48 protein-coding genes and 3 pseudogenes (2 of these 51 running past the window's edge) are annotated in these 57,671 nt (G+C 70.5%); 29 read left to right on the forward strand and 22 right to left on the reverse strand.

Features of this window, described 5'->3' with window-relative positions; translation table 11 throughout:
• The 7 genes and pseudogenes from ACIBU0_RS01025 to ACIBU0_RS01055 form a co-directional block, all read left to right on the forward strand.
• Positions 1-564: the 3' portion of an ABC transporter permease gene (locus tag ACIBU0_RS01025; protein ID WP_398809692.1), read on the forward strand. 450 nt of this gene lie to the left of the window's left edge; only the last 564 of its 1,014 coding nucleotides appear in the window; its start codon lies beyond the left edge, outside the window; the stop codon is at positions 562-564.
• The gene (locus ACIBU0_RS01030; protein WP_398809695.1) at positions 561-1,397 is read left to right on the forward strand and encodes an ATP-binding cassette domain-containing protein; all 837 of its coding nucleotides are present in this window, start codon (positions 561-563) and stop codon (positions 1,395-1,397) included. Before ACIBU0_RS01025 ends, ACIBU0_RS01030 begins: the two co-directional genes overlap by 4 nt.
• A gap of 76 nt (positions 1,398-1,473) precedes the next feature.
• Positions 1,474-2,496 carry a LacI family DNA-binding transcriptional regulator gene (locus ACIBU0_RS01035; RefSeq protein ID WP_398809697.1) on the forward strand — a complete coding sequence of 341 codons (1,023 nt, stop codon included), beginning with the start codon at positions 1,474-1,476 and terminating at the stop codon, positions 2,494-2,496.
• Between the two features lie 594 nt (positions 2,497-3,090).
• Positions 3,091-3,654, forward strand: a complete 564-nt coding sequence (locus tag ACIBU0_RS01040; RefSeq protein ID WP_398809700.1) for a dihydrofolate reductase family protein — start codon at positions 3,091-3,093, stop codon at positions 3,652-3,654.
• Positions 3,655-4,043: 389 nt separating this feature from the next.
• Positions 4,044-4,574, forward strand: coding sequence for a chloramphenicol phosphotransferase CPT (cpt, locus tag ACIBU0_RS01045; protein ID WP_398809703.1), 531 nt, complete (start codon positions 4,044-4,046; stop codon positions 4,572-4,574).
• A gap of 184 nt (positions 4,575-4,758) precedes the next feature.
• Positions 4,759-5,640, forward strand: coding sequence for a metallophosphoesterase (locus tag ACIBU0_RS01050; protein ID WP_398809706.1), 882 nt, complete (start codon positions 4,759-4,761; stop codon positions 5,638-5,640).
• Between the two features lie 85 nt (positions 5,641-5,725).
• Positions 5,726-5,860, forward strand: a pseudogene (locus tag ACIBU0_RS01055) (IS5/IS1182 family transposase); the annotation flags it as partial.
• Positions 5,861-5,935: 75 nt separating this feature from the next.
• Here ACIBU0_RS01055 and ACIBU0_RS01060 read toward each other — a convergent pair.
• On the reverse strand, positions 5,936-6,847 hold the full coding sequence (locus tag ACIBU0_RS01060; RefSeq protein ID WP_398809709.1) for a LysR family transcriptional regulator: 912 nt from the start codon (positions 6,845-6,847) through the stop codon (positions 5,936-5,938).
• A 136-nt stretch (positions 6,848-6,983) separates the two neighbouring features.
• Between ACIBU0_RS01060 and ACIBU0_RS01065 the strand changes: the two genes are divergently transcribed.
• Together ACIBU0_RS01065 and ACIBU0_RS01070 are read left to right on the forward strand one after the other, a co-directional pair.
• Positions 6,984-7,817, forward strand: a complete 834-nt coding sequence (locus ACIBU0_RS01065; protein ID WP_398809711.1) for an inositol monophosphatase family protein — start codon at positions 6,984-6,986, stop codon at positions 7,815-7,817.
• A gap of 40 nt (positions 7,818-7,857) precedes the next feature.
• Positions 7,858-8,454: an NADPH-dependent F420 reductase gene (locus ACIBU0_RS01070; RefSeq protein ID WP_398809714.1), complete on the forward strand. Its 597-nt coding sequence runs from the start codon at positions 7,858-7,860 to the stop codon at positions 8,452-8,454.
• 24 nt (positions 8,455-8,478) lie between these two features.
• Here the strand turns inward: ACIBU0_RS01070 and ACIBU0_RS01075 are convergent.
• Positions 8,479-8,726 (reverse strand): annotated as a pseudogene (locus ACIBU0_RS01075) (transposase); the annotation flags it as partial.
• Positions 8,727-8,759: 33 nt separating this feature from the next.
• Between ACIBU0_RS01075 and ACIBU0_RS01080 the strand changes: the two are divergent.
• Positions 8,760-9,143 (forward strand): hypothetical protein, encoded by a 384-nt coding sequence (locus ACIBU0_RS01080; RefSeq protein WP_398809717.1) that lies wholly within the window; start codon positions 8,760-8,762, stop codon positions 9,141-9,143.
• A gap of 63 nt (positions 9,144-9,206) precedes the next feature.
• Here the strand turns inward: ACIBU0_RS01080 and ACIBU0_RS01085 are convergent, their stop codons facing one another.
• Genes ACIBU0_RS01085 through ACIBU0_RS01095 form a run of 3 tightly spaced genes read right to left on the reverse strand, consistent with a single transcriptional unit; the run spans position 9,207 to position 11,224 of the window.
• The gene (locus ACIBU0_RS01085) at positions 9,207-9,392 is read right to left on the reverse strand and encodes a hypothetical protein (RefSeq protein WP_398809719.1); all 186 of its coding nucleotides are present in this window, start codon (positions 9,390-9,392) and stop codon (positions 9,207-9,209) included.
• A gap of 22 nt (positions 9,393-9,414) precedes the next feature.
• On the reverse strand, positions 9,415-10,077 hold the full coding sequence (locus ACIBU0_RS01090) for a response regulator (RefSeq protein WP_398809722.1): 663 nt from the start codon (positions 10,075-10,077) through the stop codon (positions 9,415-9,417).
• A complete protein-coding gene (locus ACIBU0_RS01095) occupies positions 10,052-11,224 on the reverse strand; it encodes a sensor histidine kinase (RefSeq protein WP_398809725.1) in 1,173 nt (390 codons plus the stop codon). The genes ACIBU0_RS01090 and ACIBU0_RS01095 overlap by 26 nt, the downstream gene beginning before the upstream one ends.
• Positions 11,225-11,399: 175 nt before the next feature.
• Between ACIBU0_RS01095 and ACIBU0_RS01100 the strand changes: the two genes are divergently transcribed.
• Complete coding sequence (locus ACIBU0_RS01100) at positions 11,400-13,670, forward strand: MMPL family transporter (RefSeq protein WP_398809728.1); 2,271 nt, start codon at positions 11,400-11,402, stop codon at positions 13,668-13,670.
• A 220-nt stretch (positions 13,671-13,890) separates the two neighbouring features.
• Here the strand turns inward: ACIBU0_RS01100 and ACIBU0_RS01105 are convergent.
• A pseudogene (locus tag ACIBU0_RS01105) lies at positions 13,891-14,266 on the reverse strand (DUF317 domain-containing protein).
• Between the two features lie 363 nt (positions 14,267-14,629).
• Between ACIBU0_RS01105 and ACIBU0_RS01110 the strand changes: the two are divergent.
• The 3 genes from ACIBU0_RS01110 (at position 14,630) to ACIBU0_RS01120 (ending at position 17,028) form a co-directional block, all read left to right on the forward strand.
• On the forward strand, positions 14,630-14,992 hold the full coding sequence (locus tag ACIBU0_RS01110; protein ID WP_398809731.1) for a hypothetical protein: 363 nt from the start codon (positions 14,630-14,632) through the stop codon (positions 14,990-14,992).
• A gap of 339 nt (positions 14,993-15,331) precedes the next feature.
• Complete coding sequence (locus ACIBU0_RS01115; protein ID WP_398809733.1) at positions 15,332-16,624, forward strand: FAD-dependent monooxygenase; 1,293 nt, start codon at positions 15,332-15,334, stop codon at positions 16,622-16,624.
• Positions 16,625-16,680: 56 nt separating this feature from the next.
• Positions 16,681-17,028 carry an ASCH domain-containing protein gene (locus tag ACIBU0_RS01120; RefSeq protein WP_398809736.1) on the forward strand — a complete coding sequence of 116 codons (348 nt, stop codon included), beginning with the start codon at positions 16,681-16,683 and terminating at the stop codon, positions 17,026-17,028.
• A gap of 170 nt (positions 17,029-17,198) precedes the next feature.
• On the opposite strand, the gene ACIBU0_RS01125 is transcribed toward ACIBU0_RS01120, so the two are convergent.
• From ACIBU0_RS01125 to ACIBU0_RS01160, 8 genes are all read right to left on the reverse strand, one after another.
• Complete coding sequence (locus tag ACIBU0_RS01125) at positions 17,199-17,813, reverse strand: TetR/AcrR family transcriptional regulator (RefSeq protein WP_398809739.1); 615 nt, start codon at positions 17,811-17,813, stop codon at positions 17,199-17,201.
• Positions 17,814-17,860: 47 nt separating this feature from the next.
• Complete coding sequence (locus ACIBU0_RS01130) at positions 17,861-18,763, reverse strand: 3-hydroxybutyryl-CoA dehydrogenase (RefSeq protein ID WP_398809742.1); 903 nt, start codon at positions 18,761-18,763, stop codon at positions 17,861-17,863.
• Between the two features lie 41 nt (positions 18,764-18,804).
• Positions 18,805-19,977 carry an acyl-CoA dehydrogenase family protein gene (locus tag ACIBU0_RS01135; protein ID WP_398809745.1) on the reverse strand — a complete coding sequence of 391 codons (1,173 nt, stop codon included), beginning with the start codon at positions 19,975-19,977 and terminating at the stop codon, positions 18,805-18,807.
• 77 nt (positions 19,978-20,054) lie between these two features.
• Positions 20,055-21,227, reverse strand: a complete 1,173-nt coding sequence (locus tag ACIBU0_RS01140) for an acyl-CoA dehydrogenase family protein (RefSeq protein ID WP_398809747.1) — start codon at positions 21,225-21,227, stop codon at positions 20,055-20,057.
• 68 nt (positions 21,228-21,295) lie between these two features.
• Positions 21,296-23,350, reverse strand: a complete 2,055-nt coding sequence (locus ACIBU0_RS01145) for an acetate--CoA ligase family protein (RefSeq protein WP_398809749.1) — start codon at positions 23,348-23,350, stop codon at positions 21,296-21,298.
• A 1-nt stretch (position 23,351) separates the two neighbouring features.
• Entirely contained in the window at positions 23,352-23,543 is a 192-nt protein-coding gene (locus ACIBU0_RS01150; protein WP_398809752.1) for a ferredoxin, read from the reverse strand.
• A gap of 55 nt (positions 23,544-23,598) precedes the next feature.
• A complete protein-coding gene (locus ACIBU0_RS01155; RefSeq protein ID WP_398809755.1) occupies positions 23,599-24,903 on the reverse strand; it encodes an NADH-ubiquinone oxidoreductase-F iron-sulfur binding region domain-containing protein in 1,305 nt (434 codons plus the stop codon).
• On the reverse strand, positions 24,900-25,325 hold the full coding sequence (locus ACIBU0_RS01160) for a hypothetical protein (protein WP_398809758.1): 426 nt from the start codon (positions 25,323-25,325) through the stop codon (positions 24,900-24,902). Before ACIBU0_RS01160 ends, ACIBU0_RS01155 begins: the two co-directional genes overlap by 4 nt.
• Positions 25,326-25,721: 396 nt before the next feature.
• Here ACIBU0_RS01160 and ACIBU0_RS01165 point away from each other — a divergent pair, with 396 nt between their 5' ends.
• From ACIBU0_RS01165 to ACIBU0_RS01195, 7 genes are all read left to right on the forward strand, one after another.
• Positions 25,722-26,900: an aromatic ring-hydroxylating dioxygenase subunit alpha gene (locus ACIBU0_RS01165; RefSeq protein WP_398809761.1), complete on the forward strand. Its 1,179-nt coding sequence runs from the start codon at positions 25,722-25,724 to the stop codon at positions 26,898-26,900.
• Positions 26,901-27,093: 193 nt separating this feature from the next.
• Complete coding sequence (locus ACIBU0_RS01170) at positions 27,094-28,218, forward strand: spermidine/putrescine ABC transporter substrate-binding protein (protein ID WP_398809764.1); 1,125 nt, start codon at positions 27,094-27,096, stop codon at positions 28,216-28,218.
• A gap of 5 nt (positions 28,219-28,223) precedes the next feature.
• Entirely contained in the window at positions 28,224-29,117 is an 894-nt protein-coding gene (locus tag ACIBU0_RS01175; RefSeq protein WP_398809767.1) for an ABC transporter permease, read from the forward strand.
• A complete protein-coding gene (locus ACIBU0_RS01180) occupies positions 29,114-29,995 on the forward strand; it encodes an ABC transporter permease (RefSeq protein WP_398809770.1) in 882 nt (293 codons plus the stop codon). Before ACIBU0_RS01175 ends, ACIBU0_RS01180 begins: the two co-directional genes overlap by 4 nt.
• A 5-nt stretch (positions 29,996-30,000) precedes the next feature.
• Positions 30,001-31,071 (forward strand): ABC transporter ATP-binding protein, encoded by a 1,071-nt coding sequence (locus ACIBU0_RS01185; RefSeq protein ID WP_398809773.1) that lies wholly within the window; start codon positions 30,001-30,003, stop codon positions 31,069-31,071.
• Positions 31,072-31,108: 37 nt separating this feature from the next.
• Positions 31,109-32,428, forward strand: a complete 1,320-nt coding sequence (locus ACIBU0_RS01190) for a flavin monoamine oxidase family protein (protein ID WP_398809776.1) — start codon at positions 31,109-31,111, stop codon at positions 32,426-32,428.
• Positions 32,421-33,842 carry an aminobutyraldehyde dehydrogenase gene (locus tag ACIBU0_RS01195; protein ID WP_398809779.1) on the forward strand — a complete coding sequence of 474 codons (1,422 nt, stop codon included), beginning with the start codon at positions 32,421-32,423 and terminating at the stop codon, positions 33,840-33,842. Before ACIBU0_RS01190 ends, ACIBU0_RS01195 begins: the two co-directional genes overlap by 8 nt.
• A 125-nt stretch (positions 33,843-33,967) precedes the next feature.
• On the opposite strand, the gene ACIBU0_RS01200 is transcribed toward ACIBU0_RS01195, so the two are convergent.
• Positions 33,968-35,086 (reverse strand): oxygenase MpaB family protein, encoded by a 1,119-nt coding sequence (locus ACIBU0_RS01200; RefSeq protein ID WP_398809782.1) that lies wholly within the window; start codon positions 35,084-35,086, stop codon positions 33,968-33,970.
• Between the two features lie 559 nt (positions 35,087-35,645).
• The gene (locus ACIBU0_RS01205) at positions 35,646-36,860 is read right to left on the reverse strand and encodes an MFS transporter (RefSeq protein WP_398809784.1); all 1,215 of its coding nucleotides are present in this window, start codon (positions 36,858-36,860) and stop codon (positions 35,646-35,648) included.
• Positions 36,861-38,085: 1,225 nt separating this feature from the next.
• On the opposite strand from ACIBU0_RS01205, the gene ACIBU0_RS01210 reads away from it, so the two are divergent.
• A complete protein-coding gene (locus tag ACIBU0_RS01210; RefSeq protein ID WP_398809787.1) occupies positions 38,086-38,406 on the forward strand; it encodes a hypothetical protein in 321 nt (106 codons plus the stop codon).
• A gap of 707 nt (positions 38,407-39,113) precedes the next feature.
• Positions 39,114-39,641 (forward strand): MFS transporter, encoded by a 528-nt coding sequence (locus ACIBU0_RS01215; RefSeq protein ID WP_398809789.1) that lies wholly within the window; start codon positions 39,114-39,116, stop codon positions 39,639-39,641.
• Positions 39,642-39,972: 331 nt separating this feature from the next.
• Here ACIBU0_RS01215 and ACIBU0_RS01220 read toward each other — a convergent pair whose 3' ends face one another.
• The 6 genes from ACIBU0_RS01220 to ACIBU0_RS01245 all read right to left on the reverse strand — a co-directional run bounded on the left by ACIBU0_RS01220 (position 39,973) and on the right by ACIBU0_RS01245 (position 46,365).
• Positions 39,973-40,134, reverse strand: a complete 162-nt coding sequence (locus ACIBU0_RS01220; protein ID WP_398809792.1) for a hypothetical protein — start codon at positions 40,132-40,134, stop codon at positions 39,973-39,975.
• Positions 40,135-40,278: 144 nt separating this feature from the next.
• On the reverse strand, positions 40,279-42,714 hold the full coding sequence (locus tag ACIBU0_RS01225; protein WP_398809795.1) for a WD40/YVTN/BNR-like repeat-containing protein: 2,436 nt from the start codon (positions 42,712-42,714) through the stop codon (positions 40,279-40,281).
• 49 nt (positions 42,715-42,763) lie between these two features.
• Positions 42,764-43,522: a PQQ-binding-like beta-propeller repeat protein gene (locus ACIBU0_RS01230; protein WP_398809797.1), complete on the reverse strand. Its 759-nt coding sequence runs from the start codon at positions 43,520-43,522 to the stop codon at positions 42,764-42,766.
• Between the two features lie 493 nt (positions 43,523-44,015).
• Positions 44,016-44,411, reverse strand: a complete 396-nt coding sequence (locus tag ACIBU0_RS01235) for a YncE family protein (protein ID WP_398809800.1) — start codon at positions 44,409-44,411, stop codon at positions 44,016-44,018.
• Positions 44,412-44,449: 38 nt separating this feature from the next.
• Positions 44,450-44,962 (reverse strand): YncE family protein, encoded by a 513-nt coding sequence (locus ACIBU0_RS01240; protein WP_398809803.1) that lies wholly within the window; start codon positions 44,960-44,962, stop codon positions 44,450-44,452.
• 107 nt (positions 44,963-45,069) lie between these two features.
• Entirely contained in the window at positions 45,070-46,365 is a 1,296-nt protein-coding gene (locus ACIBU0_RS01245) for a neprosin family prolyl endopeptidase (protein ID WP_398809806.1), read from the reverse strand.
• 923 nt (positions 46,366-47,288) lie between these two features.
• Here ACIBU0_RS01245 and ACIBU0_RS01250 point away from each other — a divergent pair.
• The 6 genes from ACIBU0_RS01250 to ACIBU0_RS01275 all read left to right on the forward strand — a co-directional run.
• Positions 47,289-47,621 carry a hypothetical protein gene (locus tag ACIBU0_RS01250; protein WP_398809808.1) on the forward strand — a complete coding sequence of 111 codons (333 nt, stop codon included), beginning with the start codon at positions 47,289-47,291 and terminating at the stop codon, positions 47,619-47,621.
• The gene (locus ACIBU0_RS01255) at positions 47,594-48,073 is read left to right on the forward strand and encodes a glycoside hydrolase domain-containing protein (RefSeq protein ID WP_398809811.1); all 480 of its coding nucleotides are present in this window, start codon (positions 47,594-47,596) and stop codon (positions 48,071-48,073) included. The genes ACIBU0_RS01250 and ACIBU0_RS01255 overlap by 28 nt, the downstream gene beginning before the upstream one ends.
• A gap of 113 nt (positions 48,074-48,186) precedes the next feature.
• Positions 48,187-49,254: a ferritin-like protein gene (locus ACIBU0_RS01260; RefSeq protein WP_398809814.1), complete on the forward strand. Its 1,068-nt coding sequence runs from the start codon at positions 48,187-48,189 to the stop codon at positions 49,252-49,254.
• Between the two features lie 219 nt (positions 49,255-49,473).
• Positions 49,474-52,143: a DUF6603 domain-containing protein gene (locus ACIBU0_RS01265; RefSeq protein ID WP_398809815.1), complete on the forward strand. Its 2,670-nt coding sequence runs from the start codon at positions 49,474-49,476 to the stop codon at positions 52,141-52,143.
• Positions 52,140-55,694: a hypothetical protein gene (locus ACIBU0_RS01270; RefSeq protein ID WP_398809818.1), complete on the forward strand. Its 3,555-nt coding sequence runs from the start codon at positions 52,140-52,142 to the stop codon at positions 55,692-55,694. The genes ACIBU0_RS01265 and ACIBU0_RS01270 overlap by 4 nt, the downstream gene beginning before the upstream one ends.
• 14 nt (positions 55,695-55,708) lie before the next feature.
• Positions 55,709-57,671 carry the beginning of a hypothetical protein gene (locus ACIBU0_RS01275; protein WP_398809820.1) on the forward strand. Its footprint extends 2,699 nt past the window's final position, so the window shows 1,963 of its 4,662 coding nt (coding positions 1-1,963); the start codon lies at positions 55,709-55,711; its stop codon lies beyond the right edge, outside the window.

Raw genomic sequence — 57,671 nt, forward strand, 5'->3', positions numbered from 1 at the left:
TTCGCGCTGACCCACATCTACTCCGAGGAGCAGACGGTCACGAACCTGCCCGGGCCGCTCACCGCCCTCGGGCAGACCTTCCCGCTCGGCAGGACCGACATCACCTACGGCTCGCTGGTCACGATCGCCCTGTTCCTCCTCCTCGCCTACGCCCTGAGCAGCACCAGCTGGGGCCGGCACGTCTACGCCCTGGGCAACAGCCCGGAGGCGGCGCGCCTGAACGGCATCCGCACCTCACGGCTGACCATCGGCGTCTACACCGTGGCCGGCCTCCTCTACGGCATCGCCGCCCTGCTGCTCATCTCCCGCACCGGAGTCGGCGACCCGCAGGCCGGGCAGACCGACAACCTCGACAGCATCACCGCCGTCGTGCTCGGCGGCACCAGCCTCTTCGGCGGACGCGGCTCGGTCCTGGGCACGTTCATCGGCGTCCTCATCGTCGGCGTCTTCCGCAACGGCCTGCAGCTGATGGGCGTCGCCTCCATCTACCAGACCCTGATCACCGGAGTCCTGGTGATCCTCGCGGTGACCGTCGACCAGATCTCCCGGAAGAAGGCCCGATGACCGCCACCAGCTCCCCCACCCCTGTCCTGCAGGCCCGCGGTCTGGTCAAGCGCTACGGCCACGTCACCGCCATCGACGGCGCCGACTTCGACCTGCTGCCGGGCGAGGTCCTCGCCGTCATCGGCGACAACGGCGCCGGCAAGACCAGCCTCATCAAGGCTCTCACCGGCGCGTTGGTCCCCGACGCGGGCGAAATCCGCCTCAACGGGAAGCCCATCACCTTCTCCGGTCCGCAGAGCGCACGCGCCCACGGCATCGAGACGGTCTATCAGGACCTCGCCGTGGCCGCCTCCATGGACATCGCGTCGAACATGTTCCTCGGACGCGAGCTGCGCCGCCCCGGCATCCTCGGCAGCGCCTTCCGCATGCTCGACAAGAAGCGCATGCGCCAGGAGGCCGCCGAGCACATGGCCGACCTGAAGATCGGTCTGCGCTCGCTGACCCAGGCCGTCGAGACCCTCTCCGGCGGACAGCGGCAGGCCGTGGCCGTCGCCCGTGCCGTCGCGTGGGCCCGCAGCGTCGTCGTCATGGACGAACCCACCGCCGCCCTCGGCGTCAAGGAGTCCGGGCAGGTCCTCGACCTGATCCGCCGCGTCCGCGACAAGGGCATGCCGGTCGTCCTGATCAGCCACAACATGCCGCACGTCTTCGAGATCGCCGACCGGATCCACGTCCACCGCCTGGGCCGCCGCGCCGCCGTGATCAAGCCCTCGGACTACTCCATGGCCGAGGTCGTCGCGATCATGACCGGCGCGCTCGGCGTCGACGAGGCCGGAGGTACTGTCGTAGCGGATTCCGAGGCCGCGAAGGCCGCCGGAGTACAGGCCACCTGACAGCGCAACCCGCTCTCGTATGTTCCGGTCGAGGCCGCGACCGGAACCCGGGAGCACTCAGGAGACGGTTTCCTCCATGGCAGCGAGCCGCCGCCCCACCCTGGCCGACGTCGCCCGAGAGGTAGGTGTCAGCGCCAAGACGGTCTCCCGTGTCCTCAACGAGGACGGACCCGTCTCGGCGCAGACGCGGGAACAGGTGCTCGCCGCGGTGGCCAAGCTGGGCTTCCAACCGAACCTCATGGCACGCAACATGCGCGTCGGCGGCCCGGACACCACCATCGGCCTGGTCATCCCCGACCTCGCCAACCCCTTCTTCGGAGCCGTGGCCCGCGGCATCGAGGACACGGTCCGCGACCGCGGACTCACACTGCTCATGGGCTCGTCCGCGGACGACCCCGACCGCGAACGCGCCCTGACGGCCAAGTTCCTCGCCCGCCGCGTCAGCATCCTGATCGTCGTGCCGTCCGTCGGCGCCGACCACTCCGACCTCAAGTCCCACCGTACGGCGGGGCTTCCGATCGTCTTCCTCGACCGGCCCGGAGTCGGCCTGTCCACGGACAGCATCGTCAGCTCGAACCGTGCGGGCGCTCAGGAAGGCGTCGCCCACCTGATCGCCCACGGCCACCGCCGCATCGGCTTCGTCGGCGACCTGCCCGTCAAGCTGTACACCCGTCGCGAGCGCCTCGCCGGATACCGCGCGGCCCTGCAGGAGGCCGACATCCCCTACGACCGCTCGCTGGTCGCCAGCGCACACGACCAGCCGGGGGCGGAGGCAGCCACCTCCCAACTCCTCGAACTGGCCGATCCCCCCACAGCCCTGTTCGCCGGCAACAACATCATGGCGCTCGGCATCGTCGCCGAACTCGCCCGCAGCAAGCGCAAGGAAGTCGCTGTCGTCGCCTTCGACGACGTGGCTCTCGCCGAGGCACTGGAACCCGCCCTGACCGTGGTGGCCCAGGACCCCGAAGAAATCGGCCGCAGCGCCGCGGCCACCGCCCTGTCCCGCCTCGACGGCGACCGTTCCCGCGCCCGCACCATCACCGTGCCCACCCGGCTGATCGTCCGGGGCTCGGGGGAGCAGGCTGCGCCGAAGCGTTAGGCGGCTCGTCCCCGGGGCAGGCCCCCGCGACGCCTCCCGGCGGGGAGGCAGAAGGTTGACCGCTGCCTCTGGCGCCCGGTGATCAGCAGGTCGTGCCGCGAAGTTCGAGCGGCACGACGAGCGCGCATGCGCACGCCCCGTTCGGCCGTCGGCGCGGTTCGGCAGGTGCCGGCCGGCAAGAGCGCCGATCATGACTGAACCGGCGGGAGCCGGTCGCGTTCGAGGTCCGCCTCGACGAGGTGCTGCGCCGGTACGCCGCCCAGGTGGCTGCGCACCGCGTTCCTGCGGGACGGCCTGCTCGGCCCGTTCGGCGACGGAGACCTGGTGCCTGGCCGGAGAACTACGACCACGCGCGGCGACGCGCCCTGTTCCGCCGACCCCACCTGGAGACGGACACCCTGGGCAAGATCCGCGAGGTGATGCACTGCTCATGTTCCAGGTTGCAGCGCGGGGTGCCGCCAATTTGTCGGGCAGCGCCCCCGCATCAACGAAATGATCTCGTGAGGTGACTCGGCCCAGGGGATCTCGCGAGCCGTGGAGTCCTGCGGCGTCCGGCGGTCGTACTGTCGAACCCGTCACCGAGGAGGACCACTGATGCGCAGCGTGACCTATTCGATGGGCGTTTCACTCGACGGATACATCGTCGGGCCGGACGGCGGCTTCAACTGGACGGCGCCCGACGAGGAGGTCTTTCGCTTCGCCACCGACGAGGTGCGAGAGGTCGGCGTCCACCTGTTGGGGCGACGGCTGTACGAGGCGATGCTGTACTGGGAGACCGTCGACCAGATTCCATCGCTCGACTTCTCGACGCACGAGTTCGCCGCGATCTGGAGGCCGCTCCCCAAGGTGGTGTTCTCCACCACGCTCTCGGCGGTACAGGGCAATGCCCGCCTGGCCTCCGGCGGCCTGGCGGAGGAGATCGAGCGATGGCGAGCCGAGCCGGGCGACGGCAACATCGCCATCGGCGGCGCGACTCTCGCCGCCGAGGTGGCCGCGTTGGGGCTGATCGACGAGTACCGGGCCAGGGTCTACCCGGTGCTGCTCGGTGGCGGCATTCCGTTCTTCCCCCAGGACGAGCGCCGGGTGGATCTCGAACTCGTCGACACCCGCACCTTCAGCTCGAGAGTCGTCTACCTCCGCTACCGCGTGGCGCGTTAGCCGTTTGGTCCGCCGAGCTACGCGAAGCGGTGTGAACCACCCTCTGGCGAACGGCGACGGCGGGCGGCGACGGCGGGGGCGGGGGCTAATACCGCAAGGTGACGCACTGGCGCGACCTGAACCCCATCGCCTGCCATGACGTCCTGCTCGACGGAGTCGTCGGGGACGTTCTTGAGAGCCATGGGGTTGCTCGGGGACATCAGACGGCGGCTACGGCCGGTTCGCCTGCGGTGGCGGCGTCGGCGAGGCGACCTTGAGCCAGCCCTCGCCGTCCAACGCCGGCCAGTGCACCGACCGGGATGGTTCACCGGTTTGCGGCAGGCGGTCGGTGCAGGGTCCGCGGAAATCGGTTTCGAGCGTTGTGCCGGTGCCTCTACTGTGACGCGGTGATGACTCAGGTGATCGTTGTCAACGGTGGTTCGAGCTCGGGAAAGTCCGGGATCGTCCGGTGTCTGCAGGCGGTTCTGCCGGGTCCGTGGCTGGCCCTCGGGACAGACACGCTGGTTGATGCGATGCCGGCGTCCATGCAGGCGTCGGATGGCGGCATCGAGTTCGCGCCGGACGGAGAGGTGATCGTCGGTCCGGAGTTCCGGACGCTGGAAGCGGCATGGATCGAGGGGGTCGCCGCAATGGGCCGTGCGGGTGCCCGGGTCATCGTCGACGAGGTCTTCCTCGGCGGGACGTACTCACAGCAGCGATGGCAAAAGGCCCTTGGCGAACTGCGGGTGTTGTGGGTCGGCGTCAGGTGTGACGCTGCGGTGGCCGCGGCCCGAGAGGTGGCACGCGGCGATCGGACCATCGGGATGGCCGCGTCCCAGGCGGAGGTGGTCCACCAGGGCGTGACCTATGACCTGGTGGTGGACACCACGCATACGGAGGCGATGGAGTGCGCGAGGGTCATCGCAGCACAGGTCCAGTGATCGACGGACCGGTTGTTGGTTCCGTCCACGAGATCGAGCGGGGACAGCAGTTGTTCACCATCGCGGACAGCACCCGGCCCTGTCACCGTTCGGCGCCGGCGGCGAGGGCAGCCACGAACAGCCCACGGAGGTACCGCGTGGCGAGAAAACCATGGTGCGGCGCGCGTGCCGAGACTAACTTCAGATGATGCGGATCTTGCATCTCTCCGACACCCATGTCGACCGGTCCGGCGGCCCCGACGCCGACGGGGCCGACGGCACTGGGGCGCTCCATCGCCTGCTGGCCGAACTGGGTCATCTGCCTGCACTCGACGCGGTGGTGGTCACCGGCGACATCGCGGACGACGGTTCCCGAGAAGCGTACGCACGGGCGCGTGAACTCCTGACCGGCTATGCCGGCCGACGAGGGGCGAACGTCTTCTACACCACCGGAAACCACGACGACCGCGCCGCATTCGCCGACGTGCTCGGCAGCGGCCATGTCCAGCCCGAGGCGGTGTACGAGGGAGCGGCGGGTGAGCGGGCGGGGGCAAGCACCGTCGACGGATGGCGACTGATCACACTGGACACGCTCGTGCCGGGCAAGGGCTACGGTCGACTGGACGGCAGCCAACTCGACTGGCTCCGCGAACTACTGGTCACCCCGGCACCGTTGGGCACCGTCCTGGCCTTCCACCACCCGCCGGTGGCCCTGGACGTCAACGTTCAGCGGGCGCTGGGCCTGCACAACAGTACGGAGTTGGCCGAGACAATCCGAGGGACCGACGTCCAGCTCATCCTGTGCGGGCACTTCCACCTGCAGATACTGGCGCGCCTGGAACAGGCGGTCGTCTGGGTCACGCCCGGCGTCGTCAGCCGCATCGACCTGACCGCGCGCCCCGGCACCGAGCGCGCCGTCCACGGCCCGTCGGCCTCCCTCGTCCACCTCGGAACACCCCATGGGCCACTCATCCACACGCTCCACGCACGAGACCCGCGTATGGGCGAGACGGTCTACGAAGCCGACGAGGAGGAGATGCACGAGGTCATCGAAAGACTCGGCCCCTCGGGACTGCAGTTCGGCTGATGGCTGACGCCCGGTCGACAACAGTCCGGCGAGCGCGGGAATCGGACGCTCCCGGGCGGCCTGACCTGCAAGTAGGCGTACCCCTCGCCGCAATCACCGCTGCCTGCGACGACGCCAGATCAAGCACACGATCCCCGAGCCGAAGAACCAGCGGGCCAACCGCCACCGCCGCGGCAGCAAGGGCGGCCGCCCCGTCGGCTTGGACCAGACGATCTACAAGTTCGGCAGGTGCGTCGGCGATGCCAGCGAGGGCGAGCAACACTGAAAGTCGGCTTTCCAACTTCTCGAGGGATCTTTAAAGGTGTGGGTTACGTCGGGGCGTCAACGCGGTCCGCGCCAAATCGCGTAGCCAGACGTGCGCGGGGTCGGTGTCATAGCGCTGATGCCATGACAGATACACCACGGCCGAGGGCAGTTCGAACGGCAGTGGGAGCAGGGTCAGGCCGAGAACCGTGGCCGCGGAACGCGCCGTCGATTCGGGGGCTGTGACGAGGAGGTCGGAGCCGCGCACGAACTCGAACGCGGCCCCTTCGGTGGGCGCGCTCGCCACGACCCGTCTGGTGAGGCCGAGCCGCGCGAGAGCGTCGTCGAGGGCGTTGCCGAGCCTTCCGCGCCGCGAGACGGTGATGTGCTCGGCCGCGGCGTACCGCGCGGCGGTGACAGTCTTGACTCGGGTGAGCGGGTGCCCTCGCCGTACGACGATGACGTGCTGGGTCTCAGCCACCTGTTCGGCGCGAATGTCGGGTGCGGTCGGGCGGTTCGCGTTCGCCTCCAGGTCGACCTCGCCGCGACGCAGCTCGGGGGTGTCGTTGCTCGATTCCGCGATGAAGCGCACACGCACGCCCGGCGCCTGCTCGCGTACGGCCGCGAGAAGCGTGGGGCCGCTGAGGGCGACGAGTGCATCGTGCCAGCGGAGTGTGAAGGTGCGCTCGAGCGTCGTGAGGTCGAGTTCGCGGCTCGGTGCCAGCACGCCCTGAACCTGCTGCAGCAGCTCGTGCACCTGTTCCCGGACGGCGATCGCGTACGGCGTCGGGGTCATCGTGCGCCCGGTACGCACCAGGATCTGATCCCCCGTCGTGCGCCGGATCCGGCCGAGGCTTCGACTCATCGCGGGGGCGGTGACGTGCAGGCGCTCAGCAGCTCCGGCCACGCTGCCTTCCTCCAGGAGCGCATCGAGCGCGGCGAGCAGGTTCAAATCCAATTGCATGAGACTCATCCTAGCCGTGCTTTACATGCACTTGCAGTTAATGATGGGCCCTCCTACCTTCGAAGTGCGGGCGCGAAAGAAGCACAGATTTCGCCTGGTCCGCCTCATCACCCCCTGCTCAGATGGGAGCTCCGCCATGCCCGAGTCGATTCAGACCACCGCAATTGTTGCCACCGCCGGCTCCGCGTCCGACGCCGACCTGCTCGCGCAGACCGTGATGGCCGTGCGCGCGGCTGGTTCGGTGTTGCGGGAGCGGTTCGGCGACGTGGTCCGCTACCAGACCCGCGAAGAGCTGATGCGCGCGCTCGCCGCCAACGACGACGCGGCCCTCGACGTCCTGCGCCCCCGCCTCACCCTCCTGCGCCCGGACGCCCGCTTGGTGGAGGACGAGCTCGCGGGCGGGGCCCTGCCCCCCGGCGAATGGTGGGTCCTGGATCCGGCCGAAGGCAACGTCAACCACCTGCACGCCCTGCCGGAGTGGGCGGTGACCGCCACTCTCGTGCGCGACAACCAGCCGGTGCTCACCGCAGTTCACATGCCGTTGACCGCTGAGACCTACACCGCACTCGCCGGCGCCGGCGCCCACCTCGACGGCCGCCCGCTGCACGTGTCCCGGACCACGGACCTCGGCCTGAGCATCGTGGCCACGAGCCAGGCCAGGCCGGACGAGGACGAGAAGGTCGTGCGGCGCATCGGCTCCTCGATCACCGCGATGCTCTTCGATGCGCTCGTGGTGCGGACATCCGTGCCCGCCACCCTGCACCTGCTGAACGTGGCCGCCGGCCGGATCGACGCCTTCTGGCAGTTCGCCGGGGCCCGCGCGGACCTGCTTCCCGGGGCGCTGCTCGTCACCGAGGCCGGCGGGCGGATATCCGACGCCGAGGGCCGCCCCTGGACCCCGGAGAGCGAGAGCTTCCTGGCCGCCGCGCCCGGCGTGCACACCCAAGCCGTCACCACGCTCTCCCGCTGACCCCCACGAGAACCACGAGCACCGGAAGGACCACATCAGCATGACCATGATCGCCGTTCTCGGAAACGGCCGCGTCGGCGGCAGCCTCGCACTGGCCCTCACCCGGGCCGGGCACGAGGTGACCGTGGCGGACCGCTCACCAGGCTCTGCCGCCGACGCCGCCCGGACAGCGCAGATCGTCATCAACGCCACCCCGGGCGCCGGCTCGCTGGAGCGGCTCATCGCGCTGCGCGAGGAACTGCAGGGCAAGATTCTCGTAGACGTCTCCAACGCCACCGTCGACGGACCGGACGGACTGCCGGCCGACCTGCTCTACCCCGGCTCAAGCCTCGCGGAGCAACTTCAGGAAGCTCTCCCCGACACGCGCGTCGTCAAGACGCTCAACACGATGCTCTACACGGTGATGACCGCGCCCGCCGCGCTCACCCAGACACCGACCGCTTTCCTCTCCGGCAAGGACCCGGAGGCCAAGCAGGTCGTACGCGGGCTTCTCGCCGACCTCAGCTGGCAGCAGGAGTGGATCACGGACCTCGGCGGGATCGAGACCGCGCGGGCCGCCGAGGCCGCGATCCTGTTCGTACCCCACGTGATCCGAGCCGGCGGATTCGCGCCCTTCGCGATCTCGATCACCCGCTGAAAGCCAGACGCAGCTCTTCCAGTTCAACAGCACCAAGTGCAGCTCGTGCCACACGCCGGCCTCATTCCACGCCGCCAGGCGCCGCCAGCAGGTCATGCCCGAGCCGAAGCAGAACTCCTGCGGCAGGTACTCCCACTGGATGCCGGCAGGACGGACAGGATCCCGCACAAGGCCTGCCGGTCCGGTACCCGAGGCCGCCCAGCAACCGGCTTCGGACCCGGTTCGGGCAACAACGGCTCGATCAAGGACCTGTCGTGAGTATCCGTACTCAAGACAGCAAGCTGCGAAGGGGGCACGGTCGACGGATGGTTGAAGAAGAGGAACGCCGCCGCGTACGTGTCGCTGTGGGGGTGTGCGTGGGTCTGGGCGCTGTCGAACTGGCCTTCTTCGGGCTGATCTGGCTGGGCTGGTTTCTGTCCTACCTGTCGTGGGATCCGCAGAGCTACGGAGATCCGCCGGCCGCCTACCAGCAGATGTCCCTGTATGTGGCCGCCGCCGCTGGTGCGGCTGTCCTCGTCGCCGCCGCCTTACGCTCCTGGAGAGTGGTCATCGGGCAGCTGATAGCGGGTGGAATGCTGCTCACACTGGCGCTTGCCGCCGGGAGCGCGGCTCAGGGCTACTACGAGTCCTCCTACGAGAGCGCCTGCCATGCGGGAGGATTCTGCGACGCTCCTGCGCCCGCCCGGTGATCGCATCAATCGAGGCACGACACAGCCCACTCGCCCGACCGAGTTACGAGTTTCTCTACCGGCTCAACGCGGCTCGCCGCCCTGGCCGCGACCGTCGCGGACGCCGAAGTTCGCGCCGCTCCACCGCGTCGGACATCGGGTGGTCCTGGTGAGGTCTTTGATCCAGATCATCGAGACGTGCAGGTGGAGACGGGCGAGGTAGCTGTCGGCCGAGCCGACCGGTGCACTGATGTCCGGGCGGGGACTCATGGGACATGGCCCGGCACCCGGCTCAGGTTCCGGGGAGGATACGGCGCGTTTCGTAGGCCCACATCGCGATCTCGACCCGGTTGCGGGCGCCGAGTTTGGCCATCAGGCTGGCCAGATGCGTCTTGACCGTGCTGAGGCTGATGTGCAGTGCATCGGCGATCTCGGTGTTGGTCAGCCCGCGAGCGACGGCGAGGAGCACCTGCTCCTCGCGGGCGGTGACGGGTGAGACCGGCTGGGCCACGGGCCGGCCGGCGGGCAGGTCCGCGAATGCCTGGAGCAGACGGACGGTGACGCTGGGCGCGATGAGCGCCTCACCGTCGGACGCCGACCGTACGGCCTGGGCCAGAAGGTCCGGTCCCGTGTCCTTGAGGAGGAATCCGCGGGCGCCGGCACGCAGCGCGCCGTAGACGTACTCGTCGAGGTCGAACGTGGTGATGACGACCACGGCCAGCGGGTCGGCGATGCCCGGGCCGGCGATCAGCCGGGTGGCCTCGAGCCCGTCGAGTACGGGCATGCGGATGTCGAACAGGCAGACGTCGGGGCGTAGTTCGCGGGCCAGGCGTACCGCTTCCCGCCCGTCGGCGGCCTCGCCGACCACCTCGATGCCGGGCTGGGCGTTCAGCATGATCCGCAACCCGGTGCGGATGATCGTCTGGTCGTCAGCGACGAGGACGCGAATGGACACCGCTCGCGCTCCTCGCTCTCGGCAGTTCGGCTTCGACATGCCAGCCCCGGTCGGTGCCCGGGCCGGCTCGTAGTCTGCCGCCGAGCAGCGTCGCGCGCTCGCGCAGTCCGGTAAGTCCGTATCCGTCGCGACCGCGGCCGGTGCGCCGACCGTTGTCGCGCACGCTCACCCGTACCGTGTGCCGTTCCGCGGCGACCCGGACGACGAGCTCGGTCGCGTCGACCGCATGGCGCAGCGCGTTGGTCACCGACTCCTGCACGATCCGGTAGACGGCCGCGTCCACGGCCGGGGGCAACGCGTCCAGTTCGCCGTCGAGCCCCAGGTCGACCCTGAGGCGACCACCCGGGGTGCGCACCAGGCGCTCCAGATCCGCGACACCGGCAGGCGGCGCCAGCTCGGCGCCGATCCCGCGGTCGCGCAGCGCGGCGACCATGGCGCGCATTTCCTCCAGCGTGCGCGCCCCTTCCTCCTCGACCCCCTCCAGCGCCTCGACGGCGGCGGACGGGTCGGTGCCCGCGAGCACCCGGCCCGCCTGGGCGATGATCACCATGGCCGACACGTGGTGGGCCACCGTGTCGTGCAGTTCCCGGGCGAGTTGCTCACGCTCGCGGGAGCGCAACTGCTCCAACTGCCGCTCTTGAGCGGTCACCCGGAACCGCACGGCGGCCCCGAGCACGCCGGGCAGCAGCAGGAAGACGAAGCCCACGACCTTTTCGACGACCGAGGTCTCGTCCGTGACGACACACAGCGCGCCGGCCGCGACGATCACCGCGCCGCCCAGCACGATCTCGCGTCCCGATCCCCACCGGGGCAGCGCGTACACCAGCACGAGCACGACCGCGCCGGTGTACAGGCCGACGGGCTCGCGCGGTGCGGCGACGAGCGAGGCCACCGGCTGCAGGACCACCGAGCCGAACGCCAGCGTCACCACCGCCAGCGGGCGGGTCCGGCGCCACAGGGGCAGCAGGCACAGCCATACGGTGAACACCACCGCCACCGGCCGCCACACGACGTTCTCGCGCAGGGTGGCCTCCAGCGCCACACCGGCAAGGCCCGCGGCGAGCAGCGCCCAGTCCCGCCGCACCCGGGCGGGCGCGCCGGGCGGCCGGGGTTCGGTCCACAGGGTTCGCAGGTCGTCTCGGAGCACGGTTCTCAGCCTAGGGACCGCGGCGTGCCGCGCATCGGCCGAAAGGATGGGTCGTCACTCCGCCCCGGGGCCGACGGATCCGCGGCCCGCGGGCCGATGCCGCGGAGCGCCGTGGCGACGAGCCTCGGCATCGGCGGCCGTACAAGGACGGCCGACGCGGTGGTTGGAGGAACCGATGCTCTCGAAAGCCCTGTTGCGCCTGGGCGCAAGCGCCGCCCGCCATCCTTGGCGGGTGATCGCGGCCTGGCTGATCGCCACCACGCTCGCGGTCCTCGCCGCCGTCGCTTTCGGCGGTCGTACCTCGGACTCGATGACCGCTCCGGGACTGGACTCCCGACGGGCCGCGGAACTGATCGAGCGGGCAGGCACCGGCCAGGAGGGGATGACCGCCCAAGTGGTCGTCACCCCCCTCGACGACGGTGCGACGTTCTTCGACGACGACGGCGCGCGCACCGCTCTCACGCGGCTGCGGGCCGAGGTGAAGCGGCTGCCTCACGTGCTCGGCACGAGCGACCCGGCGGGGGCGCTCGACGCGGGCGGGGACACCGCCGTGCGCGGCGGCCTCGTTTCGGCCGACGGGCGGATCGCGGTCGTCCGGGTGCAGTACCCCGACCAGAGCCGGCTGTCGGCCGAAGACCTCGACGCCCTCGTCGATCTCGGCGACCGGCTGCGCGACGAACTGCCGCTGCGCATCGAGATGGGCGGGAACCTCTTCTACGCCTTCTCCGACCCCGACGGCGGCGCGAGCGAGCTGATCGGCCTCCTCGCCGCCGCCGCGATCCTGTTCCTGGCGTTCGGTTCGCTCGTCGCCGCCGCACTCCCGATCGGCATGGCGGTCTTCGGGTTGACCGTCGGGGTCGCCACGATGACAGTACTGGCGGGGGTGACAGAGGTCCCCACCTTCGCACCGGTCCTGGGCAGCATGATCGGGCTCGGAGTGGGCATCGACTACGCGCTGTTCGTGCTCGCCAGGCACCGGGAGTACCTCGCGTGCGGGCTCGATCCGCAGGCGGCGGCCGGACGAGCGGTGGCAACGGCGGGGCGGCCGGTGGTCTTCGCCGGCGGCACCGTCGTCGTGTCGATCCTCGGCCTGGCGGTCGCGAACGTGCCGTTCATGACGGTGGGCGGGGTTGCCGTCTCGATCGTCGTCCTGACTACGGTGATCGCGTCGGTGACGCTGCTGCCGGCCTTCCTCGGCGCGGCGGGCCCGCGTCTGGCCCGGGCCGGCCGGATCGGCCGGGCTCTGCAGACCAGGAAGCCGGGCCGACTCGCACGGCGGCGGGACCCGGCGGCAGGCGCCGCCCACGCCGCCGGGTGGCGTCGCTGGATCGGGCACGTCAGCCGGCACCCGGTGCCGTACGCGGTCGGCGCGGCGGGGCTGCTGCTGACCGCGACGCTGCCCGTGCTCGGCCTGCGCGTCGGCCTGCCCGACGACGGCTCACTGCCGCAGAGCCGTACCGAGCGCCGGGCCTACGAACTCGTCGCCGACGGATTCGGCCCGGGCACCAACGGTCCCCTCGTCATCGCCGCGGACCCCGCCGGTGATCCGGGAGTGGTGGACCGTCTCGTCGCGGGGGTCGCGGCGGATCCGGGCATCGCATCCGTCGCGCCGGCGCGCGTCGATCGGACCACCGGCGTCGCGACCCTCGTGGTGTTCCCGACCACCAGCCCTCAGGACGAGGCCACGGCCGACACCATCGCCCGGCTGCGCGCCGAGGTTCTGCCCGCGGCGATCGGGCACGGCCCGGCCAGGGCGCACGTCGGCGGGGCCGCCGCGAGCCTGTCCGACGTGGGCCGACGCACCAGCGAACGTCTGCCGGTGTTCGTCGCCGCCGTGCTGGCGACGTCGTTCCTGCTGCTGATGCTGGTCTTCCGCTCGGTCGTCGTACCGCTCAAGGCGGTACTGCTGAATCTGCTGAGCATCGGCGCGGCCTACGGCATCATGGTCGCGGTCTTCCAGTGGGGCTGGGGAGGCGCACTCATCGGGCTGGAGGCGACGGTTCCGATCGTGTCGTTCATCCCGATGTTCCTCTTCGCCATCCTGTTCGGCCTGTCGATGGACTACGAGGTGTTCCTCCTCTCCCGCGTGCGCGAGGAGTACCTGCGCACCGGCGACAACGGCACGGCGATCGTTGAGGGCGTCTCGCGCACCGCCCGGATCATCACCTCGGCCGCCCTCATCATGGTGGCGGTCTTCCTGTCCTTCGCCGTCGCCGAGGACCCCTCCACCAAGATGTTCGGGCTCGGCCTGGCCACCGCGATCTTCATCGACGCCACGGTCGTACGCATGGTGCTGGTACCGGCGACCATGACACTCCTCGGCCGGACCAACTGGTGGCTGCCGAAGTGGCTGGACCGGACGCTTCCCCGCGGCCCGGTCGGCACCGACGACACCGACGCGAAATCCACGGGTGAGGCCCCGCGCCCACGGCTGGTTGACCGTTGACTCAACTCCTGCCCGCCCTTGGCGTCCGACACCTCAGCGCGTCACCTGGAGGCATATCGAGTCGTGATCATCGGCTCCTGGTCCGGCTCTCGACGTCCGCGGACGATCGTCAGGCTCGTCCAGCCCAGGCCGGAGAGCGTGTCGGCAACACAGAGTGAGGGGAAACGGTGAGCGATGAAAGAGGCGGAGTCCGACAGCCGGCCGGCCGGCCGAGCGAGGACTACTCGTGGGCGTCTGACTGTCGTACGCGAGGTGATGTCTCCAGCACGCGCGCCACGGCGGCGGCGACGATGTCGACTGGCGTGTCGGTGTCGAACGACAGGTGGTGGCCAGGCACCTTGGCCGTGCCGGTGACGGCGATCTTCCATCCCTCGCCGTCCGTGCCGGGTCGGCCGAGCGGGAACCAGCCGAGGTGAAAAGCGGCCGGGGGTCGAGCTGACGTGCATGTCCGCGCGGTCGTCCACAATCAGGTGGAAGGCCCCTGCGGAGAACTGGTCCATGACGAGCGTGGGCTGGCCGGGGTCGAGGTGCCACTCGCGCAGCCGCAGGGCTTCGACGGTGGTGGAGAAACCGGGGCCCACGGGCGCTACGGTCACGGGCAATCACCTCGTCGCACCCATTGGCCAGTCTTTCCGCGGTCTTTCCTGTCTGCGCCCGGCGAACTGTTCTCCTTTGACAGCCAAGTTGGACCGGCGCGATGCCCTGGCCTGGGACGACTAGGTTGGATGTCAACGATCAGACCTGGTCTGCTGCCTCTGCGAGCTCCACAAGATCTACCCCGACCGGTACGGCCACCAGCACTCCCCAACTGGTCTCCAGGTCGGCCTGACGGCGCAGCAGTTCGACCTGGACAGGTGAGGGGTTCAGCCGGTTGATCCCGGCGGTGAGGAACGCGGCCAGGCCGGGGACCGTCTTGGACTGCGGCGAAGCCTTCCCTGAACCATGAAGGAACCCATCAAGTGGCTCTCTCCTCCTCCATCCGTCGCCGGTCGACCGCGTTTGCGCTCGGCGCCGCTGCGATCCTGCTTGGCCTCGCGAGCTGGTACGTGTTCTCGGGCCGAGGCACAGGGCTGCTGCCGCAGAGCACCTGGGGGCCGTGGCGGGAGAAGCCGCAAGTGAACCACTGGGGAGTGCAGGTGCGGGTCAATTCGTGGAGCAACGCCGCTGAAGCGCACGTCTACATGGGCAAAGCGGAGGACTTCACCATGAAGTCGTACGGCACGCGAGCCAGTGCCACGACGGTGATGGACGGCACCCGGTTCACCCTGACACCCGACGGCAAGATCACCGGACAGTGGCCCCAGGAGCACGACACGAGGTGACGTAAGCAGCCGCACGCTCGTAGCGCAGCAACCCAGCCATCGCTGCTCGCGGCGACGGCGCAGTGGCCGGGGCAGTCCGGCAGGCGGAAGGTCGGCGTTCCGCCCGGGCTCCGCGCCATGGAGCGAACGCGTCAAGGAAGCCGGAATGACTAGGTTCGCTGTCAAGCACCATGCCCGACGCGCGCGCATGCCGAGTTCAGGGTGTTTGCGGGAGCGTGGAGGCGGTTTCGGGCGTACCGATGAGTTTGGTGCGGACCCGCAGTCGATACCCCTGGATCCACCGACAGCGGTGGGCCTGTGCTGGAAGCGTTCCAGCGCGGGAGGAAGCACAGGGAGGCAGTGTTGAGCGTCTACGACTCCGAGCGGGAGCACACCATCCGGACTGGCGAGAAGAGGACCCGGGTGAGCGGTCCCAGGGTGTTGGTGGCGGGGGCGAGCATCGCGGGACCCGCGCTCGCCCACTGGCTGCGCCGGCGGGGGGCCGAGGTGACCGTGGTGGAGCGGGCTCCCGGGCTGCGTCCCGGCGGGCAGGCGGTGGACGCGCGCGGGGTCGCCAAGGAGGTCATCGGGCGCATGGGGCTGGACGCGGCGGTCCGCGCGGCGTGCACCGACACCGCCGGCGCGCACACCGTGGACGCGGACGGGCAGGTGCTGGAGACCTTCCGCGCGGACGACGACGGTGGCGACGGGTTCATCGCGGACATCGAGATCCTGCGCGGGGACCTGTCCCAGGTGCTCTACGACGACACCCGCGACGGCGTCGAGTACATCTTCGGCGACCGAATCGCCGAGCTCGCCCAGGACGCGGACGGGGTCGACGTGCTCTTCGCGGGCGGCGACCGTCGGCGCTTCGACCTGGTGGTCGGGGCCGACGGGCTGCACTCGGAGCTGCGGGCGATGGTCTTCGGGCCGCATGAGCGGTTCCTCCGCCACCTCGGGCACGTGCTGGCCTTCTACAGTGTGCCCAACGAGTTCGGGCTGGACCGCTGGCTGCTCGAGTACCAGGACCAGGAGTCCGGGCGCTCAGCCCTCCTGCGACCCGTCCAGGACGCCACCCGGGCGATGGCCATGTTCTACCTCGCCTCGGCTGACTTCGACGTCGACCACCGTGACGTCGCGGCCCAGAAGCGCCTGCTGCGTGAGCGGATGACCGGCCTGGGCTGGCTGGCCCCGGGCATCCTCGCGCACCTGGACGATGCCCCGGACTTCTACCTCGACCAGGTCGCCCAGGTGGTGATGGACCGCTGGTCGAGCGGACGGGTGGGGCTGCTCGGGGACGCGGCGTTCAGCTCGTCGCCGATGTCCGGGCAGGGCACCGGGCTGGCCCTGGTCGGCGCCTACCTGCTGGCCGGAGAGCTGGCCGCCGCCGGGTGGGACCCCGACACCGGGTTCGCCCGCTACGAGGCGCGGATGCGCTCGTTCGTCGAGGCCAACCAGGAGATCGGCCGATTGAACGCCCGCAGCCGCGACGTCCCCGGGCCAGACGCCGAGCCGCGCCCCGATTTCGCCGGCGAATGGTTCACCGAGCTGGTCGGGCGCGCGATCAACGGCATCGAGCTGCCCGATTACGCGGGGGCTCCGGACTCCGCAGCCCCGGCAGGATCGCCGATCACCTCGTCAGCCAAGCCGTAGGTGCTACAGGGATGGTGTGACACGGAGGGTTTGCTCGTTCCGTTAGGGTGCGCCGAATGGACGACAGCACTTCATGGCAGCAGTCAACGGCGCCTCAGACCCTGTACTTCCATCCTGACTATCTCGATGCAGTACGCGCCGAACGCAAGACGACCACGGTACGTTTCCGTGACCCGGTGGAGACGGGCCCGGTGAACCTGGTGTTCGAGTTGGACGACGAGGTGGCACTGCCGGGTGTCGTCACGCAGGTCACCGCCAAGACGATTGCCCAGCTGAGCGATTCGGACGCCCGAGCGGACGGTTTCCGCGATCTCGCCGAGCTTCACGACAGACTGCGGTTTCACTACCCCCAGATCGAGCCGACCGACACCATCGCCATCGTGCACTTCCGGTTGGCGAAATAAGAGAGTGACCTCAGGCATCGACCGGGTGCCCGGCAGTCGGTCGGGCCGGCCACCGGGACCGAGTTCCCGCCGGCCGAGGCCAGCAGCACCATCGCCCGCCGAAACCGCACCGAACTCATGCTGCCTCGCCGAACGATGTGCTGAAGCTTCTGCCCCGTCGGTGTCCAGTGCTAGCCGGGCTCAGGCAGGGTGTCCGGCAGGCCGAGTGCGGTGGAGATGTGGCGCCAGATGGCGGTCAGCGCCGTGTCGAGGGTGACCGTCGGGTCGCGCAGCATGAGGCGGATGCCGTAGCCGTCGCTCAGGGACAGCACGAGCGTGCTGAGTTCGTCCACGTCGGTCGGTGTGAACTCGCCGGAGGCGATGCCGCGCCGTACGGCGTCGGCCACCCAGGCGTGCAGCTGCGCGTACAGGTCGACGGCGAAGACCCGGGTGGCCTCGTCGCGCAGGGCCCGCACCCACAGTTCCTGCCAGAGCCGCCAGTCCTGGTGCAGCTCGGGATCGGTCGGCAGCAGGTTGCGCAGGATGCGGGCCAGGATGACCGCCGCCGGTACGGTCTCCGCGTCGCGTTCGACGTCGACGGCCGTATGGGCGAAGGAGTGGGTCATCGCCTCGGTGAACAGCTTCTCGCGCGTGTCGAAGTGGTAGTGCAGCAGCGCTGTGGAGACTCCGGCCCGCTCGGCGACCATGCGCATCCGGATCTTCTCGAAGCCGATCTCCGCGATGACCTCGCACGCCGCGGTCAGGATGCGCTCGCGCGTGTCTGCCGTGCGCACCTTGGTGGACACCCTGCGGCTCCCCTCGTTCGGTGGTCATAGGCCATGACCATCTTCCCTCACGGCCGCTCCGCCGGTACCGGTGCCTCACGCGGCGGCTGGTCGTCGTAGGCGTGGAAGCCACGCCCGGACTTCCGCCCGAGCAGCCCGGCCTCCACCATCCGCGACAGCAACGGGGGCGGCGAGTACTGGGGCTCGCGGAACTCGGCGTACAGCGACTCGGCGATGGCCCGCGTGGTGTCCAGGCCGATGAGGTCCGTCAGGGCCAGCGGGCCCAGTGGATGCGCGCAGCCGAGGACCATGCCGCGGTCGACGTCCTCGACGGTGGCGCTGCCCGACTCCACCATGCGGATCGCGGCCAGGAGGTAGGGCACGAGCAGCGCGTTGACGACGAACCCGGCCTTGTCCCGGGTCCGGACCACTTCCTTGCCGAGGGTGCCGGTCACGAAGGCCTCGGCCCGAGCCGCCGTGGTCGGCGAGGTGAGCAGCGACGGGACGAGTTCGACGAGCCGCAGGACCGGTACGGGGTTGAAGAAGTGCACGCCGACGACGCGGTCGGGGCGGCCGGTCGCGGCGGCGAGCCGGATGACCGGGATGGAGGAGGTGTTGGTCGCGAGGATGGTGCCCTCCCCCGCGACCACCGAGTCCAGGCGGGTGAAGACGTCGAGTTCGAGGCCCTCGTCCTCGGCCACCGCCTCGATGACCAGATCGCTGTCGTGCAGGGCCTCGATCTGGTCGACGACGGTGATCAGGGCCGCGGCGGCCTCGCGCCGCTCGGCGCCGAGCCTGCCGTGTGCGGCGGCCCGCTCCAGCGAGCGGGCGATGCGCAGCCGGCCGGCCCGGGCCGACTCCGCGTCCCGCTCCACAACCGTGACCGGCACGCCGGCCCGCGCGCAGACCTCGGCGATGCCGGCGCCCATCAGACCGCAGCCGACCACTCCGACGCGCTTGATGTCGGTCATCCGTCTTCTCCTCTCATCCACGTCATCCACGGCCGCCGAGGTCATACGCCGGGCAGATCCAGGACCGCCGAGCCGCGCTTGATCAGCTCGTTGGCGATGATCAGCCGCTGGATCTCGGAGGTGCCCTCCCAGATCCGGTCCACGCGCAGCTCGCGGTAGAGCCGTTCGACGGCGTACGTACGGTCGTAGCCGCGGCCGCCGTGGATCTGCAGACACCGGTCGACCACCCGGCCGGACGCCTCGCTGGCCGAGAGCTTGGCGATGGCCGCCTTGGCGTGGAGCCTCTTGCGGTCCTCGGGCGAGGCCTGGTCGATCTCCCAGGCGACCTGGTGGGTGTAGGCGCGGTTGACGGCGATGTCGACGGCGCAGTCGGCGAGCATGCCCTGGATCAGCTGGTACGAGGAGATCGGCGCCCCGAACTGCTCACGCTCCACGGCCCAGTCACGGGACAGCTCCAGAGCCCGCTCGGCCGCGCCGGTGGTCCGGGCCGCGATCATGAGGCGTTCCTCGGTGAACCAGGAGCGGGTGATGTCGTATCCCTCGCCGATGCCGCCGAGCACGGCGTCCTCGCCCACCTGCACATCGGTGAAGGTGAACTCGGGGTGCTCGTAGACGAAGGTGTGCATGAAGCGGGGGACGCGCGTCATCTCAATCCCCGGAGTGTCCTTGTCGACGAGGAAGAGGGTGGGCGCGCGCTCGGGGCCGGCCGCGGCAAGCACGATCATGAAGTCGGCGTGGTCGCCGACGGTCACGAACCACTTCTCGCCGTTGAGCACCCAGCCCTGGTCGTTCCTGGTGGCGGTGGTGGCGAGGTTCTGCGGGTCCGAACCGGCGCCACGTTCGGTGACGGCGTAGCAGTCGCGGCGCTCGCCGTTGATCACCGGGATGAGGAAGCGCTCGCGCTGCTCGGGCGTGCAGAAGCGGAGCGCGTTGGCGGGCCGCCACACCATGTCCCACAGGGCGCCGGTGAGGCGTCCCAACTCCTCCTGCACGGTGACCTGTTCGGCGATGGTGAGTCCGGCGCCGCCCCACTCGGCGGGCATGTTGACGGCCTGGAGCCCGGCGTCCAGCACCGCGTCGCGGACCTTGGCGTGCGCGTCCGCGGGCAGGCCGTTGTCCTCCTCGCACTGGAGCTCGTAGCCGGCGATGAAGTCGGTGAGGGCACGCGCGTCGGCCTTGAGCTGTACCTGGCGCGGGGTGAGACGGAAGTCCATGGAAGTCCTCGCTGACGAAAGGCTGTTGTTCAGGTCGTTGTTCAGGTCGTTGTTCAGGTCGTTGTTCAGGTCGTTGTTCAGTGGGTGGGCAGGGCCAGGGCCCGGGTGCCGCGCTTGATGAGTTCGTTGGCGATGATCAGCCGCTGGATCTCGGAGGTGCCCTCCCAGATCCGGTCCACGCGCAGCTCGCGGTAGAACCGCTCGACGGCGTACGTACGGTCGTAGCCGCGGCCGCCGAAGATCTGCAGGCACCGGTCGGCGACCCGTCCCGCGGCCTCGCTGGCGGCGAGCTTGGCGGTGGAGGCCTTGGCGTGCAGGGTCTTGCGGTCGGTGCCCGGCTGGTCGGCCTCCCAGGCGACCTGGTGGGTGTAGGCACGGTTGACGGCGATGTCCACGGCGCAGTCGGCGAGCATGCCCTGGATCAGCTGGTACGAGGCGATGGGCGCCCCGAACTGCTCGCGCTCGACGGCCCAGTCACGGGCGAGCCGCAGGGCGCGCTCGGCCGCGCCGACCGTGCGGGCGGCGATCATCAGGCGTTCGTCGGTGAACCATTCCTTGGTCAGCTCGTAGCCGTTGCCGACGCCGCCGAGCACGTCCTCGTCGGCGACGAAGACGTCGGTGAAGGTGAACTCGGGGTGCCCGTTGACCGCGGAGTGCATGAAGTGCGGCAGCCGGGTCAGCTCGACGCCGGGCGCCGCCTTGTCGACGAAGAACAGCGTGGGCAGCCGCTCGGGGCCGGCGTCCGCCTGCACCAGCAGGAAGTCCGCGACGTCGCCGCAGGTGACGAACCACTTCTCCCCGTTGAGCAGCCAGCCCCCTTCGGTGCGGGTGGCCGTCGAGGTGCCGGAGGACGGATCGGATCCCGCGCCCGGCTCGGTGACGGCGAACGCGTCGAACTTCTCGCCGCGGATCACGGGCAGCAGGTACTTCTCGCGCTGCCGCTCGTCGCCGTACGCGAGGACGTTGGCGGGCCGCCAGGGAATGTCCCACAGACAGTTGGTGACCTTGCCGAACTCCTCCTCCACGATGACCTGGTCGAGCAGGCTGAGGCCGGCGCCGCCCCACTCGGCGGGCATGTTGATGGCGTAGACGCCGGCGTCCATGGCGGCGCGGGTCAGTTCGGTGACGAGCTGCCGGGGCAGGGGGCCGCCGGCCTGCTCGGACTGGTCCTCGTGGCGCATCAGCAGGCGTGCGTAATCGGCGGCGCGGCGCTTGAGGTCGGCCTGTTCGGGGGTGTAGCGCATGTCCATGGGGGCCTCTTCGGTCGGTTGACGCAGGGCGTTTGGTCACGCAGGGGTTCGGTCACGCAGGGGTTCGGTCAGGCGAGTACGGCGCGGGAGTCGAGGGCGAGGACCCCGTGCGGGCGTACGAGAAGGGGGTTGACCTCGATCTCGGCGATCTCGGGGTGGGCGGCGGCGAACGCCGTGATCGTCTCGACGGCCCGCGCGGCGGCGGCGACGTCGACGGGCGGTCGGCCGCGTACCCCGTCGAGCAGGGCGGCGGTGCGCAGTTCGCGCAGCAGGCTCACCGCCCGGTCGGCGGGGACGGGGGCCAGGGCGAAGGCGACGTCGTGCAGGGCCTCGGCCAGTACTCCGCCCAGGCCTACCATGGCGACCGGTCCGAAACGCGGGTCGCGGTTGACGCCGACGATCAGCTCGATGCCGCCGGTCAGGTCCGCCATGGCCTCCACGGAGTAGGCGGAGGCGCCGAGCCGGGCGTGCATCTCGCGGAAGGCGGCGAGCAGTTCGCCGGGTCCGGCGAGGCCCAGGGCCACACCGCCCGCGTCGGACTTGTGCAGCAGATGCAGTGCCTTGAGGACGTACGGCCCCGTCAACTCCTCGGTCACCGCGAGCAGTTCGGCCTCGTCGTGGATCTCCCGGGCGGCGGGAAAGGCGAGGCCGGCCGCCTCCAGAGCCCTGCGCGTCTCCATGTAGCCGCTCTCGCGCAGCGGGGATCCCGGCGGGGGAAGAGGTGTGACCCCTGTGCGCTGTCCGCCGGGGGCCGTCGCGGCGAGGGCGCGGGCCGCGTCCTCGGTGGCGCCGAAGACCGGTACGCCTGCCGCGGTCAGCGTGCGGCAGCTCGGCGACCCGGGATACATCGACTGCACCACGAGGGGTTTGGCGGTGGCGCGGTGCCGGCCGGCGATGAGGCGTGCCGCCTCCCGCTCCCCTTCCGCGAGCGCCGTACCGCCGCCGCCGAGCCCGCCCTCGGCGGCGGCGTAACCGCCGAAGTAGCCGGTCATCAGGACGGCGTCGACCTCCTCGGCCGACAGCAGCGCCGCGACCGTCTCCGCGTACGAACCGGGGTCCTGCTCGCCCATCCCGGCGAGGTCCACCGGGTTGGCGACGGCGGACTGTTCCCACAGGGCTCCCCGCAGCCGCTGCCGCGTCGACTCCCTCAGTTCGGGCACGGTCAGGCCGGCCGCCTCCACGGCATCGGCGGCGACGACGCCGTGCCCGCCGCCGTCCGTGAGCACGCCGACCCGGCGTCCGGCCGCCCGGCGTCCGCCGGTCAACGCGGCCAGGGCGACGGTGAGTTCGCGGGGTGTGGCGACCAGTTCCACCCCGGCGTCGCGGCATGCCGCGCTGACCACGTCCGCGGAGGTGGTCAGCGCGCCGGTGTGTGACTGTGCGCTGCGCGCGGAGGCGTCGCCTCGACCGGCGGTGAGCAGCACGACGGGCTTGCCCGCGTCGGCGGCGGCCTCGGCGAAGGCGCGTCCGTCGCCGAAGTCCTCCGCGTAGACCGCGATGGCGCGGGTGCCGTCGTGCCGGGCGCAGTCGGCGAGGAGGTCGACGAGGGTGACGTCGGCCTGGTTGCCGAGCGAGACGAACCGGGAGAAGCCGAGGCCATGGGGGCGGAAGCGGAGCTGGAGTTCGAGGGCGAGGTTGCCGCTCTGGCTGAGGAGCGCGACCCCGCCGGGTGTGAAGGTGTCGGAGGCGAGGAAGAGGTCGGTGGTGTTGTCGGCGATCCCCAGGCAGTTGGGGCCGACCATCACGGCACCGGCGGCGCGTACCCGTTCGGCGACGGCTTGCTGGCGGGCCCGCCCGGCGTCGCCGGTCTCCGCGAAACCGGCCGTGATGGCGACGATCGCCCGGGCCCCGCACCGTAGGGCCTCGTCGACGGCGTCCTCGAAGCCCGCGGCGGGCACGGAGACCACCGCCAGGTCGACGGGTTCGCCGATCGCGCTGAGGCTGAGGGCGGCGCTGCGGCCGAGCACCGTTCCGCCGCGCCGGTTGACCAGGTGGACGGGGCGGCGGCCGTTCGCGCGCACGGCCTGGGCGGCGATGGCGTGGCCGTACTTGGCCGGGTCATCGCTGGCTCCGACGACAGCGACGGAGACGGGGTCGAAGAGGGCGGACAGGTTGCGTCCCATGTCACTTCACCAGCCGCAGCGCGGAGTTGGGGCAGGCGGCGACGGCGGCCTCGGCGGCGTCCTCGTCGCCGTGCGGCACGTCGGTCGCGCGGACCTGCGCGTAGCCCCACTCGTCGAGGTCGATCAGCTCGGGTGCGGGTTCCTGGCAGAGGCCGTAGCCCTGGCAGCGGGTGGAGTCCAGCAGGAGTTTCATGGTGCGGTCCTTTCGGTGCGGCGGGGTCGGGGGCGTGGAGGGTGCCTGGGCCGGCTCAGGGAACCGGCACCGTGAATCGGCGCCCGTCCTCGGGGGCCGTGCCTTCGCAAGCGGGGCAGGCGGAGCGACGGTGGGCGTCGACGCGGCCGGGGAAGTGGGCGAGGAGCGCGGCGACGTTGCGGGCTGCGGCGTCGAGGAGCCCGCAGGCCCCCCGGCCGGGCAGTTGCCGTGACCAGCGGTGCAGCTTGTCGACGGTGTCGCCGCCGGCCTCGCCGTGTGCGACGGCCACCAGCGCTCGGGCCATGGCCCCGGTGCCGGAGAGGCACACTCCGCACTGCCGGGCGCTCTGCGCGCCGAGGTAGGCGGTGGCCTCCACAGCCACAGCGACCGGGCAGTCCTGCGGGCCCAGGAAGTGCAGTGCTCCGCAGCCGAGGGCTCCGCCGGCCGCGTTCAGGCCGTCGTGGTCGAGCGGCAGATCCGTCCAGCCCGCGCCGTACAGCCCGCCGAACAGGCCGCCCAGCAGCACTGCCTCGGCTTCGCCGTGCCCGCACAGATCGGCGAGGACCTTGAGATGCGTACCGGCGGGCACCTCGACGAGCGCGGCGGCACCGGCACCGCCACTGGCACCTGCACCTGCGCCTGCACCTGCGCCTGCGCCTGCGCCTGCACCCGAGAGGGTCACCAGGTGAGTGCCTGCGACGGCGTCCGCCTCGTCGAGACGCGAGTACATCAAGGCGATACGAGCCAGTGTCTCCACGTTGCCGACCAGGGTGGGCGCGCCGCCGACCCCGCTCTCGAAGGGGCGCGGCGGTTTCGACGTGGGCAGCGCCGGGCCGCCGTTGATCCGTCGTACGACCGCGGTCTCCTCGCCCGCGACATAGGTGTGCTCCGTGCGTACGACGTCGATGGGCAGCCGGGGCGGACACTCGGTGAGCGCCCGTCGCACGGCCCGCTCGGCGGTGGTGTCGGAGAGGTACACGTAGCCACGCGCGGCCCCGGTCATGGCCGCGGCCAGCCGCAGTCCGTCGAGGACCGCATGCGGGCGATGCCGCAGCAGCCAGCGGTCCTTCACGGAGCCCGGCTCGCCTTCCTCACCGTTGGCGACGACGACGCGCGGACCGGGTGCGTCGCGCACGGCACGGATCTTGACCGCCGTGGGGAAGCCGGCCCCGCCCCGGCCGCGCAGTCCCGTGGCGGCGATCCAGTCGAGCAGACGGTCGGGCGTGACCAGTGGCGCATAGCCGCCCCTGGCGAGGTATCCGTCGACGTCCTCGCCGCCGCCGAGAGGCCCGGCACCGGGCGGCGTCGGGACGAGGAGACCGTTCCGCCTTGCGGGGAGGAGGGAGAACACGCCGGTCATACGCTGCTCCTGAGCTCGGATTGGCCAAGGGGAGCGGTTCCGTGGCGTGACCTCAGCCGCGCCAGCGCCTGTTCCAGGTCCCGCCGCTGTGTGGCGGTGTGCGCGTAACCGGTGCCGGGCAGGCCGATCAGCATGCGGTGGTGATCGAGGACGACCTCGCAGGCCACCAGCGCCGCCCGCGGGTCGGCGGTCCCGGACGCCGCCGCCTCGACGACCAGGTCGGTGACCTCGCCGAGGTAGCGCAGCCAGCCGCGTTGCGTACCGCGCAGGACCAGCCGCTGGACGCGGTGCCGCTCGGCGGCGACGAGGGCCGACGGCGAGCCGCCGCGGGCCGGGGACCGCAGGGCGGCCACCGCGGTGGGCAGTTCCTGTTCGGGCTCGGGCGTGAGGCCGAGCCAGACGAGACTTCGGCGAGCGCTCATGCGTGCCTCCGGGGTCGCCCCGCTTCCGGGTGGTCCGGAAGCGGGGGCGGCGCGGCCATGACGTGGGTGGTGGGGATGCTCCGGCGCCGTCGCAAGAGGGGCGAGGAGCTGTCTGCGGTGTCCGGATCCGGACTCCCGGTGTGGCGCGGACGGTGGTCCGCCGGCTCGGAGGAGGCGCCCCGGGCATCGGTCTGCCGGTCCTGGGCCGTCCACCTGCCACGAGACTAACTAACTAATCAGTCAGCCCACAAGTCTTGACTTCCCCCGACGGGAGTCCCACTCTGACTAACCAATCAGTCAGCCGGATCGCGGCAGGTCGGAGAACCGCACCTGCCGTCCGTACCGGCCGCTCCCTCACCGCCCATCGCCGCTGCCGCGGCGCGGAGGAGGACCCCCATGAACCCCTCGATGACCCGGGCAGCCGGCGCGCCTTCCGCCGCGCCGCCGGAGCCGCCCCCCGAGCACCCAGGGGAAGCGCTGCCCGCCCGCTTCTACACGGATCCGGCCATCGCCGAGGCCGAGACCGACCGCATCTTCGCCAGGTCCTGGCAGCTGGTCTGCCACGAATCCGACCTCCCCGGCCCTGGCGCGCGGCTCACCGCCACCGCCGCCGGCCGCGAGGTGCTCGTCGTCCGCACCGAGGACGGCGGCCTCGCCGCCCACCTCAACGTCTGCCGGCACCGGGGCACCCGCCTGGTCAACGGCCCTGAGCCGTCGGGCAAGGCGATCCGCTGCCCGTACCACGGCTGGACGTACAAGCTGGACGGACGTCTCGTCGGCGCCCCCGAGGCCCGCCGGATCCCCTGTCTCGACAAGCCCCGGCTCGGCCTGCACCCGGTCAACGTGGAGTCCTTCCTCGGCTTCGTCTTCGTCAACCTCGATCTCGAGGCGACCCCGCTCGCCGAGAGCTGCGCCGGCCTCGCGCAGGCCGTCGGCCGCTACGCCGACCCCGGTCTCGTGCCCATCGGCAAGCACCGCATCCACGATCCGTCGGGCGGCGAGGAGCAGAACGCCAACTGGAAGGTGATCGTCGACAACTATCTCGAGGGCTATCACGTCCCCGTGGCCCACCCCGCACTCATGCGACTGCTCGACTACCAGGCGTACACGGTGGACGTACAGGAGAACTACGTCCTGTTCGAGTCACCCCTGCGCGACAAGCCCTCCTCGAACTGGACGGAGCGGCTCTACCAGCGGCTGGCGACCCCGATGCCGGGGCTGACCGAGGCGGACCGGCGCGTGTGGCGGTACGCCGTGATCTACCCCAACACGCTCATCGACTTCTACCCTGACCACGTGCTCGCGTGGACCGCCCTGCCCACCGCCCAGGACCGGGCGGCGATCCCCGGCGGCTTCTACACCCGGCACGGGGAGAGCCTGCGCACCCGGCTGGCGCGCCGCCTGAACATCCACATCGGCTGGGTCACCAACGACGAGGACGCCGAGCTGGTGGAGCGGGTGCAGGTCGGGCTGCGGACGCCCGGGTTCGAGCCGGGGCCGCTGTCGCAGCGCGAGGCCGCCGTCGGCTGGTTCGCCCGCCGGGTCAGGGACGACCTGGAGGGGGACCCGCGGTGACGCCCACCGGCACAGCGCCCGCGCCGCGCCCGCACGACACCGCCGTCCTCCTCCCGTCGGCCTTACCCCGCGCCCACTGACACGCGCACGCACCCTCCCCAGACCGGTCTCTTCTACGGAGTCAGGGCCTCCGTGAGCCGACCAGCCGGTCCCGCCCTGGAGTTGTGCCATTCCTCGACGGAGAGGACGCTCCATGTCCCCCGAGGTACCACCGCCGTCCCGTCGCGCCGTGCTGCGGGCGGGCGCCTGCGGCCTGCTGGGCGCCGCGGCCGGCGGCTGCGGGTTCATGCCCGCGAAAAAGCCCGACGACAGACAGCTCGCGCCGGTCGAGGCGCGCGTCGACGGCGATCTCGTCTACTTCAACTGGGCCGACTTCGTCGACCCGTCCGTGTTCGAGGGCTTCGAGAAGGAGTACGGCGTCAAGGTCGTCCAGTCGAACTTCGACTCGATGGAAGGCATGGTCGCCAAGCTCAACGCCGGCAACCGCTACGACGTCATCTTCCCGTCGGCCAAGTGGGCCCAGCGCCTGGCCCGCGGCGGCCGGCTGCGCCGTATCGACCACAGCCAGCTCACCCACTCGCACGCCGTGTTCGGCAGCTACGACTACTTCGCCGACCCCTGGTACGACCCCGGTTCCGCACACACGATCCCCTTCACCGCCTACAAGACCGGCATCGGCTGGCGCCGCGACCGGATCGGCGAACTCACCGATTCCTGGCGGGACCTGTGGAGCGACCGGGCCAAGGGCAAGGTCTTCCTGCTGGACGACCGCGACGAGGTCCTCGGCATGGGAGCCCTCGCGCTCGGCCTCGACGTCAGCACCGGTGACACCGGCGACCTCGACCGGATCACCTCCCTGCTGGGTACCCTGCGCCCCCGTCTGCGCGGCTTCTCCAGCGACAGCTACAACAACCTCCTCAACGGCAACGCCCTGATCCAGCAGGCGTGGAGCGGCGACATGGCCGCCATGCTCAACCAGGCCAAGGACCCCTCCGTGTTCGGCTTCCAGGCCCCCAAGGAGGGCACGGCGATCAACTCCGACTGCTACGCCATCCCCTGGAACGCGCCCCACCCCGGCACCGCGATGCTGTTCATCGACTACATGCTCCGGCCGGAGAACGTGAAGAAGAACATCGAGTACATCGGCTACCCGATGCCGGTCGCGGGCTCCGAGAAGACCTACGCCGACCTGGTCGAGCCCTTCCCCGAGTGCCTCGTCACCCAGGCCGACCTCGAGGCCGACCGGTTCTTCCGCAACGGCGACCGCGCGGCGGAGGACGCCCGCGACACCGCCTGGACCCATGTGAAGGCGGGCTGATCCCCATGGCAATGCTCCGCCACTCCCAGCGCACCCGCCGCCGGGACCCGAACAGCACCCGCATCTGGACCGGGCTGATGCTGCCCGGCACCCTGTGGATGACCGGCTTCCTGATCGCCTCCCTCGCCCTCGTCGCCGTCCTCGCGGTCGGCACCACCGACGAGCTCGGCAACCCACGCTTCGGCTTCGACCTGTCCGCCGTCCGTGCCCTCGCCGACCCCGCCTACACCGAGGTCCTGGCCCGCTCACTCGGGTTCGCCCTGCTGACCTGCGCGATCTGCCTGCTGATCGCCTACCCGGTGGCGTACACCATCGCCCTGTACGGCGGCCGGTACAAGCACGCGCTGATCGCCGCGATCGTGGTGCCGTTCTTCGCCAACTACCTGGTCCGCATGTACGGCTGGTCGGTGGTCCTCTCCGACGACGGGCCCGTGCTGCGCGCCCTGCGCGCGGTGGGTCTCGCCGACGACGGCACGAAGATCCTCAACAGCGGCTTCGGTGTGGTCGCGGGACTCGTCTACGGCTTCGTCGTCTTCATGATCATCCCGCTGTACGCGGCCCTGGAACGCCTCGACGTCTCCCTCATCGAGGCCGGCCGCGACCTGTACGGCGGCCCGGTCCGCACCTTCTTCCACGTCACCCTGCCCGCCACCCGGCAGGGCGCGGCGGCCGGGCTCGTCCTGGTCTTCCTGCCCGCCATGGGCGACTTCGTCAGCGCACAGCTCATGGGAGGCCCGGACCAGATCATGATCGGCAACCTCATCCAGGACAAGTTCTTCCAGGGCCAGAACTGGCCGCTCGGCTCCGCGCTGACCATGCTGCTGATGCTGGTCCTGCTGATCGGGATGCTCGGCTATCTCCGCCGTACCCGCAAGGACGAGGCGGAGGCCCGCCGATGACCCTGCTGCGTCTGCCCACGACGACGGCCCCTTCCGCTTCCGCCGGCCGGACTCGCCCTCGGCGCGGCCGTGCCCCTCGCAAGCCGCGCCTCCTCGTCGCGATCACCGGGCTCTTCTTCGCCCTGCTCTATCTGCCCATCGCCGTGGTGGCCCTGTTCTCCTTCAACTCCCAGAAGTCGCTGACCGTCTTCGACGCGTTCAGCCTGCGCTGGTACCGCGCCTTCGCGCACGACGACGTCCTGCTCTCCTCCCTGACCACCAGTCTGCGCATCTCCCTGGTGGCGATGGCCGGTTCGGTCGTCCTCGGGGTGGCGCTCGCACTCGGGCTGGTGCGCTGCCGCACCCGGCTGGGCTCGCTGGCCGGGCTGATCATGCTGGTGCCGCTGATCACGCCGGAGATCGTCACGGGCGTGGCCTCGATGCTGCTGTTCAAGGGTCTGGGCATCGCCCTGTCCACCGGCACCGTGATGCTCGCCGAGATCACCTTCTCCATCTCCTACGTCACCGTCATCCTCCGTTCCCGGGTCGCCGCGCTGAACCCGGAGGTGGAGGAGGCCGCGATGGACCTCGGCGCCACCCGATGGCAGGCGGTCCGGCTGGTGACCCTGCCCGCGCTGCTGCCCGCCGTGCTGGCGAGTGCCGTACTGATCTTCGCGCTGGTCTTCGACGACTTCGTGCTCGCCTACTTCACCACCGGCGTCGACCCCCAGCCGCTGTCGGTGCGCATCTACTCGGCGATCCGGTTCGGCGTGCAGCCCACCATCAACGCGGTCGGCACGCTCATGCTCGCCGGATCCATCGCCCTGATCGCCCTGGCCCTGTTCATCCCGCGCCTCTTCGGCCGCCGCGGCGGCCTCGACCTCCTCTCCGGGAAGTGACTCTCATGGACGCGACCCCCGCCGTCCGGCTCGACGGCGTCTCCAAGCAGTTCGCCGACTCCTACGCCGTCCACCGCCTCGACCTCGACGTCGAGGCCGGCCACTTCTTCTCCCTGCTCGGCCCGTCCGGCTGCGGCAAGACCACCACCCTGCGCATGATCGGCGGGTTCGGCGACCCCACCGAGGGTGCGGTGCTGCTGGCCGGTGAGGACGTGACCGCGCTGCCGCCGAACAAGCGCAACGTCAACACGGTCTTCCAGAGCTACGCCCTGTTCGACCACCTCAGCGTCACCGACAACGTGGCCTTCGGGCTGAAGCGCAAGGGTGTCGCCAGGGCCGAGATCCGCCGGCGCGTCGGCGAAATGCTGGAACTGGTCCAGCTGACCGGCCTCGCCGAACGCAAGCCGCGTACCCTCTCCGGCGGTCAGCGCCAGCGTGTCGCCCTCGCCCGCGCCCTGGTCAACCGCCCGGCCGTGCTGCTCCTCGACGAGCCGCTGGCCGCCCTCGACCTCAAGCTGCGCCGGCAGATGCAGGTGGAGCTGAAACAGATCCAGCGCGAGGTCGGCATCACCTTCGTCTTCGTCACCCACGACCAGGACGAGGCGCTGACCATGTCCGACCGGATCGCCGTGATGAACGAGGGCCGCGTCGAGCAGTGCGGCACCCCCGAGGACATCTACGAGCACCCCGCCAGCCGCTTCGTCGCCTCCTTCATGGGCACCTCCAACCTGATGACCGGCACCTACCGGGGCGGTGAGGTGACGCTGGAGAAGGGTCCCGCCCTGCCCGTCGGCCCCCGTTCCGGCATCGCGGACGGCACCGCCGTCAGCGTGTCCGTGCGGCCCGAGAAGATCTGGCTGTCGGACTTCGAACCGGACATGTCGATGCTGAGCGGCGTGCTCCGCGAGACCGTCTACAGCGGCCCGACCACGACCTATCTGATCGAACTCGCCCCGGGCGTCACCCTGTCGGTGCTGGAGCAGAACACGGCCCGCGCACGCATGGAGGACCGCTGGAGCGGCGGCGAGACGGTGGAGTTCGGCTGGCGGCCCGAGCACTGCCTGGTCCTGGCCTGAGAGCCCCGACGATTCTCCGGAGACGAAAGCGAAGCTGATGCATCACGACGTGATCGTGCTCGGCGCCGGACTTGCCGGGCTCGCCGCCGCCCGGGACCTGGCCGCCGCCGGCACGGACGTACTGGTCCTGGAGGCCCGCGACCGGGTCGGCGGGCGGGTCGAGCAGACCCGCACGCCCGACGGCCGCATGGTCCAGCTGGGCGGCGAAGTGGTCGGCCACGGGCACACCGCCTACCTCCGACTCGCCAAGGAACTCGGCCTGGAGCTGGTCCCCAGCTATGTCGCCGAACCGGGCCGTATCACCCGTGCCACGCCGGAGGGCCGCTCGGCCGGCGAGCCACCGCACTGGTTCGGCCCGGGTGACGCGGCTCTGCACGAGCGGCTCGGCGCGGACTTCACCGCCCTCGCCGCGACGGTGGACCCCGACGACCCGTGGTCGCATCCGGACGCCGGCGCCCTCGACCACCTCTCCGTGGCCGACTGGCTGCGCTCCCGGGACGCCACGCCCGCCGTGGTACGCCTGTGGGACATCGGCCAGCTGGCCCTGGCCGGCGGCTCCTACGAGCGGATCTCGCTGCTGGCCGCGCTGCGCAAGAGCGCGGCGGTCCCCGGTTCGGGCACGGGCGACTACGACTACGACGACTGGGAGGGACTGCGCCTGGCGGAGGGGTCGGCGACGCTCGCCGAAGTCATGGCCCGCGAGCTCGGTCCGCGCATCCGGCTCGGCTCGCCGGTCGCCGCGCTGGAGGTCCGCCCGGGCCGGTGCGCCGTACGCCTGGTCACCGGAGAGGTCCTCACCTCGGCAGCCGTGGTGAGCGCCCTGCCCGTCGGTCCGCTGCGGGATGTCGCCGTCAGCGGCGTGAGCGAGGCCCGGCTCGCCTCTCTGCATCGGCAACGCCAGGCGACCGCCGCGAAGTTCGCCGCCGTCTACGACCGTCCCTTCTGGCGGGACGCAGATCTGAACGGCCTGTCCGAGGCCGAGGGAGTGCTGGGCAGCACCTGGCCGCAGGGCGAGGGCATCCTGTCGGCCCTGATCCCGCCCGAGCGGTACGGCGTGCTGCTCGGCACCCCGCCCCATCTGCGCACCCCCGAACTGCTCGCCGAGATGGCCGACATGTTCGGCGACGAGGCAGTGCGGCCGACCGCCTGCTTCCTACGGCTGTGGGGCACGGACCCATGGACCCAGGGTTACGTCACCCAGTGGCCGCCCGGCGAGGTGATGGCGGTCGGCCCGCTGCACGGCACCCATGAACCGCCGTTCTACGTCTGCGGTTCCGACCAGTGGGTCGCCGGATACATGGAGGGCGCCGTTCGCACCGGCCGCGGCGCCGCAGAGAAGGCGCTGCGCCGTGGCTGACACCGACCGCCTCAATCACATCGGCGGCAAAGAGGTACCGGCCGCTTCCGGCGCCATCCTGCGGCTGATCGACCCCGCGACCGGACTGCCCCACGGCACGGCCCCGCTCTCCGGCCCCGACGACGTGGACGCGGCCTGCCGGGCGGCCGAGGAGGCCTTTCCCGGCTGGTCGGTGACGACTCCGGCGCGGCGGCAGACCGCGCTGCTGCGCATCGCCGACGCCCTGGAGCGGGAAGCCGGTGCGGTGGCGGACGCCGAGGTGACCGACACGGGCAAGCCGCGGGCCCTGTTCCTCGCGGACGAACTGCCGGCGATCGTGGATGTGTTGCGGTACTTCGCCGGGGCGGCCCGGAACCTGCCGGGTGCCGCCGCCGGGGAGTACACGCCGGGCCGTACCTCCGTGCTGCGGCGCGAGCCGGTCGGTGTCTGCGCCCAGATCACCCCGTGGAACTACCCGCTGATGATGGCCGTATGGAAGGTCGCCCCGGCGCTCGCCGCCGGCAACACCGTCGTCCTGAAGCCGTCCGACACGACGCCGTCGTCGGCCCTGCTGCTGGCCCGGCTGGCGGCCGAGCACCTGCCGCCAGGTGTGCTCAACGTGGTGTGCGGCGACCGCGACACCGGGCGGGCCCTCGTAGCCCACCCGCACGTGCGGCTGGTGGCGGTCACCGGGAGCGTCCGCGCCGGGCAGGAGATCGCCGCGGCGGCCGCCGCCGACCTCAAACGGCTCCACCTCGAACTCGGCGGCAACGCACCGGTGTTGGTCCACGCGGACGCCGATCTCGACGAGGCGGTCGAGCAGTTGTCGTCGCTGGCCTACTACAACGCGGGCCAGGACTGCACGGCCGCGACCAGGATCCTGGTCGACCGGCGGATCCACGACACCTTCCTGGACCGCTTCGCCGACCGAGCCGCCCGGCGCCGGCCCGGAGCCCCCGACGACGAGCGCGCCGACTTCGGGCCGCTCGCGAACGCCGCTCAACTCACGGCGGTTCGCGGCCTGTTGGAGCGTCTTCCGGATCACTCCGAGATCGTCACCGGCGGTGCGGCCCTGGACGGTCCCGGCTACTTCCATCCGGCCACGGTGATCGCCGGGGCACGGCAGGAGGACGAGATCGTACAGAGCGAGGTGTTCGGCCCGGTCGTCACCGTCCAGCCCTTCACCGGCGAGTCCGAGGCGTTCGAGCTGGCCAACGGCGTCCCCCAGGGGCTCGCCGCCAGCGTCTGGACCCGCGACCACGACCGGGCCATGCGCGCGAGCCGCGCGCTGCGCACCGGCATCGTCTGGGTCAACACCCACGGCACGACGGTGTCGGAGATGCCGCACGGCGGCGTACGCCGCTCCGGCTACGGCAGCGACCTCTCCCTCACCGGGCTGCTCGACTACACGCAGGTCAAGCACGTCATGCTGTGACGGTCAGCGCACTTTGAGTGGCGCGTCACTCCTCCCTGCTCGGGGGCCAGTGGGAGAGGCGCGGTAGATCCACAGCGGGGCGGCCGAGCCGATGCGCCTACCGCTTCCCGCTCCGGCTCTCCGGGTCAGGACGGTTGGGGCTCGGTCAACCCGATGGGAACCTGCCACTCGTAGCGACGGCCCCGGTTGGTCAGCCGCAGGCCGCTTTTGAAGACGACCAGACCGAGTTCGCTTGCCGCCTTCGCCGCCAGGGGGGCCGTATCACCGCTCTTCCCGTAGCCGAAGTTCAGCACGGTCCCGGCTTGGAGTGCCGTTTTGGTGAAGTCGGCCGGCGGGACCTTGACCAGGTCGGCGGCTTGGTCACCGATCAGGTGTCGGACGAGGGTGGGCCCGGCTCCGGTGAAGGCCGGTCCGGGCAGGACTTCCCGGATGAAGTCGAGTACGCCCTTGGTCAGGGCGGTGCCGGCCTCCGAGGACTTCTGCTGGCGCCGGAGGATGGTGTCGAAGAGTTCTGCGCCGTCGTCGAAGGAGGCTGGGTTCAGCCGGTCGTCGACTCCCAGGACGTGCCCGACGACCCGCCAGACGTGGAAGAAGGCGTCGCGGTCGTCGTCCGGCAGGTCGACACCCAGCCGACGGAGCCCTCGCGGGATGACCACCGAGAAACTCATCAGCGTCCCGGCCAGGTCTTCCTGGTTCACCGGCAGCCCCCATGCCCGGTTCCAGTCGCCCTGGCGGCCGACGTGGTAGCGCATGGTGGCGTGCAGCAGACGGATCTTCTGGGCCGAGCGGAGCCCGCGTCCCCCGGGTCCCAGTCCGCCGTGGTCGAGGACGTCGACGACGAACTGCGAGGTCTCCATCAGCCTGCGGTACACCCCCGAGGTCAGGCGCTGGGAACGTGCGAGGACCTGGGCCCCGTCTGCGCAGCCGTAGCACAGCGGGAGGGAGGCGCACAGCAGTGTGGAGACGACCAGCGTCTCGTAGCGGCCCAGCAAGGCACGGCCGCGCTCGATCAGCTCCCGGTCGGCCCACTCGGGCAGTGCGGAGCTCTGCTCGAAGTACCGCTGGAGCTGGGGCGGCAGGTCAGCGGGCAGCGCGTCGCTGTTCCTGCCGAACCCGAGCAGTGCCTGCCGCACCTCTTCCTGCCGCCCCAGCTCATAGGTCTCGGCGATTGCGGCGTCACCTACCGCATCACCGACCTCCCGCATCGGGTCCAGTACCTCGTCCGTCCACGCGGCGGCGGGCATAGCGGCCTCCTAGAAGCAGGTCCTGATCGACACCCACTCCTACCAGCCCGAAACGGGATTCCGTCGGAAATATCACCCAATGGAGCTACGAATGGCTCAATCCTTGTTCGGGACCCACCCGTTGGCGTCCTTGGCTGACGTCTGTTCATCCAGGAAGACGGACAGTGATCCGGAGTCGTTGTCGTGCTGGTCGTCGTTGTCCCGAGGAACAGCGTCCGATCCTGGAGAGGATCGTTGTCCTGCCCCCCTTCGGTGTCCCGCCACGGAGCACCGGCTCGCACCCGCCAGCGGATCCCGTCAATCAGCCTCCGCCGACCCGCTGACGGTCTGCACAACGGGCAACAACGGTTCCAGCACCGCCCACTGCTCATCCGAGAGATCCTCACGCCCCACACGGCGATCATCACGGCTGAGGCATGGCAACGGACCCAGTTATAAAACACGGCCTAACAACGGCTAACACAATGAGCCAAGTGGTCAGTGGCTGACCGAGCGGGAGCCAGGTCGACGGCCATGCGCTAAGTGTTCGACTGAAGCCTGTGGGCGAATCTCTGTGTGTTCAGGACCGCTCGTTGCAGTCCGGCCCGACGAGGCGTGCCCCTATTGCCAGGACCATAAGCACTGCGGTGCAACCGCCTAGCAGCATGACCGCGGACGGAGAGGTGCGGTCCAGGATGACTCCCCCTACGAGTGCACCAATCGAGATCGTTGCCTGAAAAGAAGCGGTGAACAAGACCGATGCCGCTTCCGGAGCGTGCGGTGCCGCCTTGGAGAACCAGGTCTGCGACGCGACTGGTACGGCGCCATACGCAATGCCCCACACGATCAGCAGCATCACTGCGCCGGTCTCCCAGCGGCCCAACGCTGGAAGCAGGAGAGTCACCGTGGCGATCAGGGCGGCCGCGAGCCCGAAGACGCTCCGCGGATACCGGGCCACCCAGGCGCCGCCCAGGAAGTTGCCGAGGATGCCAGCGGCACCATAGAGCAGCAAGAATGCGGTGATCAGACCACCGCTGGCGTGGGTGACCTGTTCCAGAAATGGTGTCACGTAGGTGTAGGTGCCGAAATGAGCCAGCACAACAAGGAACGTCAGCAGGAGTGCGAAGCGAGTGTTGACGCTGCGGAGCATGCCGCCCAGGACGCCCAGCCGTGTGGCCCGGACCGGAGGAAGCGGTGGGACGAACAAGAGCAGCATGATCAGTACGCCGACCGTCAGAGTTCCCATGACGGTGAAGGCCGTTCGCCATCCAGCAAGATCTCCGATGAGGGTGCCCGCCGGCACGCCGAGGACGGATCCCAGCGGGACGGCGGAGAAGATTACAGCAGTTGCCCTGCCGACCGAGGCCGGCGGCACCAGTCGTTCCGCCAACCCGGCTCCGATCGACCAGAAGCCGCCAATCGTGATCCCGACCATGATCCGGGAGGCCAGTACGAGCCAGTAGTCGGGTGCCGCGGCGGCAAGAAAGTTCGCCAGTGCCAGCAGGAGCATGAAGACGCACAGCATCAGTCGGCGGTCGAAGCGTGCCGTGGCCACGGTGACCAATGGAGCGGCGATCGCCGCCAGAAAGCCCGGCATGGTCATCACCAGTCCAGCCATCCCGTCCGAGACGGTGAAACTGGATCCGATCGAGGTCAGCAGACCGATCGGCAGGATCTCCGTGGTGACGATGGCGAAGATCCCCAGCATCACCGAGACCACAGCCGGCCACCCCATCAGCGGGGACCGAGGGGGTAAGAGTTTGCCGTTGACTGAAGCTGTGGTGGTTGCCGGCATGGCGTTCCGTCCTGTGAAAGGCAGCGCGTTTCGTGATCAGTTCAGCAGGTCTCATCGAGAGGTGGCTGGCAGATCTGCGACTGCACCCTTGCCCTTCACGGGTGATGTCGCATTCCGGCTATCAACGGCCAACGCAGTGAGGTGCCTTGACCGTAGCTGTGGTGCCCGCAGGGCGGGCTGAGCATTCTGATCACATGGGGGTCTCACCGTGGATCGTGTCGGATGAGCTGTGGGAGCGGATCGACCGCTGCTCCCTTGCAAGCAACGGCGCCGCACTGCGCAAAGTGAACGCCGCACTCGTCGCCGACGAGGCCACGCCATGGACAACGCCCGCAACCAGTGCTCGGCCATCAATGGCAATTCGCCGAAGGCCGATGGTCCGCGCAGCAGCGATTCACTAACAGCGCGCACGAGGTGAGCGAGGTCGAGGACAAGCAGATCAACGCCGCGTCGGCGAGCTTCCGCAAGACCGCGTAACGGCCTCAGAAATAGGAAACGCCCCGCCATCTTTTTCTGATAGCGGGGCGTTTCACGATCGTCATTCACTAGGGGTGAGCTTGCCGTCGGCCTACGGCAGCCGCCAGGGCAGCGATTGCCGTTCCAATGACGGTTGCATTCTGCTCGTCAGCGACCGGGCGTACCAGCACCACGATGACAATGACCGTGATCAGCACGGCGTGGCCATGATCTGAAAGCGGGTGCCGCCGGCGCGCTCCTGCCTCTCGCCTGCGCGTCTTCAGATCACTACGCGTCGTCTTCTTAGCTGCCATTGAGGTCCCCTTGTCGAGCCGGAGTTTCGGTTGCCGTGCACCAAGGTCGGCTGCCCTGCGCCTCCAGACTTGCATCGGCGTTCCCCAGGCCAAAGGGGCGTTCCCACCGCTCCAGTACGCCGAAAGTGAACGCAAGACAGATCAAATTGCGCGGCGCCTTGCAGGAGCAGGGTTTCAAGCGGCCGCCAGGCCCGCCAAGGCCCCCTAAAACTCCCCGTTCCCTCCGCTACGGGCGAACAAAATCAGGCGACTCCTCGCCGCCGCGTTCGAGCCACCGCTCAGCTTCGAGCGAGGCGCCGAGGTAGTCGCCGCTATCGAGGCCCGCCGCGTCGCCCTCGCCGAGGCCCTGCACCAGGACGCCGAGCGACTCCGCGCCCAACTGTGGAAGCCGTGCACCGTCGCCGCATCGATACCCTCGCCCTGTTCGGTATCCCCGTTGCAGAGCATCAGGCGACGTGCGAATCGCTCGTACGGCAGGCGCCCAGTCCGCCGGCTACTCCGCCCAGCCTTTCGGCCTCGGCGGAGCAGGGCAGCCGATCACAGCGACGGCGTCGGACAGCCGCGACCAGCGCAGCATGGTCACCCGTAAGAAGAAGGCCGGGCATTGGCGGCACCCGCTACAGGCGCAGCTCCACAGATGCAGGGTCGACGCGCTGCTGTTCGGCTCCCGGATCAAGCCCGAGCGGCCACAGGTCGAGTTCGGTTCCGGCGTCGTCGAGTCGCTCCAGTCGACCGCGACCACGCTCGACCCACTCAACCGCGCGCTGGAGCCGTGAGCGCACAGACGAAGGTCAAGATCCTTCACCCGGAGTGGGACGACACCGCCGTGCAAGCTGAGGTAGCGGCGATCCTCGGTCGACAGGCTCATTCGAATTGTCCGAACCGACAGGTTGCTCCTCCCCGTCAATACCGAAATCGACAATAACAAGTGTAATAAATTTTGACGAGAAAAACCTCCAACATAGGCCCCGGCCATGGCCAGTCCGCCTCCCCCACTCGCTGATCGAGGACCAGGCCGAGGGTGGAGAGTTGAAACGCGGGACAACGGCCTCATCGCTAAAGAGAATCTCAAGCAAGTACCCGCGCAAATTCACCTCTTCATCTGGGCAGAAGAATCTTCCAGAGAGGCGAATGCAAACATGGCTACGGATGGATTCGAGTAGAAAATTCGGAACGCGGGTCGCCGTCAGCGGCTACACAGCCACCGCTGTGCTAGGCACCGGGGCCACCGCGGTCTGGCAGGTCGGCGTGCTGCGGGCCGCGGCCTGGACCGCCCGCGCCCTGCGCGTCCCCGCCCGCAATGCCCTGCTCCCCGACATCGTCCCGCCGGCGGCGTACGGACGCACGTACGGCTTCGAGCGGATGATGGACAACCTGTGCGCGATCTTCGGCCCGCTGCTCGCCCTCGGTCTGGCCGCCTGGCTCGGAGTCGACTGGGCCATCGGCCTCTCCGTGGTCCCTGGCCTGCAGGCTCACGGCCGCGGTGGCGGCCCTCGAGGTCGGCGACGTCGCGGCGACGCTGCTGATCCTGCGGGCGTCCGGCCTGTTGGCAGCGGAGCACGGCGCGAGGACCGTGACGACGATCGCGCTCGGCCTCTACACCGCGTACAACCTCGCCGCCACGCTCGTCTCCGTCCCGGCGGGCCGGCTCGCCGACAGGTTCGGCCGCCGCGGGCCGGTGGTCGTCCTCGCCGGCGGTGTCGCCGGCCTCGCCCTGTCCTACGGACTGTTCGTCGTCGACACCACCGCCGTCGCGTTCCTGGCCGTCCCGTTCGTCCTGGGCGGGATCGGCGCGGTCGAAACGGCCGAGCACTCGGCCGTCGCGGTCCTCGCCCCCGCCGACATGCGCGGCTCCGCCTTCGGCATGCTCGCCGCCGTCCAGTCCTTCGGCAACCTCGCAGCCTCGGCCTCGCCGGCATCCTCTGGACCGCCTTCTCCGCCGCCGCGGCCTTCACGTACCTCACCTCGTGGATGTTCGTCGTATGGCCCCGCTCACCGATTCCGGTGTTGAAACGTCTGCCGAGGAACGTCGCGACGAACATCAGCGGCACGCACACCAGGGCGACGAGGTAGTCCCCGCCCGTCAGCAGCGCGGCATCCGTCCAGACGGCGGTCTTCGTGACGTCCCCGACGAGCGAGACAAGGGAGAGCGCTCCGACGAGGTGGAGGCGGTCCAGATCCAGTCCGGATCGCGAGCCCCTTGAGGGGACCGGACGTACCGCTGACTCCGGACGTCGCACCCGAGGCGAAGGCCGGCAGCGGGGAACCGGCCCGCCGCCAGCGGGTCAGATCGAACGTCTCCGCCAAGAACGCGGCGGCGAAGCTCGCGATGACCACGAGCGTCACGGCCCGTTCCGGGACGGAGACGAGCAACTTCGCCCCCAGGAAGGCGCCCGCGCGACCAGCACGATCACGACCGCGGCCTTGTGGAAGGGAAGCGTCGCCCGGTGGGCGAAGACCTTCACCAGGTTGTTGGCGGCAAGGAGGAGGGCCGCCAGCGCCACCCCGGACTTGGTGCCGAGAACCAGCGCCGACGTGGGGACGAGGACTCAGACTGCCTCCGAACCCGGCCGAGGCGGACGGGAGGAACGCGGCCGCCACCGCAAGGAACACGACCGGAATCAGAAGCGGCTCCATCGCTGCTCGACTTACGGGATCGCAGACAGGTTGATCCGGAACATCCCGCGACCGTGGGTCACGCAGACGAGCACCTCGTCCATCCAGAACAGGTCGTCGACCGAGCAGTTGGTGGGGCCCTCGTTCGTCGGCGACCAGCTCGCCCCGGCGTCCTCGCTGGCGAACAGCCCCACCTCGGTACCGCAGTAGAGCAGGTCCGTCCGCCGCGGATGCACCGCCAGGGCCCGGATCGGGGCGGGCGGCAGAGCGGTGGCGAGGTCGGTCCAGGCCGCACCGGCGTCCGTGGTCACCCAGAGGTTGCCACGCTCGTATCCGCCGAAGGTGACGTAGGCGGTGTCCGGGTCCGTCGGGTGCACGGTGATGCCGGTGCAGTAGCGCCGTGGCTTCAGCGGACTCGGCCCCGTCGCACCGACGCGCGCCCAGGTCGGCGTCGTCGCGGTGCCGTTGACCGTGCGGAAGACCATGCCGTCCTCGTGGCCCACCCACACCACGTCCGAGTCGCCGCGCGCCACCGCGATCGCGCTGATCATCGCGCCGACGCCGGGCTTGATGGCCCGCCAGGTCGGTCCGGCGACGGGGGTGTTGGGTTGCTTGGCGTTGTTGGTCCGCCACAGCGACGCGCCGCCTGCCAGGATCCGGTTCTCGTCGTTCGGATCGAGCACGAACGGTGCGATGAAGAGCGCGTTCTCGTTCTTGGCGTCCGGGATGCGGAAGGGCACCTGCTTCCAGTCCCACTCGCCCGTCGCGAAGTTGAAGAACTGGCCGCTGATGTAGCGGTCGCCTTGCGTGTCGTCGGTGGTGGCGCCGTCGGTGTTGCGGTGGATGTTGAGGAAGACGTACTCGCCGTAAAATACCTCGGGGTCGGTGGGGTCGGAGGCGCACCAGCCGCCGTCACCGCCGGAGAACTCGCGCCATTCCTGGGTGCCGAGGGCGGGGTCGAAGACGAGCGAGCCGTTGTCCTGCGCGCCGCCGATGATCTTCCCGCTCCCGGTGTGGCCCGCCCCGGCGTAGAACTGCGTCACGCCGTAGTTGTTCACCAGCTCGGTCCAGCCGTTGACGAACGGGGGCTGCGGCTCGGTTCCGACATCCGCCAGGTCGTCCGCCCTGAACACACCGCCGTCGGTCCCGAAGAACACAGTGCGGTTGGTGACCCCGTCGTACGAGGGGTGCGCGACGATCGCGTGCTGGTCGGCGTGGACCGAGGCGGGCTCCCACCAGCTGCTGATCTCAGCCAGATGGTCGCCGCCGTCGGTGCTGCGGTACAGGTCGACGCCGCCGGCGATCACCAGGTCGGCGTCGGTCGGGTCTCCGGCCCAGATCACGTTGTCGTACCAGCCCTGTTCGCTGAGGTACTCCGACGGCAGGCCGTCCGGGGTCAGTGTCTTCCTCTTCTTGTACGACACTCCGCCGTCCTGCGACCGCCAGATCTGGCCAGTGGTCATCTGGACCGATGCGTAGACGATGTCCGGGTCCTTCGCCGCGTACGCGAGCTCGACTCGGCCGGTCCACGGGCCGCCGGTCGCGAGGTCCCAGGTCACACCCCCGTCTCGGCTGAACCAGGCCGCGCCGTCGCGCAGCGCCCCCGCGACCGCGTTATCGCTGTCCTGCGGGTCGAATCGGACGTCGCCGAGCGGGTGACCGAGCACCCTGGTCCAGGTGGCCCGCGCGGGATCGGCGCTGCGGAAGAGGCCGGTGGAGGTGGCCGCGAGGACGACCGTCCCGTCCTGCGACACCGCGATCCGGCTCACGAACTGGAAGTCCGGGGTGTGGGTGGCCATGATCGGGGCCCAGGCCACCGCGTCTGTGGTGCGGAAGATGCCGTTGCCTCGGATGGCGTCGAGGTTGTGGAAGGCTTCGCCGGTCCCCACGTACATCGTCGACGCGTCGGACGGGTCCACGGCGATGCAGCCGCAGGAGAGGTTCTCCAGGAAGTCGTCGACCGGTGCCCATTGGGCACCGCCGTCCTCGGTGTGCCACACCCCGCCGCCGGCACTCACGGCCCACATGCGGTCCGGATCCGCCGGGTCGATCACGATGCCGCGGGTCCGTCCGCCGATGTTCCCAGGGCCGAGCCACACCCAGTTGGACAGTTGCATGCCGGCCGTCGGGGTCGGTCCGGCCCGGCGAGGTCGGCCGTTCTGACCGGTCGGCACACCGGCGGTCATGGGCGGCGCCTCACGACTCAGCAGGTCCTCCGCCTGCACGTAGGCCGCGCCCAGACCGTGCGGCCGGACGTTTCCGTCGTCACTGCGCTCCTGCTTGAGACGGAAGAGACCGCGGACGGTGGGCAGGTCGGGGAAGTCGAGGCGCAGCAGGGCCCGTCGTACCGCGGCCTCGGGCAGGGCCGCGAGGGTCTCGTTCGTCGTACCGCGGGAGCGGCACAGCAACTGCACCTGCGCGACGCTGATGTTCTTCGACTGGGCGACTTCTTCGTCTGAGATGGCCATGATGGCACCCCCGATCGGGTTGGGATGGTGCGGTTGGGCGAGGACGCGTCTAGGGCCGGAGCCTGGGCGCCCGCCTCGGCGTTGCGCGGTCCAGTTCCACCTCCCAAGCGAGCGTGCCGGTGCGGGGATCCACGGCCCTCAGGACGACGGCGCCGGAGTCGGGGAGAAGGAGGAGCTCCATGCGTTTGTCGCCGACCAGGCTCTGGTCCAGTACGGCGGACTGCCGGTCGGAAGAAGCCGCCGGTGGTACGGGGGGTGGTACATCTGCGTCGGCCGTCTCCGCAAGCGCCTCAGCCTCCGCCCCGGCTCCCGCCCATGCCTCTGCCTCGGCTTCCGCCTCGCGGAGAACTTCCAGCGAAGGGGAACCCGCCAGACCGACCCTCAGGGCTCCGTGCGCCGCGCGCCGGGACTCCTCCAAGACGCCTGCGCTCGGTGCGGCACCCCCGCGGTACCAGGTCCGGACGACCCAGCGGAGCACCACGGCGTCGTCGGCAGCCTCGGTCCGCAGCGTGAAGCCGCGGGTGTCGTCGAGGGTGCAACGCGCCCACGGCGGCAGGTCGACCGGCTCCGAAGTCCAGCGGTCCTGGCCGGTCGCGGCGTCCAGCACCACGACCACGAGCGTCGGCGACGGGCTCATCCGCAGGGCCACGACCGAACCCGCGAGCAGCGCGCACGGTCGCAGGCTGGGACCGTGGCGCCACAGCAGTGCGCCGTTCTCCAGGTCCAGTGCCATCAGCGCACCTTCGTGATCGTGCACGACAGCCTGCCGGCCGCGCGCATCGACCACGCCACGCGGAACTCTCGCCATCCAGGCCCCCGGTGGGCGTCGCAGGAACGCGGATGCGGGATCACGGGCCGGGAACGTGAGGCGTGCGGGCCGCCCAGCGCGACCAGGAAGGTCCGGGGCCCGGCCGTGGGCCGCAGCGCACTTTCATCGTCCCCCCGGCCAGGCAGGGAGGCAAACGGATCTGCCCCGCCATCGCGTCAGTTGACGCATACACAAACCGTACAGGGGTTCAGCGGCGCCGTTCGAAGAGCAGGGTGCGGGCGGGGGTGAGGTGACGGTGCGTGGGTTCGAGGGCGGCCCCAGCGTCGTCGAGCATCCGGGACAGTTACGCGGCCGCCTCGGCCTCGCTCCAGGCGGCCGTCAGGGCCTGGGCGTTGCAGCGAGCTCTGCTCGACGTGTGGGTAGTCGTGGCCGATCACCATGGCCGAGGCTGGGAGGCAGATCCGTGCACCGAACACTGGTCCCCAGAGCTGGTCCCCAAGCCAACGTCACCGAGCCCACTCCCAGTAGCGAGCTAATCGCGAGCAAGGGCGATCACGGACACTGTGCCGTCGCCGCGGTTGGCGACGTAGACGCGGTTGCTGTGAGGTTCGAACGCCAATCCCTGTGGCTGGGAGCCAACGGGGACCCTGGCGGTCACGCTGGCTGAGTTGGGATCGATCACCCTCACCAGGCCATCGGGGTGGGTGACGTAGACGCCACCATGGGAATCAACCGCCACACCGGTCGGACTTACGCCGACGTCGATATTGGCGACGCCTCCAGTCGTCATGTCGAGCATCGACACTGTCTTGAAGCCGGAGTTGGCGACATAGGTCCGATGCCTCTGGGGATCGATCGCAATACCCGTGGGGTGCTGTCCGACGGGGATGCTCCACATGGCCCCGTGGATAGGGTCGATCACCGACACCTTATTGTGATCAGGTTGCGTGACGAAGACACGGTGACTCAGGGGATCAACCGCCACGCCGAGGGGCCCCGGGAGGTCAGTGAAGTCGTTGGTGAGGGGGGGGGATCACTGCTGATTCCAATGATCGACACCTTGTCAAGGCCACGGCTGGACACGTAGGCGCGGCTCATGAGGTGATCGACCGCCACCCTCAGCATGTCGGGTGGCGGGGGGCCGGGCGGGCCTCCGACGACGACGGTAGCAACGAGGGCGTGGAATCTGTCGAGCGCCGACACGGTGTAATTGCCGCCGTTGGCGACGTAGACGCCGAATTGGGGATCGGTTGCCACGCTCTCCGGGCGGAGTCCGACGTTGAGGGTGGCGCTCACCGTGTTCGTCACAGAATTAATCACCGATACGGTGTTGGCGCCACTGTTGGTGATGAAGACATGGTCATGAACGTCCACCGCCACACCGGCCGGCTTCGCCCCCACGGGGATCGCGGCTACGACACACGGTTGGTCGGTATTGGGTTCATTCATCGCTGCACGACTTTCGTTGGTCGCCGTCATCCTTGGCGGTTACCGCGTTGACGGGATTGAAGGGGGCTCCACCGTCGGCTGAGCCGTCGCGCGTGAAGGCGACATGGGAGAACAAGTGCGCCCAGAATTACGACGGCTCAGCAGTTGAGTCCGCCGGGGCCGCCGAAGAACAGATAACTGCCCCATGACGAACCGGAGTGGTTCGTCACCTCAAGGCCGTAGCAGTTCACGGAAGTGGGCTCGGGCGTCAGATTGGCCGACTCCGCCCCCGCGGGCAGGGCAATGATCACGTCGTGCTGGTAGGCGGCGTGACCGTATCCCGCGGCAGGACGCTTCCCCGATCCCATCGACGGGAATGACGTGCCCACCCCGCCCACTTCGCCGCCGAAACCGGCCGTGGCCGCCTTGGTCGCCAGCACGCCCGAGCCGAACGTGGTGGTGGTCGGGTAGTAGCCGACCCATGTGCCGCCGACACTGAACCACCAGCCGCCGCCGGTCAGGAAGAAGCCCATGCGGTACTGCACGGGAGCGCCCGGCTGGGAGGCGGTAAGCACCGTACCGAGGACGTGCGAGGCGCCCGCCGCGTACACCCACGTGCCGAAATGGTTGTCGTTGTAGAACCAGGTGGTGTAGCCATCCGGTGTGTAGAACACGAACAGCCGGGGCTTGTTGTCGAAGGGCGGTCCCAGCCGGTAGCCGCACTCCACGGTCTGGAAGGGACTGGAGTGGGCCCCTGAGGTGTACCACTGCTGTGATGCCGAGGACTCGACGCCGAACACCTGCGGCGACCACACGTTGATCCCGCTGGCTCCGCCGTTGTTGTCGCGGCTGTCGTAGGCGTTACCCCAGATCTTCCCGAACGGGTGCGCCACACCCGCCTCGTCCCGCCGTACGCGCAGTCCGCCCTGGAGGAAATCCGTGAGCGTGGGGAAACTGACGAGGCGTTCGAGGGTGAGCCGAAGCATGGGTACGGTGCCCTCCGGGCACAGCATCTGGTTGCCATAGCGATCCCGCCGATCCGGCCGCAACTGTGGGGGCGGCGAATGGGGTGGCTCGGTTTCGAACTCTGGAGCTTCGGCGCTTCTCTGGAGTTCGGAGGGCGGATCAGGGGTCGGTAGGGGCTTGGTCCCGGTCTTCGCGAGTCCCGGCTGCTGCTCGGCTGGTACGCAGTCGATGATGTCGCCGTCGGTTTCCGTGAAGGAGTGCACGGCTTCCATTCCGGCGTTCCGGTCGATCAGATAGCGCCGCATCTCCTCGAATGCCGCGAAGTCCCGCACCGCGGTGTCGGGCCGAGAGTTGTAGGCATCGAATTCGACGGCGTACAACGATGCGACGAAATCAGAGAAAGTGGGTATTTCGGTGTGAACAGCCATGATAGGGCGTCCTGTTCGGCGTTTCGACCGCGTCCCGCGCGGAAGTGCTGCGCCCTGCACCCGCTGGTCCCCCGCCCGCCGGGCGAACCCTGTCTCTGATTTCAGCGTACCGCGCGGACCGGTGCCGGGCCATCGTGGCGGGAGGCGCCCCGATGGGTTTCGTCAACCCGTAGGTCCTGGCTGTGGGGCGTAGAAGGTGCTGTTGCGGAGCATCGCGAAGAGCACGTCGGCTCGTCGACTCACGAGGCAGAGGAGCGCTTGGGTGTGGTCGCCGCATACCCGAGGCCGAGCAGTGAAGCCCGGAAGGCGGCGTCGAGCCGGAGCCCGCCGTCCCGTGAGGGCATGCACAGCGCCGGCGCGCGCAGCCCCGACGGCGCCCCGCCTACAGGGAGCCGATTCCCTGCCCGCTGCCGCCGCCGTCCAAGCGCAGTCCGTCCTTGCTGGCCTGCGCCGAAAGCCCGCGAGCCCCGTCCTCCCCTCGCGCTCCTCGGCCTCAACTGATCACAAACCGGGCGTCACACGACGACGCCGAAACCCTGCACCAGGGACGCCCAGCATCCATCCGACATGCGAAAGGTTCCGGTTGCAGCCCGCCGGATAGTCGGCCACACGATGCCCGCCCACCACAACGCGGCCCTGGCCGTCGCGGTTCTGCAGATGGCTGCTGCACGCGCGGCGGGGGCGTGGGCGGGGTCTCTACTCCCCGTCGTATTCATCCCGGTGGCCAAGGCCGCAGCCATGCTGCTGCATTGGTCCAACTGGGCAGACGCCACCAGGCAACAGCCCGACGCAGTCACCACCGACGATGCTCCCCAACGAATCTGCCGGGTAGTCACTAACCGCACTGGAGTAGCAGGGCCCGGTGGCCTGCCCCTGGTAGCAGGAGCGTGGGCGCCGGGCCATGCTGGTAGGAGGAGACAGCGCACGGCCCCGATGCTACGGGCGCACGCGCCCTGGATGGTCGGCCAGGGAAAGGTCACCTCATGCTCTATGCCGGAATGGACACGGGCAAGTATCCGGGGAAGCCCGTGATGGACGCGATCTGGGACTTTTCCAACATCTACTGGACGGGCATGTACCTCGATTCGCCGGCGCCAGCGGTCGGCGAAATCCCGGTTACGAAGCCGCTGAACGGCCACAACCGGATGGGTGCTGTCGGCGCGAACCCCGTGGGCGACTGGATGAACGGGTGGTTCGACCTGCGTCCAGTGTGGGGGCTCCTGCCGATCTACTGGGGACAGCAGGACCCGAACAACCTGGGCCGATCGATGTCAGGGCGCAGATTGCCGTGGCGAACGCCGAGGACGCCGCCGTGAAGGCGACGAGCGCGGGCCTCCCGCAGGGCTCGGTGATCTATCTGGACTGGGAGTTGGGCGGCCCGCCTGCGGATGCGGGCAAGAAGTACTGCTCGGCCTGGTTCCACCGGCTCGCCGAACTCGGGTATCGGCCCGGCGTTTACTGCCGTGCCCCATCCTCGCTCGCCTTCCGCAAGGAGTACCCGGGCCTGTACGTGGGGAACGTCAACCTGCTTCCGGCGAGTGTCGGCGGCATCACGATCGTGGACGGCGCCTTGGAGGCGGCGCTGGCGAGCATCCGCATCGAGCCGCTCCGCGAGAGCGCCCACCGGGCGGTGGTCTCCGCGCATCTCGCCGAGGACAAACTGGACGAGGCCCAGGGCAATCGCGCCTTGCGGCACCTGCTGTGCGCGGAGCCCGCTGTCGAACCGTCCGTGCGGTTCGCGCGGATGATTCCCCAGGCACAGCAGTGACGGGACGTAGCAATGACGGGACGAAACGATGACGGGAGGGCTCGATGACGGCGGGGGGACGGACCGCTTCCACCCTCTCAGGCGGGTGGGACCCGACCGGAAGGAGACCGGTGGTGAACACGCTTCCGTATGCCCGGAGCAAGAACCGGATCGTCGAACTGATGGAGCAGCCCGCGGAGCGGCGTGACGCCGACTGGATGCGGGACGCGGCGCAGCAGGCGATCCTGCTGGAACTCGCCACGCTCCCCCCGTATCTGTGTGGCATGTGGTCGATCGACACATCGACCGGGGACGGCTCCGTCTTCCGTGCGCTGCGCGAGATCGTCTTCGACGAGATGTCGCACTTCGGTCTGGCGTGCAACCTGCTCACCACACTCGGCGGGACTCCCGTGCTCGACGACGCGTCGGTGCTGCCGACGTACCCAGGGCGTCTGCCGGGAGGCGTGCGGCCCGAACTCAAGGTTTTCCTCAGCGGGCTGACGACGGACGCGGTGGAGATGTACTCCCTCATCGAGCAGCCGGAACAACCGCTCGCGAGGGCCGCGGCGCCGCACCCGTCGATCGGGGACTTCTACACCGCGCTCCTGGAGGCGTTCCGTGCGCACCCGGAGCGGATCACCGGCGCCCGGCAGCTGACCCTGAACTTCGGTCACGGCGCGGGGAACCCCGTCGTGCCCCTCGCCACGCTCGCCGCCGTGGAGAAGGCCATCGGCGTGATCAAGGAACAGGGCGAGGGCACATCCGCTTCACCCGAGAACCCGCACCCTGGGGCGGCGGGAGAGTTGGCCCACTACTACGCCTTCCGGGAGATCTTCCACAAGCGCAGGCTCAGGAAGAACCCCGACACCGGGGAGTTCGAGTTCAAGGGAGCGGAGATCCCGATGCCGGACGCCCTGCCGATGGGGGTCGTTCCCGCTGGGGGCTGGCCCCGGACGGGACCTTCCGCACCGGACGCCGGGACGGCACAGCTCCTCGACGAGTTCAACCAGGCATACAGCAAGCTGCTGCGTCTGCTGCAGGATGCGTGGCGGCAGGACGACGAGGGCGAGGCGGAGGGGCTGCTGTTCGAGGCGATCGCACAGATGTCCGTCCTGCAGGACCCCGCACAACAGCTGATGGCGCGTCCGCTCCCCGGCGGCGGCGAGAACTACGGGCCGGAGTTCCTCTACGTGACTCCCTGACGATTTCGAGCCTCCCGTACACGCCCCTGCCGCGCGAGTGAAAAGAACACCGGTTCGGCGTTCCGGGTGGTCCGGGACCGCGCTGCGCGTTGTGACCGGGGTTAGCGTCGGACGCGTTCCGATCCCCTATCCGACCGGCGGCGTGATCTCCCTTGCGCGTCCACGGGCGGAGAACGGCGACGATCCGATGAACGTCCCCCACCCCCCTCGGACCCGCTGATGGCAGCCGCCCCACTGCCACAACTGGCGGCCGATGTCCGCGACGGCCTCGTCCCCCTGCTCCCGGATCTCCAAGGGCTTCCCGAAGCCCAGCGCCGCAAGCGCCTGGCACAGGCGCTCGGACTGCCTTCCGACGCGCTCACCCCGGAGGCGCTGCTCACGCGGTTCGCACTGCCGAGCGCGGCGCCGCCGGGGGATCTGTGGCCGGTCCTCGTCGACCTGCTGCGGACGGCCGTGCGGGGCGCGACGCGGGCGGCGCCGAACTGGTCGCTGGTGATCGAGAACGTCCTCCTCGCCGGGCCCACCCAAGTGCAGCCGCTCGGGACCACCCTGCCCCCGGTGATCGACCTCACGTTCAAGCTGAGCGACGCGCTCAGGCTGGTGCCAGGGCTCGCTGTGCGGGACGGCATCAGCCTCGTGCTCTCCCTGCCGACGGCCGTACCCGACGACTCCACCCTCGCCTTCAGGGCCGACGGCATGGAGCTCGCGCTCACGGATCACGAGCTGCTGAAGCTCCTAGCCCCCGACGGTCTCACCCTCAAGGGGAGTCTGGATGCCCGCCTCGACAAGAACGGGCTGCGGCTCGAGAGCGGAGGCACGGGCAAGGGCATCGCCCTGCCCCTGGACCGGGTCCCCGCCGGGCTGCGCGCGCCCTCGCTGTACATGGCCTCGCGCGACGGCGGGCTCCAGCTCACCACCTCCTTCCGCGCCTCGCTGCTCGGCGTCGGGGACGCGGCTGTCGACGGGGCGGGACTCGACATCCTTCCGACGGGCGGCGGCTACTCACCGTCGGTGGTGCCGCCGACGGGTCTCGGACTCACCCTGGCCATCGGCCCGGCGAAGGGCGGCGGGTTCCTCGGCGAGCAGGACGGACAGTACCGCGGCGCGCTCTCACTCAGCCTGGGCCTCGTCGAGGTCAAGGCGTTCGGGATCCTGCAGCCCCGCCCGCCGTCGGTGCTCGTGGCGCTGAGCGCCGAGTTCACCCCGGCCATCGAACTGGGCCTCGCCTTCACGCTCAACGCCGTCGGCGGTCTGGTCGGCGTCGGCCGCGCGCTCGACCGGGCGGGCCTGGCGGCGGTCGTGCAGTCCGGTCACCTCGACGACCTGCTCTTCCCCGCGGACGCCGCCGCGGCGGCGCCGCGCATCCTGACCACGCTGGGGACGGTCTTCCCCGCGCGGGCCGGGAGCACGGTCGTCGGTCCGATGTTCCGGGTCGGCTGGGGCCGTCCGGTCTCGTTCGTCACGGCCGACGTCGGCGTGGTGCTCGAACTGCCCAGTGGAGTGGTGGGCATCCTGGGCCGGCTGCGGATCGCGCTGCCCGCCCCGCAGGCGCCGGTGATCGACCTGCGGGCCTCGGTCGCGGGCGTCGTCGACGCCGCCAACGGCCTGGTCGAGATCAACGCGAACCTCGCCGGATCCCGGCTGCTCACCTCCTCGGTGGAGGGCGGTCTCGCCCTGCGGGCCAAGTCGGGCCAGGACGCGACGTTCATCCTCAGCGCTGGCGGTTTCCACCCCCGCTACACCCCTCCCGCGGGCTTCCCGACGCCGAAGCGCCTGACGATCCCGATCGCGGACAGCCCCTTCCTGAAGGTCGTCTTCTCCGGCTACTTCGCCCTCACCCCCGGCACCGTCCAGGCGGGCGCGGAGCTGTCCGCCGTCATCGGGACGAGGAGCACCGGTGTGTCCGGGCGGCTCTCCTTCGACGCGCTGGTGCGCTGGGAGCCGAGCTTCGGCGTCATGCTCGACCTCGGCGGCTCGTTCGCGCTACGCGTCGCCGGGGCGACTCTGTGCTCCGTCGGGCTGCACGTCCACGTGGACGGGCCGACGCCCTGCTGGCACATCGCCGGACGCGCCAGCGTGTCCTTCCTCTTCTTCGACGTCAGCTTCCCCTTCGACGAACACTGGAACTGCACCGGCCAGGCGGTCGCCCCGCCGCCCCCGGACGTCTGCCGTGCCCTGGAACAGGCCCTGGACAATCCCCGCAGCTGGGAGCCGGTCCTGCCGGACGGCGTGCGCACGATGGTCTCGCTGCGCGCCGACGGCGTGGCCACCGGCCGTCTCCTGCACCCGCTGGGCCGGTTGCGGTTCAGCCAGCGCACGGTGCCTCTGGGGATCGAGGTGGTCCGGTTCGGTCCCGGCAGGCTGCCCAAGGCGACCGCGTTCGACGTGGCCGTCGCGTTCCCCACCGGGGCCGGGACCTCGCAGCCGGTCACGGAGGACTTCGCTCGGGCCGACTTCTTCGACCTCACGGACGATCAGAAGCTCACCCAGCCGGCGTTCGAGCGGTTCCGCTCCGGCGCCGAGCTGACCCCGCCGCCCACCGGGGGCGGCGCCACCCGGACGACGGTACCGGTCGAGTACGAGACCAAGTGGCTGGGCGGCACCCCCGCCCCTCCCTGGCGGATCAGCGACGCGGCCCTCCAGGCCGCCCTCCCCCACGGCGCCGTCGGCCGCAGCCTCGTCCACGAGCTGAGCGCCCGTTACGCCACGCCCCTGCGCAAGCCGGTGCTGAAGGAGCGCATGTACGCGATCGCGAGCCGCGACACCCTGAAGGCGTCCACCGGCTTCTTGTCCAAGAACACGTTCACCGAAGCCGCAGCCCAGCTGAAGACCGTCACGGGCCGGTCCGGGCTTCTCCAGGTCGTGCCCGCGTACGAGGTGAGGCCATGACCGTGTACACCTTCGCGTCCTGGGAGCGGGCCGGCGCCGCCGCCTGTCTCACCGACGACGACGACCTGTCCCGTACCACCCCCGTACGGGGGTCGCTCGCGGCCACCGCGTCCGTGAACGGCCGTCCCGGCCGGCCGGTCCCGGTGCCCGCGCTCCAGCTGTACGGCCCCGGGGACGTCCGGGCGATCGACCCCAAGGAGATCGTGCGGGTCTTCCCGCTGCCCGGCACACCGGACGCGGAGCCGACCAAGTTCCCGCTGGTGGAGTTCGAACGAACCGAGCTGCCCTGGCTGTTCACCCCGCTGCGAGCCGGCGCGACGGGCGAACTGCGCCCCTGGCTGTCCCTCGTCTGCGTGCCCTTCTCGGAGGGCCGGCCGCAGCGCGAACCCGGCGTGCCGCTGCCGGTCCTCCGGGTCAAGGGCAGCGAGCTGCCCGATCCGGCCACCCTGCACCTGTGGGCGCACGCCCAGACGCTCCCCGGCCACGAGACCGACCCGCGGCGGTCGGTCTCCCGGCTCCTCGCACCCCGCCGGCTGCTCCCGCACACCACATACACCGCCTGCCTGGTCCCCTCCTTCCTGGCCGGCAAGCTCGCCGGACTCGGCAAGGCCGCCGACGGCGCGAGCCTGGCCCCCGCGTGGGACCCGAGCGCGAGCGTCCGGTGCGAACTGCCCGTCTACTTCTCCTGGGTGTTCTCGACCGGCGAGGCCGGCGACTTCGAGACCCTCGCGGCGCGGCTCCAGGCCCGCCCGCTTCCCCCGCACGCCGGCCGCCGGCCGCTCGACGTCAGCCGTCCCGGCCTGTTCCCGAACGGCCCGGGGCCGGTCGTCCAGGAGGTGGAGAGCGCCCTGCGCGCCCCCGGCAACCTGCACCGGGACCCGTGGCCCACCGGCCCGCAGAGCGCCCAGTGGCAGCAGCGGCTCGCGAAGGCGCTGGTCCCGATCGCCGACGGCACCGGCGACGAGGACCCGGACGTCCTGCCCCCGCTGTACGCGGGCTTCCACGCCCTGCGCAAGACCGCCGACCCTGGCTCCGCCGGCTGGCTCGACACCCTCAACCTGGACCCGCGGTGGCGGGTCGCGGCGGGCCTCGGCGCCCGGGCCGTGCAGGCCGACCAGGAGGCCCTCATGGCCTCCGCGTGGCGCCAGCTCGTGGACGTACAAGCGGCCAACCGGCTCCTCGACCAGGCCCGGTTCGCCCGGCTGGTCTCCGGCCGCCTGCACCTGCGGCACGTGAGGCCGCTCTCCGCCGACGAGGTCCTGCGCCTCGCGACACCGCTGCAGAGCCGGATCGCTCTGACGGCGGACACCACCCTGTGGTCGTCGGTGCGGGCGAGCCTCCTGCCGAACGCCATGGCCACCACGGTGTTCCACCGCACGGTGCGCCCCATGGGCGTCCTCAGCCGACGAGTGGGCCTGATCGCGCGGCGGGCGGCGGACGCACTGGAGCCGCCGCCGTTCGCGACGGCGCTGACCTCGGTCGCCGCCTCCCCCACCGGACTCGCCGTGCCCCGCCGCGACCCGGACGGCACGGTGGCCTTCTGCGTCGCGCCCGAGCGGGTCGTCGGCGCGGAGCGGCTCGCCGCCGTACGGAAGGTGTTCGCGCCCGAGGACGGGGCGCCGGACGCCTGGCAGCAGGTGGCGGCCGACGCGACCGCGCGCTCCCTGAGGCGCGACGTCACCACCGAACAGCTGGCAGCCACGTCGCCGCTCCCGGCCTCCGGCCTGAACCGGTCCTTCCGGCTCGGCTCATTGCCCGAGGTGGAGGCGCCCGAAGACTTCCTGGCCCGGACCGGGGTCGACCAGCACGGCAATCTGGTCTTTCCCACCGGCCGGACCGGCGCGGCCGGACTGGACCTGTTCACCGGGGCGGTGGACACCGGAACCGCGCCGGGACGGTTCACCGGCTCCTGGACTGGGCCGTGGGACACCGTCAACGCCGGCAAGGGCGAGCCGGCCGGTGGCTGGCGGGGCACCTGCTCGGGCACCTTGCAGGTGGGCCCCGACCGGCCGGGCACGTGGAAGGGCGCCTTCCACGGCAGCTGGAGCAACAACGCGGGCGCCGGCGGCACGGACCCCACCTGGCTCGCCCTCTACACCGGCACGTGGGAGTCCGGCGGGGAGCACGGGGTATGGCGCGGGGTGTGCACCGGCACCTGGGACCCCTGGAACAGCTCGTCCGACGGTGTCTTCACCGGGACCTGGAGCTCCGAGACCCACCACGGCACGTTCCGGGGCACTTGTCCGGGCGACTGGGACTGGGACGCCCCGAACGGCTTCACCGGCGAGTGGAGCGCGGACTGCTACGGCGAGCTCCGTGTCGTGGGCGAAGGCCCCGGCGCACAGCAGGATCCCTGGGAGCCGGGGGCCCTCAAGGAGCTCGTCGACCGCTGGCACGCCACCGGCACCCTGCCCCTGGACGTCTTCACCGGCGGCGGTCTGCTCGGCGGCCAGCAGGACGGACTGCCCGCCCCCGCCGTGCTCGACGCCAGTCCCGAGAACCTCAAGGACATGGTCGTCTCGGCTCACGACCGGGTCCTCGGCCCGTCCGACGCGCCACCGATCCCGCACCGGGACCCCTTCCCGGCCGAGACCTCGCAGAACGCCATCGTCACCCTGACGGACCCGTCGGTGACGGTGCCCGCGGTGGTGGCCTCCCTGATCGAGCGGCCCGAGGCCACCCACCCGGAGGCACCCGTGCAGTGGGCGCCCGTCTTCCACGACGCCATGTGGCCGCCCCTGTCACGGCAGTCCAACGAGTGGCTCTTCGGCGGCCTCGAACACGTCCCCGCCGACTCGGCGGTCCTGGCGCTCACCAACGCTCCCTTCGTGGCCTCCTACATGGCCGGCCTCAACCACGAGTTCGCCCGCGAACTGCGCTGGCGCGAATACCCCACCGACCAGCGCGGCACGTACTTCGCCTCGTTCTGGGGGTACGGGAAGGACCTGCCCGAACTGCACACATGGAAGCGCGACCTGCCGCTGGGCGCCCATCTGACCGCCCCGCCCGACCGGGTGGTCCTGGTGCTGCGCAGCGCCCTGCTGCGCCGCTACCCCGGGGCGATCATCTACGCGGCTCCGCTGCTCGCCACGGAACCCGACGAGGCGCACGCCCGGCACCCCATCTTCCGCGGCGGCCTGGACCCCGACACCGCCATGGTGGGCTTCGACCTCACCGAAGCCGAACTCAAGGCCTCGCCCTGGTGCTTCGTGATCGCGGAGCAGCCCACCGAGCCACGGTTCGGGCTCGACGACCCCGACCCCGCGGCGCTCGCCGATCCGCCGCCCCCGCCGCCCTCCGACGCCTGGGGCGGCCCGTACACCCCGCCGGACACTCCCAGCGAGGCAGACGACTGGAACGACCTCAAATGGAGTCACCTCTTCGACTCCAAGGAAGCCTTCCTGCGCGCGACCCACGCGCCGGGAACCCTACGGCCCAACGTCTCGTACGGCGGCCTGGTCTGGGGCGGGAGCGCGGCCGGAACGGCCCGCCAGTGTTTCCAGCAGCCCGTCAGGGTCATCCTGCCCGCCAAGCGGCTCCTGGCCCCGTGAGGAGAGAACATCCGATGAGAGATCTCGGCGCACTGCGCCAGGCGGTGGCCGAGGCCGAGGAGCACCGCGCCCTGCTCGGCGCCGGAGTCACCGACGCCGAACGCAAGACCGCCTTCACCCGCCTCGACACCGCGCGGCGCGCCGTCGACGAGGAGCTGCGCGCCCTCACGGGCGACGGTTTCGCCCCGCTGCTGCGCCAGTTGGACCCCGAGGTCCCGCTGATGCTCCTGCCGGTACGGCTCGAGACAAGGCTGCGCCTGGACGGCCCGGGGCCCGACGAGCTGCTCGTACGCATCTTCCCCGATGACATCCACGTCGAGTCGCACGAGCCGCACCCCACCGACGGTGAGGTCCAGCAGGCCCGGCGGTACTGGCGGACCGTCTGGCGGGCGGGCCGTGCCGACAACGCGGACCGGGACCGCGAGCGGCTGCTGCTCGCCGCCTGGGGCCAACTGACCGGGGCGGTCGGCGCGCAGCGGGCCCGGTGGCTGGTGCGGCTCCTGAAGCCGGTCTCGGACACCCGGCCGCCGATGCCCGTGCCCGGCGCCGAGGCGGTGCCGGAACCGCAGTGGCCCGAGGTGCCGGTCCGGGGCCGCGGCTGGAACCGGGCGGCGACCGCCTCGACGCTGCCGGACATGTTCGTCGTACGGGCCTACCAGGGCGACCGCCTGGTCGCCGAGCAGTCCGGCGAGGCGGTCCCCGACGTCGTGCACGTCGGTCCGGACCCGGACGCCGAGCCCGCACCGGGCGGACCGCACCTGGATCCGGCCCTGCTCTGGCTGAAGGAGTACGACACGGCGGTGAGGAACGGGCTCGCCGTCACCCTGCGGCTGCTGCCCGAGAACGGGTACGCGCCCGAACGGGAGCCGCTGCTGACCCGGGTGGTCGTGTTCGGCGTGTCCGCCTCGCTCGGCCCCGAGGCGTCCGCGGCTCGCGTCGCCGGTCTCCTGTCCGGCCGGGACGGGGACGGCGAGGCGGCGTTCGTCCCGCAGGGCATGCCGACCAACAACCTTCCGGACGCCGAGGTCCCGCCGCCCGTGCCGCCGGACGTCGACCTGCTGCTCGGCGCCGTCCCGACCGCCCCGGCCGACGGATGGGACAACGGCACCCGCACCGCCGCCGCCCTCGGCCTGCCGCCCGGCGGCCTCGACGCGCTCCCCGGCGCCGATGACCCGGAACAGGCCGACGCGCGCAACCTGCAACTCGCCCTGTGGAGCGCCACCGGGGACCACTTCCTCGACGAGCTGATGGATCAGGACAAGGGAGGCGGGCAGCTCGACGTCGACCGGGAGTGGCTGCGCATCCACCACTACGAGAACGTCCGGGCCCGGGGCCCGCTGCCGGTCCTGCGGGTCGGCAGGCAGCCGTACGGGCTGCTGCCCGTCACCGCGACCGCCCGTTGGCGGGCCGACATCCCGGCGCACGAGCCGTCCGGGCTGGCGGGGCTCCACCGCGTCCTGGGCGTCCTGCGCCCGTTCTGGGAGGTGGGTGTCGGCACGCTGCCCCGTGTCGGCGGACCCGACCAGCCCGGGGAGACCCTCCCCCTGCACAAGCCGGAGAGGGACGTCATGCGGGCCCTCGGCATGGCGCCGGTGTCCGGCACGGTGCAGGTGCGGTCCGTCCAGGGCGGAATGCTCGCCTGCTTCGGGGACCTCGGCCTCGGCATCCTCGGCTCCGGCTTCAGCACCGGTGAGCAGTGCATGGAGAGCACTCCGGAGGACCAACAGTCCCGGGCCCTCAACGAGGCTCTGGGCATCCACTACCGGCCCCGTATCACCTATCAGATCAACGGCCGGGCCACCCGGCTCTGGCTGCCGTACGCGCGACCGCACCTGCCCGAGGGCCAGGATCCGGTGGTCGCGCTCACCGAATTCCTCGACCGCGTCGTCGAACGCTTCGAGGTGCGCAGGCTGACGGTCGGCAAGGAGGAGGCGCGCACCCTCCTGGAGGCGCTGCTGCGGCACAGCGCCAACCTGG

This window comes from Streptomyces sp. NPDC049627, assembly GCF_044465645.1.
In the GTDB taxonomy this organism is placed as follows: domain Bacteria; phylum Actinomycetota; class Actinomycetes; order Streptomycetales; family Streptomycetaceae; genus Streptomyces.

Bases quoted from the DNA above. Each gene is read 5' to 3' on its own strand.
- ACIBU0_RS01030 (WP_398809695.1), top strand. From the start codon at position 561: ATGACCGCCACCAGCTCCCCCACCCCTGTCCTGCAGGCCCGCGGTCTG.
- ACIBU0_RS01240 (WP_398809803.1), bottom strand. From the start codon at position 44,962: ATGACGGCGACCAACGAAAGTCGTGCAGCGATGAATGAACCCAATACC.
- ACIBU0_RS01200 (WP_398809782.1), bottom strand. From the start codon at position 35,086: ATGCCCGCCGCCGCGTGGACGGACGAGGTACTGGACCCGATGCGGGAG.
- ACIBU0_RS01050 (WP_398809706.1), top strand. From the start codon at position 4,759: ATGATGCGGATCTTGCATCTCTCCGACACCCATGTCGACCGGTCCGGC.
- ACIBU0_RS01120 (WP_398809736.1), top strand. From the start codon at position 16,681: ATGGACGACAGCACTTCATGGCAGCAGTCAACGGCGCCTCAGACCCTG.
- cpt (WP_398809703.1), top strand. From the start codon at position 4,044: ATGACTCAGGTGATCGTTGTCAACGGTGGTTCGAGCTCGGGAAAGTCC.
- ACIBU0_RS01040 (WP_398809700.1), top strand. From the start codon at position 3,091: ATGCGCAGCGTGACCTATTCGATGGGCGTTTCACTCGACGGATACATC.
- ACIBU0_RS01140 (WP_398809747.1), bottom strand. From the start codon at position 21,227: ATGGACATGCGCTACACCCCCGAACAGGCCGACCTCAAGCGCCGCGCC.
- ACIBU0_RS01250 (WP_398809808.1), top strand. From the start codon at position 47,289: ATGCTCTATGCCGGAATGGACACGGGCAAGTATCCGGGGAAGCCCGTG.
- ACIBU0_RS01100 (WP_398809728.1), top strand. From the start codon at position 11,400: ATGCTCTCGAAAGCCCTGTTGCGCCTGGGCGCAAGCGCCGCCCGCCAT.
- ACIBU0_RS01155 (WP_398809755.1), bottom strand. From the start codon at position 24,903: ATGACCGGCGTGTTCTCCCTCCTCCCCGCAAGGCGGAACGGTCTCCTC.
- ACIBU0_RS01065 (WP_398809711.1), top strand. From the start codon at position 6,984: ATGCCCGAGTCGATTCAGACCACCGCAATTGTTGCCACCGCCGGCTCC.
- ACIBU0_RS01060 (WP_398809709.1), bottom strand. From the start codon at position 6,847: ATGCAATTGGATTTGAACCTGCTCGCCGCGCTCGATGCGCTCCTGGAG.
- ACIBU0_RS01160 (WP_398809758.1), bottom strand. From the start codon at position 25,325: ATGAGCGCTCGCCGAAGTCTCGTCTGGCTCGGCCTCACGCCCGAGCCC.
- ACIBU0_RS01230 (WP_398809797.1), bottom strand. From the start codon at position 43,522: ATGGCGAGAGTTCCGCGTGGCGTGGTCGATGCGCGCGGCCGGCAGGCT.
- ACIBU0_RS01205 (WP_398809784.1), bottom strand. From the start codon at position 36,860: ATGCCGGCAACCACCACAGCTTCAGTCAACGGCAAACTCTTACCCCCT.
- ACIBU0_RS01170 (WP_398809764.1), top strand. From the start codon at position 27,094: ATGTCCCCCGAGGTACCACCGCCGTCCCGTCGCGCCGTGCTGCGGGCG.
- ACIBU0_RS01165 (WP_398809761.1), top strand. From the start codon at position 25,722: ATGAACCCCTCGATGACCCGGGCAGCCGGCGCGCCTTCCGCCGCGCCG.
- ACIBU0_RS01150 (WP_398809752.1), bottom strand. From the start codon at position 23,543: ATGAAACTCCTGCTGGACTCCACCCGCTGCCAGGGCTACGGCCTCTGC.
- ACIBU0_RS01070 (WP_398809714.1), top strand. From the start codon at position 7,858: ATGACCATGATCGCCGTTCTCGGAAACGGCCGCGTCGGCGGCAGCCTC.
- ACIBU0_RS01130 (WP_398809742.1), bottom strand. From the start codon at position 18,763: ATGACCGACATCAAGCGCGTCGGAGTGGTCGGCTGCGGTCTGATGGGC.
- ACIBU0_RS01225 (WP_398809795.1), bottom strand. From the start codon at position 42,714: ATGGCCATCTCAGACGAAGAAGTCGCCCAGTCGAAGAACATCAGCGTC.
- ACIBU0_RS01265 (WP_398809815.1), top strand. From the start codon at position 49,474: ATGGCAGCCGCCCCACTGCCACAACTGGCGGCCGATGTCCGCGACGGC.
- ACIBU0_RS01145 (WP_398809749.1), bottom strand. From the start codon at position 23,350: ATGGGACGCAACCTGTCCGCCCTCTTCGACCCCGTCTCCGTCGCTGTC.
- ACIBU0_RS01185 (WP_398809773.1), top strand. From the start codon at position 30,001: ATGGACGCGACCCCCGCCGTCCGGCTCGACGGCGTCTCCAAGCAGTTC.
- ACIBU0_RS01190 (WP_398809776.1), top strand. From the start codon at position 31,109: ATGCATCACGACGTGATCGTGCTCGGCGCCGGACTTGCCGGGCTCGCC.
- ACIBU0_RS01035 (WP_398809697.1), top strand. From the start codon at position 1,474: ATGGCAGCGAGCCGCCGCCCCACCCTGGCCGACGTCGCCCGAGAGGTA.
- ACIBU0_RS01270 (WP_398809818.1), top strand. From the start codon at position 52,140: ATGACCGTGTACACCTTCGCGTCCTGGGAGCGGGCCGGCGCCGCCGCC.
- ACIBU0_RS01180 (WP_398809770.1), top strand. From the start codon at position 29,114: ATGACCCTGCTGCGTCTGCCCACGACGACGGCCCCTTCCGCTTCCGCC.
- ACIBU0_RS01135 (WP_398809745.1), bottom strand. From the start codon at position 19,977: ATGGACTTCCGTCTCACCCCGCGCCAGGTACAGCTCAAGGCCGACGCG.
- ACIBU0_RS01175 (WP_398809767.1), top strand. From the start codon at position 28,224: ATGGCAATGCTCCGCCACTCCCAGCGCACCCGCCGCCGGGACCCGAAC.
- ACIBU0_RS01080 (WP_398809717.1), top strand. From the start codon at position 8,760: ATGGTTGAAGAAGAGGAACGCCGCCGCGTACGTGTCGCTGTGGGGGTG.
- ACIBU0_RS01085 (WP_398809719.1), bottom strand. From the start codon at position 9,392: ATGAGTCCCCGCCCGGACATCAGTGCACCGGTCGGCTCGGCCGACAGC.